The sequence below is a fragment of the Glycomyces amatae genome (genome assembly GCF_020991375.1).
GTDB lineage: Bacteria > Actinomycetota > Actinomycetes > Mycobacteriales > Micromonosporaceae > Glycomyces > Glycomyces amatae.
Map to the genome: position 1 here is coordinate 56,072 of NZ_JAJLQZ010000007.1, position 56,449 is coordinate 112,520.

Consider the following 56,449-nt stretch of genomic DNA (forward strand, 5'->3'; position numbering starts at 1 on the left):
CGGCAACGCCATCAGCTGGGGCTACGCCTTCGAGTGGCCGCTGTTCGCGATCTTCACGGTGGTGCTGTGGATCCGGCAGATGCGCCTCGAACTGGCGAAGGACCGCCCCGAGGGCGAGGCGCCCCGCCGCGGGAGGCCCGCGCCCCCGCCGGTGACCTCGCCGTTCGAAACCGCCATTCTCCAGGCCCGCGAGGCCGAGACCGAACCGCCGCTGGACCGGCAGGGGAGCCACGCATGAACGCCGCCCTGAAACGCTTCCGGATCGTCGCCTGGATCGTCGGCACGTTCCTGATCCTGCTCATGTTCGTCGCGATGCCGCTCAAGTACTTCGGCGGGAACGACACCATGGTCTCGGTCATCAGCCCGATCCACGGCCTGTGCTACATGGTCTACCTGGTCCTCGCCTTCCACCTGGCCCAGCAGGCCGGGTGGCGGTTCTGGCCGCAGACGGTGGGCCTCATGCTCGGCGGGACCGTGCCCGTCGCCTCGTTCTTCGTCGAGCGCTGGGCGCACCGGCGCATCCTCGAGGAGCACCCGCAGGCCGCCGACCCGAAGGTCCGCGACGAAGAGCGGGTCTGAGAACTGCGACGCGAAGGGCCCGGCGGGGAACCGCCGGGCCCTTCGCGTCCGCTAGTCCAGGTAGGAGCCGGACTTGAAGGTCTCCCAGTCGAGGCTCCAGGCGGTGAAGCCGTCGCCCTGCGGCACCTCGAGGCCGGTGTTCATGACGACCACCGGGTCGCCCCAGCGCACGAAGTTGTAGACCCACTCGCCCATCTCGTCGGAGACGTTGATGCAGCCGTGGGAGCCGTTCGAGTTCCCCAGCCGGTCGGCCGCCCACGGCGCGCCGTGGATGAACTGTCCCGAGAACGTCAGGCGCATCGCCCACTTGACGTCGGTCTCGTAGTCGTAGAGGTCGGAGACGAACGTCGACTCCTCCTCGCGGCTCATGATCGTCATCGTGCCGGAGAACGAGCGGGCGTCGTTCCCGTCGATCGGCTCGTCGGAGCCCAGCGAGATCGGGATGGTCTGGACGATCGCGCCGTCGCGGTAGGCCCGCATCTGCTTGGTCTCGTTGTCGGCCTCCAGCAGCCGCGCCTCCGCGTCGATGGTGAAGGCCGTCTCCTGGTCGAACTCGCCGTAGCGGCCCTCGCCGATGTCGAGGCCGCCGAGCCCGAGCCGGACCGTGACCTCCGTGTTCGGCTGCCAGTACTCCTTGGGCCGGTACTCCAGGGCCCGCCCGGTGATCCAGTGCCAGGAGCCCTCCTGCTGCGGCTCGGAGGCGACGAACAGGCGCCGCTCGACGGTCGCGCGCAGGTCCTCGGGGATCTCGTGGTCGGTGAAGCGGAACGCGAGGATCGCGCCCTGGCCCACCGTCGAGCCGTCCCCCGGCAGGTAGTTCTCGATCCCCACCCGGTCCCCCGGGGAGGCGATCGTGGTGAACGTCGAGGTCGCCTCGGCCACGAGGCCGTCGGCGTCGGTGGCCGTGACGGTCGCGGTGTAGGCGGTCTCCCACTCCAGGGGGGCCGCCGGGACCCAGGTGGTCCCGTCGGGGTGCATCGCGCCCTCGACCGCCGCGCCCGCGGCGTCGGTGAGCGCGAACTCGGTGAACTCGCCGCCTTCGACGGTCCAGGCGATCTCGGCGGCCGCGGTCGCGTCGGCCGCGCCGTCCGCGGGGGTGATCGTCACCTTCGCGGCGCTCTGGGGGGCTTCGGACTCGCCGCCCCCTTCGGAGATGGTCCCGGAGTCCTTCGTGCACGCGGCCGCGAGGCCGACCACGGCGGCGGAGCCGGCGGCGGCGAAGGCGCCGCGGCGGGTGAGGGAGGATCGTGCGACGGTCATGGACCCACGGTACACAGCGGTCGCGAGGGGCCGTCCTCTTCGCTCCTGTGAGTTCCGCGGCCCCGCAGCGGGACCGCAGGTCGGCGCCCGCTCAGTAGCGGATGCTCAGGTGCACGTGGTTGGTGTGGTCGGAGGACGGGTCGCCGTAGGCGCCGGAGTAGGACTTCCAGCCGTTCCCGGGGAACCAGATCTGGCGGTACCAGATCACGTACTGCACGCCCAGCGCGTCGGCGTTCTCGGTGAACCAGGCGGCGAGGTTCTGCCCGTAGTCGTAGTCCCCGCCGCCGGCGTCGCCGCCGAAGCCGCCGGGCTCGGAGGAGAAGTCGCAGGCCCGGCCCTTGGGGTGCTCGCCGGAGCCGGAGGGGCGGTAGCAGGAGACGTACCGGGTGAACCCGGCGATCTGGGCCTGCTCCAGGGCGTGGAGGGTGCGCGGGGTGAGGCATCCGTCGGCGGGGGTCGGGTCGTCCTCGGTGCAGCCGCCCTCGCCGCCCTCGTACGGTTCGGCCGCGGGGGCGTCGGAGACGGTCGGGCCGTCGGCGGCGTCGCCGCCGGAGGCCGCGAGCTCGCGGGCGGCCTCGTCGCGGGCGTCCTCCATCTCCGCGGTGACGTCCTCCTGCTCGGCGATGTTGTCGTCGAGGGTCTCGCGGGTCGCCTCGATCTCCTCGAGGCGGGTGATGAGGTCGTTCAGGCGGACGGCCCGGGACTCGCCGAGGAACTGGAGCATCGTCAGCGCGCTGATGGCGTCCTGCGGGTCGCCGGAGGCCAGCAGGGCCGCCGTCGACTGGTAATCGGAGGTCATGGACGCGGTGTAGGCGTACTCCTCCAGCTCGGTCTGGAGCTCGGCGACCTCGGCCTGGGAGTCCTCGAGCTCCTGCTCGAGGTCCTCCTGCTGCTGCTCGAGCGCGGCCAGCTCGTCCTGCGCGTCCAGGTAGTCCTCGATCGCCTGGCCGAGGGCGTCGGAGGCGCCCTCCTCCTGCGCGGAGGACTGCGAGGCGGGGGCGACCAGGAGGACCACGGCCGCGAGCGCCACGACGGGCAGGGACAGGACGCGTTTCGCGCCGCTGGTGGAGAGCCGCGGGGAGCGGAGTGCTGCGATGCCGGCGTTCAAGGCTTGCGGTCCTTCGGTGGCTCGGATCCGGGTGGACGGGAGGTCGCCGTACAGCGTAGAACGGAAGGATTCTTCAACCGACGCCGGGCCATTCGGTATAACCGCAGGTGATCGTCGTGTGACAGGTCACCGGAGCGGTGTGGCGCGGCCTACTCGAGGCCCGCGCGGACGCGCACCGGCTGATAGGATAGTTCGAATTCGAACCAGCCGCACCGGCTGGCGCCGCGAGCAGGAGAGGAGGAGGACCATGGCCGCGGGCGACTTCGAGAGCCGCTGGCTCGCCCCCGACGTGAACGCCGTCTGGACCCGCTTCCTCCACGTCACCCACCGCCTGGAGCTCCAGATCGACCGGCGCCTCCAGGAGCAGCACGGCATCACGCACACCCAGTACGAGATCCTGGTGCGCCTGGCCGACAGCGAGGACCGCGCCATGCGCATGAGCGACCTCGCCGACCGCATCGTCACCGCCAAGAGCGCCGTCACCTACCAGGTCAACAAGCTCTCCGACCTGGGCCTGGTCGAGCGCCACAAGTGCGACCGCGACAACCGCGGCGTCTGGGTCAAGCTCACCGGACCCGGCCTCGAGCGCCTCGAGCAGGCCGCGCCGTGCATCCTGTCCCTGGTCCGCGAGCTGTTCCTCGACGCCATCAACTGCGACCAGGCCGCCGAGCTCGACAAGCTCCTGGGCACCTGGTCGGACAACCTCGACGAGCACGACCGCGCCCCGATCGGCCACCGCCACGAGGGCGACGCGGAGGCGTAAACGCTTTCGGTGCGCTCCGCCGGTGTACGGCCTGTCAACCGTCCGTACCGGTGTAGGGTCAGGCCGTGCCGAGCTTTCCGCGTCCTGAGACGACCGTCCCCTACCGGGTCGACGGCCTCGCCGACCTCGTCCCAGCGGCCGGGGAGTGGACGTTCGCCCTCACCGGGGTGAGCCTCGCCGCCGGCGCCGTCGAACCCGGCGACCTCTTCGCGGCCCTCCCCGGGGCCCGCCGCCACGGCGCCGAGTTCGCCGCGCAGGCCGCCGAGCGCGGCGCGGCGGCCGTGCTCACCGACGACCGCGGCGCCGAACTGCTCCGCTCCGACCCCGGCGCCCGCGACCTGCCGGTCCTGGTCGCCGAGGACCCCCGCGCCCTCACCGGCGAGATCGCCGCCCGCGTCTGGGGGCACCCCTCCGACCACCTCAACCTCATCGGCATCACCGGCACCAACGGCAAGACCTCCACCGCCTACCTCGTCGAGGCCGGCCTCGCGCACGCCGGGCGGACCACCGGCATCATCGGGACGGTCGAGACCCGCATCGCCGGGGAGCGCATCGAGACCGAGCGGACCACGCCCGAGGCCCCCGAGCTCCAGGCCCTGCTCGCCCTCGCCGCCGAGCGCGGCGTCACCGAGGTGGTCATGGAGGTCTCCAGCCACGCCCTCGCCCTCGGGCGCGTCGCCGGCTGCCGCTTCAAGGCCGCCGGGTTCACCATGTTCGGCACCGACCACCTCGACTTCCACACCGACCTGGACGACTACTTCAACGCCAAGGCCAGGCTCTTCGACGGCCGCGCCGAGTACGAGATCCTGAACGCCGACGACCCGCGCGTGGCCACGCTCGCCGACGGCATCAACCGGACCTTCTCCCTCCGGGACCCCACCGCCGACTACCACGTCCACGACATCGCGGGCGACGGGTTCACCCAGACCTTCCGCCTCTCCGGGCCCAAGGGGAGCGGCGACGGCCGCGTCAACATGCCCGGCCGCCACAACGTCGCCAACGCCGTGCTCGCCGTCGCGCTCCTGGAGACCGTCGGCGTCGGCACCGACGCCGCCCTCGCGGGCGTCGCCTCCTGCACCGGCGTGCCCGGCCGCATGGAGCTCGTCTCCGGCGACGGCCCCGTGCGCGGCGTCGTCGACTACGCCCACAAGCCCGAGGCGATCACCGCCGTCCTCGACGCCCTCCGCGAGTCCACCCCCGGCAAGGTCATCGCGATCCTCGGCGCCGGCGGCGACCGCGACCGCTCCAAGCGCCCCCTCATGGGCGCCGCGGCCGCGCGCGCCGCCGACCTGGTCATCGTCACCGACGACAACCCCCGCACCGAGGACCCCGCGCGCATCCGGGACGAGGTGGCCGCCGCCGTCCAGGGCGTGCCCTGCCGTAATATTCCGGGACGGGAACGCGCCGTGCGGGAAGCCGCCGCCCTGGCCGCCCCGGGTGACGCCATCGCCCTCCTCGGCAAAGGCCACGAGACCGTCACCGAGACCGCCGACGGCCCCGTCTCCAGCGACGACCGCGTCCTCCTGGCGCGTGCGCTCCGCGACACCGGCCGGATGAAACCGGTCCACGACGTTGAAGCGTGATAGTCCCGAACCCGCTTTACCGCACCACAGAGGAGTCCGCCGCGTGATCCCCATGAGCCTGGCCCAGATCGCCTCCGCCGTCGACGGCAAGCTCAGCGAGAACGCCGACCCCGAGGCGGTCGTCACCGGCGACGTCGAGTTCGACTCGCGCAAGGCCGGGCCCGGCGGGCTCTTCCTGGCCATCCCCGGCGAGAAGGCCGACGGCCACGATTTCGCCGCCAAGGCCTGCGCCCAGGGCGCGCTCGCCGTGATCGCCACCCGGCCCGTCGAGGCGCCCGCGATCTACGTCGACGACGCGGTCGCCGCGCTCACCCGGCTCGCCCGGCACGTCGCCGCCGCCTCCCGGGCCAGGATCATCGGCGTCACCGGCTCCAACGGCAAGACCTCCACCAAGGACCTCATCGGCCAGCTGTGCGCCCGCATGGGCCCCACGGTCGCCACCGAGGGCAACTTCAACAACGAACTCGGCCACCCCTACACGGTCTGCCGGGTCCGGCCCGACACCGAGTACCTGGTCCTCGAACTCGCCGCCCGCGGAATCGGCCACATCACCGAACTCTGCGAGACCGCCCCGCCGACCGTGGGCGCCGTCCTCAACGTCGGCATCTCCCACCTCGACGGCTTCGGCGACATCGAGACCACCGCCCGCGCCAAGTCGGAGCTCCCGCGCTTCCTTGGCGAGGACGACACGGCGGTCCTCAACGCCGACGACCCCCGCGTCGCCCGCATGGCCGGCGCCACGCGCGCGCGGACCCTCACCTTCGGCGTCGACAACCCCGCCGACGTCACCGCCGCCGACCTCGACCCCGGCGACGGCCGCCACCGCTTCACCCTGCGCGCGCCCGGCGGCGCCGCACCGGTGCGGCTGCGCCTGTGGGGCCTGCACCACGTCTACAACGCACTCGCCGCCGCGGCGGTCGCGCGCCACCTCGGCGCGCCCGTCGAGGCGATCGCCGAGTGGCTCTCCGAGGCCGGACGCAAGTCCGAGCGCCGCATGGACGTCTTCACCCGCCCCGACGGCACCGTCGTCATCGACGACTCCTACAACGCCAACCCCGCCTCGATGGCCTCGGCCGTCCGCACCCTCGGACAGCTGCCCACCGAAGGGCGGCGCCTCGCCGTCCTCGGGCTCATGGCCGACCTCGAGGAGCAGAGCGAGGACTGCCACCGCCGCCTCGGCGAGCAGGCCCGCGACGCCGGGGTCGACGAGATCATCGCCATAGGCGAAGGCACCGAACCCATCATCGACGGTGCCGACGGCGTCACCGCCACCCACGTACCCGATCAACCCGCGGCCATCGCGCTGCTGCGGAACCGGCTGCGCCCCGGCGACGCCGTCCTGGTGAAGGGCTCCCGCTACCGGACCTGGGACGTCGCCGACCACCTGCGCGCCAAGGAGTCTTGAAATGGACACCAAGGTTACGCGCATCGCGTTCTCGCGAGGGCTCAACGCAAGCAAGTACGATCAACTTGCCGAGCAGGCACGGAGACTGGGCGTCGTTCGCTCCAAAGTCTGGCGCGAACACGGGTCCGTTGCGGGAGTGGGCGTCCGTGACCGGACTATCCGTGATTCCTGGATGCGGGACGGCACCGGCGATGACTTTGGTGTGCTGGCCAACGCTTGGAAGGAGACCGTGCGCGATGCGGTCGCGGACATCACCGCTCGTAGGGCTTCGGCCAAGATCCGAGTTCGCAGTGCAATTCGTCGCCACACCACGGATGAGATGGAGCGCAAGCGCCTGTACACGGCGCTGAAGTCCGATCGGTGGACCGCCGATCCATATCTGTCCAGGATGATGCGCAGGCACGCGAGGCGCGGACGGAACCGCACATGCAACCAGATCATCGTGCGCTCCGACCAGTACAAGACCTTCACCCTCACTGAGGGAGGCGATTGTTGGCTCGCCGTACCGGGTCTGGAGCGCCGTCAGCTCGTGAAGATCCCCCTGGACACCCGTACGGCGCCCTCGGGGACCCTGCGGCTCATCCTGCGCGGCGGCCGCATCGAGGTCCACTACACCATTGACGCGACCGGAATGAAATCCTCCCAGCGCCCCAGCGGTGATCGAACTCTCGGAGTGGACAAGGGCTATACCGAGGTTCTCATTGACTCGGACGGTGAGCAGCACGGCACGGGACTGGGCGAACTGCTCACCGCCGAGTCCGATCGTTTGAAGACCAAGAACGCGCGGCGTGCAAAGCTGCGTTCCCTCGCCGAGAGCGCTGAGAAGCGTGGTGACCAGGAGAAAGCCGAGCGCATCCGAGTGGCCGACCTCGGCACCGTCAAGCGAGACCGGCACCGCCGTGTATTCAAGGCGAAGGTCCGTACCATCACGTTCGCTGCAATCCACCGTGTAATGGACAAGGCGGGCGTGATCGTTGCTGAGGACCTCGCGAAGACCTTCGTCGGCCGCAAGAGGCTGGGGAAGAACACCAACCGTCGCTTGGCGGCGTGGACCAAAGGGGTCACCGCCGAAGCGCTGAAATCTGTGTCGGACCGCAGAGGTTCTGCGGTGCGGCTGGTAAACGCCGCCTACACGTCACAAGTCATCCCCGGATCGGACGCCTTCGGCGTCCGCGAAGGGGACCGGCTTCACTGCACCGAGTGCAGGGCCGTGTGGCAGGCCGACCACGCCGCAGCGGTCAACGTCCTGCAAAGATTGAGCGATCCCGACATCGCCCTGTACACCCCGCACACACGGGTCAAACAGGTATTGCAGGAACGAATCGACCGCCGACGGTCCAGACTGCCGGACCAGGACTCCAGCACCGGCAAATGCCTTTGCGGAGAGCGAAACATCCCACCCTTGCTCGTTCCTGGAACGAAAAGAAGAAGGAAGCAGGAAACCGACCAGTGAGAGCTGTCATCGTCGCCGCGTTCGTGGCGTTCGCGCTCACCATGGCACTGACGCCGCTCGCGGCCAAGGCCTTCCGCCGCCTGAAGGCGGGCCAGCCCATCCGCACCGACGGCCCCCAGACCCACCTCGCCAAGGCCGGCACCCCCACCATGGGCGGCGTCGTCTTCATCGTGACGACCGTGCTCGCCTACGTCTGCGGCCACCTGGTCCTCATGGCGCTCCCCGAGCGCGTCGACGGCGTGACCCTCACCCGCCCCACCGGCTTCACCGCCACCGGCATCGTCCTCATCGGCCTGTTCGTCGCCTGCGGCTTCGTCGGCTTCATCGACGACTGGCTCAAGATCCGCCGCAAGCACTCCGGGGGCATCTCCGGCAGGGCCAAGGTCCTCGGCCTCACCATCGCGGCCACGGTCTTCGGCCTCGTCGCGGTCTACTACACCGGCTCGATCGACACCAACGAGATCGCCGAGACCGTCGCGACGCCCTTCGTCTCCTTCACCCGCGACGTGGAGTGGCTCAACGTCACCAAGATCGGGATGGTCGTCCTCATCGTCCTCCTGGTCAACGCCACCGCCAACGGCGTCAACCTGACCGACGGCCTCGACGGCCTCGCCACCGGCGCGTCCATGATGGCCTTCATGGCGTACATGATCATCGGCTTCTGGGAGTACCGCCACTGGTGCGGCGGCCCCGGCGAGCCGACCGCCGACCTCTGCTACGACGTCCGCGACCCGCTCGAGATCGCGCTCATCGCCGGTGCCGCCGCCGGGGCCATGTTCGGCTTCCTGTGGTGGAACACCTCGCCCGCGCAGATCTTCATGGGCGACTCCGGCTCGCTGAGCCTGGGCGCGCTCATCGCCGGGCTGGCGTTCGCCTCCAAGACGATCCTGCTGCTGCCGATCATCGGCGCCCTGTTCGTCATCTGCACCGCCAGCGTCATGATCCAGGTGACCTCGTTCAAGCTCACCGGCAGACGGGTCTTCCGCATGTCGCCCATCCAGCACCACTTCGAGCTCGCCGGATGGTCCGAGGTGACCATCGTGGTCCGCTTCTGGATCATCTCGGGCATCGGCGTCGCCATCGCCCTCGGATTCTTCTTCGCCGACTTCCTGCGCATGGCCGGGTAGGGCGCCGATGAGCATGGGAACCACTCCGCCCGCGGCGGTCGCCGACCGCGTCCTCGTGGCCGGCGCCCGCGTCGCCGGGTCCGCGTGCGCCGAGGCCCTCCTCGATCGGGGGGCCGCGGTCACCGTGTACGACCGCGCCGACTCCGAGCGGCTCCGCGCCCTCGCCGAGCGCGGCGCGGCCTGCGTCGTCGCCCCCGAGTTCGACCCCGCCCTCCTGGACGGGATCGGGCAGGTGGTCCTGTCGCCCGGGTTCCCGCCGCACCACCCGATCGCGGCCGCCGCGCGGGCGGCCGGGATCGAGGCGTTCTCCGAGCCCGAGCTCGCCTGGCGCCTGCGGGGACCGGACGCGGCCCGCTGGCTCGCCGTCACCGGCACCAACGGCAAGACCACGACCACGACCATGCTCGCCGCCATGCTCGAGACCGCGGGCCTGCGCACCGCCGCGCTGGGCAACATCGGCGTCCCGCTCATCCAGGCCGCCGACGGGCCCTTCGACGTGATCGCCGTCGAGCTCTCCAGCTACCAGCTCCACTGGTCCTCGTCGCTCGCGCCGACCGCCGGCGCCGTGCTCAACCTCGCCCCCGACCATCTCGACTGGCACGGGAGCTTCGACGCCTACGCCGAGGCCAAGGCCGCCGTGTGGCGCGGCGGCCGCGCCGTGGTCAACCTCGACGACCCCGCCGTGGTCGCCCTCGCCAAGCGCACCGACGCCGAGACCGTCGGCTTCACCCTGAACCAGCCCGAGCCGGGCCAGTTCGGCGTGGCCCTCGGCTTCCTCGTCGACTACACCGGCCCCGAGCCGGTCCAGATCTGCTCGGTCGGCGACGTGCGCCCCGCCGGGTGGCACAACGTCGCCAACGCCCTCGCGGCCGCCGCGCTGGCCCGCGAGGTCGGCGTCTCCCACCGCGACATCGGCGAGGCCGTCCGGAAGTACCTCCCCGAGCCGCACCGCAACGTCGTGTTCGCCGAGGCGGGCGGCGTCACCTGGGTCGACGACTCCAAGGCCACCAACCCGCACGCCGCCGCCGCCGCGCTCGCCGCCTACGACTCCATCGTGTGGGTCGCCGGCGGCCAGCTCAAAGGCGTCGACGTCGACGGGCTCGCGGCGCAGTACGCCCCGAAGATGCGCGCCGCGGTCCTCATCGGCGAGGACCGGGCCCTGCTCGCCGACGCGCTGGCGCGACACGCCCCGGACCTCCCCGTGGTCGTCCTCGACGGCGGCGACGATGCGGTCATGACCGACGTCGCCGCCCGCGCCGCGGGCTTCGCGCAGCCGGGGGACACGGTGCTCCTGTCCCCGGCCGCGGCCTCCTACGACATGTTCGACTCCTACGCCCACCGCGGGGACGCGTTCGCGGCCGCCGCACGGTCCCTGATCGGGGGCGAGGCCGGGTGAGGAGCGGGTTCACGGAGCTGCTGCGCGGTCTGCTCGACCGCCCGCTCGCCTCCTACTACCTGCTGCTCTCCTCCGCGGCGCTGCTGCTCACCATCGGGCTCGTCATGGTCTTCTCGGCCACGATGGTCGAGTCCTACGAGGCCACCGGCGACCCCTACGCCGTGATCCTCCAGCAGGTCGTGTGGGCCGTGGTGGGCCTGGTCGCCTTCTGGGTCGCCCAGCGCCTCCCCTCGCGCACCTACCGGGCCGTCTCGCGCCCGCTCCTGGTCGTATCGATCCTGCTCGGCCTGTTCCTGGTGGTCATGTCGATCCGCGACTCCCGGGACCAGACCGCCGAGGGCGCCGCCGACCACCTGTGGATCCACCTGGGGCCGGTGCAGTTCCAGCCCGCCGAGATCGCCAAGTTCGCGCTCCTGCTGTGGGCCGCGGACTCGCTCGTGCGCCTGGGCCCGCGCATCGCCTCCTGGCGGGACCTCGCCATCCCGATGTTCCCCATCGCGGGGCTCCTGATGGTCGTCATCGGCTACGCCGACCTGGGCACCATGCTCATCATCGTGGCCATGTTCATCGGCCTGCTGTGGGCCTCGGGCGTGCCGCTGCGCATCCTCGGCGTCCTGCTCGGCACCGCCCTGGTCGGCTCGGCCCTGCTCATCGCCTTCGAGGGCTACCGGATGGAGCGCATCCTCTCCTTCTCCCGCCCCGAGGACTACGCCGACACCTGGGGCTACCAGGCCATCCAGGGCTACTACGCGATCGCCGACGGCGGCTGGTTCGGCGTCGGCCTCGGCGAGAGCCGCCAGAAGTGGGAATGGCTCCCCAACGGCCACAACGACTTCATCTTCGCGCTCATCGCCGAGGAGCTCGGCGTCGTCGGCTGCCTGGTGATCCTCGCGCTCTTCGGGGTCCTGGTCTACACGGGCTTCCGCATCGCGCGCCGCTCCGACGACCCGTTCCGCGCCCTGGTGGCCGCGGGCGTCACCATCTGGCTCGCCGGGCAGGCGTTCATCAACATCGGCGGCGTCCTGGGCCTCATCCCCATGACCGGCGTCCCGCTGCCGTTCATCTCCGACGGCGGCACCGCGCTCGTCGTCGTGCTCGCCGCCGTCGGGATGCTCGCCGGGTTCGCGCGTGCCGAACCCGACGCCGCCCGGGCGCTGCGGGCCCGCAACCCCTCGCGTCTCGTACGCTTGCTCTGGGCCCCCCTGCCGCCCGCCCCTCGCTCCGAATCCGACTCGGCGACCACCGAGCAGACTCCTACGACCAGAAAGACATGACGTTGCCTCAGCTTCGATCGGTCGTCCTCGCCGGCGGCGGCACCGGCGGCCACATCTACCCGCTCCTGGCCTACGCCGACTGCCTGCGCCGGCACGACCCCCATCTCCGCGTCACCTGCCTCGGCACCGAGAAGGGCCTGGAGAACGACCTCATCCCCAAGGCCGGCTACGACCTGCGCAACGTCCCGGCGCACCAGCTGCCCCGCAAGGTCAACCTCGACCTGCTGCTGACCGCGCCCCGGATGCTCAAGGCCATGAAGGCCACCCGCGACATCCTCGACGAGGTCCAGGCCGACGTCGTGGTCGGCTTCGGCGGCTACGTGGCCGTCCCCGCCTACCTCGCCGCCTGGCGCCGCAAGACCCCCATGGTCATCTTCGAGTTCAACGACCCGCCCGGCGTCGCCAACAAGATGGCCCTCAAGTTCAGCGACAACCTCGCCCTCGGCTTCCCCCACCTGCCGCAGGCGTCCCCGCTGCTGGCCGACGGCACGATCACCGGCGTCCCGCTGCGCCCCGAGATCTCCCACCTCGACCGCGGCGCCATGCGCGCCCAGGCCTGCCAGTACTTCGGCCTCGACCCGCGGCGCCCGGTCCTGTTCGTCTACGGCGGCTCCCAGGGCGCGGCCTCGATCAACAACGCCGTCTCCGGCGCGGCCCAGGCGCTCACGCACCGCGGCGTCCAGGTCCTCCACATCACCGGCGCCCGCCGCGACGAGCCTATCCACATCCCCGAGGGACTGCCCGTCCCGTACCGGACGCTGCCCTACCTCGACCGCATGGACCTCGGCTACGCCGCCGCCGACATGGTCCTCGCCCGCGGCGGCTCCATGACCGTCGCCGAGGTCTCGGCCCTCGGCATCCCCACCGTGTTCGTCCCCATGCCGTGGGGCAACAAGGAGCAGTACCGCAACGCCGGGCCCGTGGTCGCCGCCGGCGGCGCCATGTTCTGCGACGACGAGAACCTCAGCCCCGGCTGGATCGAGGCCAACCTCGTCCCGGTCATCACCGACCCCGCCCACGTCGCGCGGATGTCGCAGGCCGCGGCCGCCTTCGGCTCCCGCACCGGCGACGAGGCGCTCCGCAACTACACGCTGAAGGTGGTCCAGCAGGCATGACCGATCCCAACGACCTGAGCAGCCCGATCGACGAGGGCGTCACCGCCGAGGACCTGGGGCGGGTCCTCTTCATCGGCGTCGGCGGCGTCGGCATGAACGGCCTCACCCGCCTGTACGCCACCCGCGGGCTGCCCGTGTCCGGCTCCGAGCTGAAGGACTGGCCGAGCCTGCCCGAGCTCGAGCGCCTCGGCGTCGCCCTGCACCGCGAGCACGCCGCCTCGAACCTCGACGGCGTCGACACCGTGGTCCGCTCCACCGCGCACAACGACGAGCACCTCGAGGTCGCCGAGGCGCGCCGCCGCGGCGTCCGCGTCTACCACCGCTCCGAGGCGCTCGCCGCCGCGATGACCGGCCGCCGCTCGATCGTGGTCACCGGGACCCACGGCAAGACCACCACCACCGCGATCATCACGCAGATGCTCGAGCACGCCGGACTCGAGCCGTCCTATGTGAACGGCGGCGAGAACATCGGGGCCTTCACCGGCGCCCACGGCGCCGGGGACCTCTTCGTGGCCGAGGCCGACGAGTCCGACCGGTCCTTCCTGCGCTACCGGCCCGAGGTCGGGATCGTCACCAACATCGACGTCGACCACCTGAACAACTACGGCGACATGGAGGCCCTCACCGCGGCGTTCGAGCGGTTCTGCCGCAACACCGACAAGGACGGCCTGCTCGTCCTCTGCGCCGACAACCCCGGCACCGCCGAGCTCGCCCGGACGCTCCGCGCCGAGGGGCGCACCGTCGCCACCTACGGCTACCGCGACGGCGCCGACGTCCAGCTCGGCGACGTCGAGTCCGACAAGGACGGCGTCGACTACACGGTCCTGCACCAGAACCAGGTCCTGGGCCGCTTCCACCTGCCCATGCCGGGCAGGCACATCGCCCTCAACTCGGCCGCCGCGATCGCGACGGGCCTCTACCTCGGGCTCGAGCCCGAGGACATCGCCGCCGGGATCGCCGCCTTCGGGGGCGTCAAGCGCCGGTTCGAGAAGCGCGGCGAGATCGACGGCTACGCGGTCTTCGACGAGTACGCCTACCACCCCACGGCGATGACCGAGGCCGTCAAGACCCTCAAGGAGGTCGCCGCCCCCGGCCGCCTCGTGGTGGTCTTCCAGCCCTACCGGGCCTACCGCACCATCGCGATGCGCGAGGAGATCGCCGAGGCGCTCTCGCTCGCCGACAAGGTCGTCGTCATGGAGATCTTCGGCCCCGGCGAGGAGGTCCCCGAAGGCGAAGGGGGGCAGGCCCTCCGGGACGCGATCGCCCTGCCCGAGGAGGACCGGGTCTTCGTCGCCGAGTGGGACGACGTCCCCGCCGCCGTCAAGGCCCTCGCGGCCGAAGGCGACGTCGTGGTCACCATGGGCGCCCCGCCCGTCTCCCTCATGCCGGACGACCTCCTGCGCTAGCGCGCAGCGGCCCGCGCCTCCGGGCGCGGGCCGCCCGAACGGCGAAGGGCGACCGGATCGCTCCGATCGCCCCCGCCGCCGTTCGCGGTGCCCGCTAGTCCCAGGCCCTCCCGTTGCGCCAGTAGCCCATGAAGGCCCCCGACTCCTTCGGCAGGCCCAGCTCCTTGCGGATCGTGAAGCGCAGCGTCTTGACCACGCCGGTCTCGGCCGCGATCCACACGTACGCGTCGCTCTGGGCCGCCTCCTGGGGCACCTCCCAGATCATCTCGTCGTCGACCTCGTCGAACTGATCGGTCACGGCGAAGTCCATGCCGCGGGCCGCCTCGGTGACCGCCGGGACCAGCAGCTCGCCCCAGGGCGCGCCCTCCCGCGCCAGCCAGACCACCTCGACGTCCTCGGGGGCGTCGAGCGCCATGGCGTCGGCGGCCTCGGGGACCTCGACGAACGCCTTGCCGCGCGCGGTGATCGGCAGGTCCTCCAGGATCGCCGCGATCGCCGGGAGCGCGGTCTCGTCGCCCGCGACGAGGATCTCGGCGCCCTCGGGCGCGTGGAAGTCCACGCCGCCGTGCGGGCCCTCCCAGCGCGCGTCCGGGCCCAGCAGCAGCAGCCGGTCGCCCGCGGCCGCCTCGCGCAGCCACCGCAGCGCCGGGCCGCAGTCGTCCTCGCCGTGCGCCTCGTGGACCACCATGTCCACATCGACCTCCCGCAGCGCGGGCCGCACGGCCCGCACAGTGTAGGTGCGCACGGGGCACTGCTCCTCCTCGGGGAGGGCGCGCAGCTCGGAGTACCAGCGCTCGCTCGTGGGCATCTTGTCGAAACCGCAGGCGGGGGCCGGGAAGATCAGCTTGAAGCGCTGGTCGTACCCGTTGTCGGCGAAGTGCTCGAGCCCCTCGCCCGCGAAGGTCACGCGCACGAAGGAGGGGCTGAGGCGCCGCACCGCCGCGACCTCGACGGGGAACAGGTCGAACGGCCGCACCGGGGTCTCGGTCAGTGCCTCTGTCTGCGTCGCCACGCGGGTCCTCCTAAGGAATAAGGTTTGCCTAACCTTATCCGAGCCCCTGGCGAGCCGCCACCGTCCCGTGGCCCCCGCGTGCCATCATCGACCCATGAGCGGCCCTGACAACGAGACCGGAACCGGGCCCTGGCGGCTGGTCCACGTGGTGCGCCGCCGCCTGCCGAACCGGCGGCTGGGATGGATCGCCGGCGGCGCGCTGGCGCTCGCACTGGCGGCCTTCGTCATCGTGTGGACGACGCCCCTGTTCGCGGTCGAGCGCATCGACGTCACCGGCACCTCGGTCCTCGACCCCGCCGAGGTCGCCGCGCTCGGCGAGGAGGCCGTGGGCCGCTCGGTGCTCGGCGCGGACCTCGACGGCATCGCCGAGTCGGTCGCCGCCCTCGCGCCCGTCGAGTCGGTCGAGGTCACCCGCTCGTGGCCCGACGCGGTGCGCGTCGCGGTCACCGAACGCGAGCCCTTTCTCGCCGTTCCGTCGGACGGCGAGACTTTTCTCATGGTCGACGACGACGGCGTCGTATTCGACGAGACCGACGCCGTCCCCGGATCGATGTGGAGGGTCGAACTCGACGACCCCGGCCCCGGCGACCTGGCCACGACCGAGACGATCGCCGTGCTGCGCTCGCTGCCCGAGGACATCGCCGCCGAGGTCGAGCACGTGGAGTCCCCCTCGCCCGCGGGCATCACGCTGTTCCTCGAGGATGGACGGACGATCCAGTGGGGCGACGGCTCCGAGGGCGAGCAGAAAGCCGAGGTGGCCGATCGATTGTTGGCGAGCGGGTACGAACATGTCGATGTCAGCGCACCGGATGCGCCCACTGTGAGTTAGCGTTAAGGGGGAGCGGGTGTCACACACATCCCGTTTGTCGCACCCAGGGCCGGTCAGGGAAGGAAGGCAGCAGCGATGACACCACCGCACAACTACCTCGCCGTCATCAAAGTCGTTGGAGTCGGAGGCGGCGGCGTCAATGCTGTCAACCGGATGATCGAGGCGGGGCTCAAGGGCGTCGAGTTCATCGCCATCAACACCGACGCGCAGGCGCTTCTGATGAGCGACGCCGACGTCAAACTGGACGTCGGCCGCGAGTTGACCCGCGGCCTCGGCGCGGGCGCCAACCCCGAAGTGGGGGCGAAGGCCTGCGAGGACCACCGCGACGAGATCGAAGAGGTCCTCAAGGGCGCCGACATGGTCTTCGTGACCTGCGGCGAGGGCGGCGGCACCGGCACCGGCGGCGCGCCCGTCATCGCCAACATCGCCCGCAAGCTCGGCGCGCTCACCATCGGCGTCGTGACCCGCCCGTTCGCCTTCGAGGGCAAGCGGCGCCAGACGCAGGCCGTCTCGGGAATAGAGGATCTGCGCAACGAGTGCGACACGCTCATCGTCATCCCCAACGACCGCCTGCTCCACCTCGGCGACCGCTCCATCTCCATGATGGACGCCTTCCGCCTCGCCGACCAGGTTCTGCTCTCCGGCGTCCAGGGCATCACCGACCTCATCACCACGCCCGGCCTCATCAACCTCGACTTCGCCGACGTCAAGAGCGTCATGTCCGGCGCGGGCTCGGCCCTCATGGGCATCGGCTCGGCGCGCGGGGAGAACCGCGCGGTCGAGGCGGCCCGCGCCGCGATCGAGTCGCCCCTGCTGGAGCAGAGCATGGAGGGCGCGCGCGGCGTGCTCCTGTCCATCGCCGGCGGCTCGGACCTCGGCCTGTTCGAGATCAACGACGCGGCCGAGCTCGTCTCGGACTGCGCCCACACCGACGCGAACATCATCTTCGGCGCGGTCATCGACGACGCCCTCGGCGAGGAGGCCCGGGTGACCGTGATCGCCGCCGGGTTCGACGTCGAGGACGAGGCCGCGTTCGAACTGGCGCAGCCGAGCCGCATCACCGCGCTGCCCGAGCAGAAGCCCGAGCCGATCCACCGCCCCGAGCCCGAGCCGGAGCGCGAGACCGGCGGCGGCAAGGTCCTGTTCGACGACGTGGACGTCCCGGCCTTCCTCAAGGACGGCTTCTAGCGGCGGCGCGCCGTCGGGCCGCGGCCCGCAGGCGCCGCCGAGGCCGCCCGACGGAGCGCCGCCCGGACCCTGACCGCCCCGCGACCGCCGAGGATCCCGATCTTGACCACGCAAGCGCGACGAATCCAGTTGCAGGACAACCTGAACCGGACGCGCCAGGCCCTCAGTGAGGCCTGCGCCGACGCCGGGCGGGAGCCCGGATCGGTCCGACTCGTCGCCGTCACCAAGACCTTCCCGGCCGACGACGCCGCCGCCCTCGTCGAGCTCGGCCAGGCCGACCTGGGGGAGAACCGCGACCAGGAGGCCGCGCCGAAGGCCGCCGAACTGGCAGCTCGGGGCCTGGAACCGGTGTGGCACTTCGTCGGCCGCCTCCAGCGCAACAAGGCCCGCTCGGTCGCCGCGTACGCCGACTGGGTGCACTCGATCGACCGCGCGCCGCTCGCCGACGCGCTCGACCGCGCCTCGGGCGACCGCGGCCGCACCGTGAACGCCCTGATCCAGGTGAGCCTCGACGGCGACGTCGCGCGCGGCGGCGCGCCGGTGGGCGAGGTCGGATCCCTCGCCGAGCGCATCGCGGCCGCCCCGTACCTGAACCTCAAGGGCGTCATGGCGGTCGCCCCGCTCGGATGGGAGCCCGCCAAGGCCTTCGCCCTGCTCGCCGAGTGCTCGGAGGCGGTGCGCCGCGTCGACTCCGGCGCCGCCGAGATCTCCGCCGGCATGAGCGGCGACTTCGCCGCCGCGGTCAATGCGGGGGCCACAATGGTCAGACTGGGGAGAAACGTGCTCGGCGAACGTGAACCGATGGCGTAAGGTATGGGGCGGCAGTGACACCGAAGCCGCGGGCGGCGGTTGATTAGTCGGGCAAAAACACATCCGTGTAAGGAGTCGGCGCTAGGATGAGACCGCGTACCTGACTCAGCAGGGGCGGCCCGAGGAGGGAGCACGATCGATGGGCGCGATGCGGAAGGCAGGCATCTGGCTCGGCCTCATCGAGGACGAGGACGATCGCGGCTACAGCAACGGTTACGAGGAGGGCGACGAGTTCGCCGAGGAGCAGCAGCAGCCCCCGGCGCGGGCGCGCGGCGCGCAGCGGACCACCGGCCGCGTCGGACGCGCCGCCGAGGACCGCGGCACCGTCAGGCAGCTCAACCGCGGGTCGGGCTCGGTCACGCCGCTCACCCGGGACAACCTCGCGCTCGCCGAGCCCGCCCCCGTGCGGGCGGTCCCGGCCGAGGAGGAGTCCCACGCGAACTACCGGATCACCACCCTGCACCCGACGACCTACAACGAGGCCCGGACCATCGGCGAGCGCTACCGCGACGGCACGCCGGTGATCATGAACCTCTCGGAGATGGAGGAGGCCGACGCCAAGCGCCTGGTCGACTTCGCCGCGGGGCTCATCTTCGGGACCCGGGGCTCCTTCGAGCGGGTGACCAACCGTGTGTTCCTGCTCTCCCCGCCCCACGTCCAGGTGACGGCCGAGGACAAGGCCAAGATCGCCGAGGGCGGGTTCTTCAACCAGTCCTGAGGGCGGGATAGACTCCAGACCGTGAACCTGGCACTGCAGCTGATCTATCTGGCGCTCTTCGCCTTCTACCTGTTCCTGCTGGCTCGCCTGGTGTGCAGCGTGGTGATCCAGTTCTCCCGCCGCTGGGAGCCCGGGCCGAAGGCCGCGGCGGTGCTGGAGACGGTGTACAGCGTGACCGACCCTCCCCTGAAGGGGTTGAGGAAGGTGATACCCCCTCTCAGGCTTGGTACTGTATCGATTGATCTGGCGTTCCTGGCGCTGCTCCTGGTCGTGTGGATCCTGATGGACTTCGTCATCGGGGGACTGATCTCCTAGCAGCTCCGGGCAGGGGTGCACGGCACGGTTATCGTGTTGGACGGCCTTGTGCGCCAGGCGAACAGCTGAGAAGGAGTTTCGAATGCCGCTGACCCCAGCAGACGTTCACAACGTCACGTTCAAGAAACCCATGCTCGGAAAGCGCGGATACGACGAGGACGAGGTCGACGGGTTCCTCGATGAGGTCGAGCGTGAGCTCGCTCGCCTCAGCGATGAGAACGGCGAGCTTCGCGCCCAGCTCGAGAGCCTCCGCGCCGGTGCTCCCCCCGGAGCCGCCGACCACGCCGAGATGGCCGCCGCACTCGACCGGGTGCAGCGGGAGAAGCACGCCATGGAGCAGCAGCTCCAGGAGCTCGACGCCGAGCTGCACGAGATGCACCAGCAGATGGTGGCCGCGCAGCAGCAGGCGCAGCAGCTCCAGCAGGAGCTCGCCCAGCGCGGCCCGCAGCAGGACGCCGCCGCTCCGGCGGCCGGCGGCGAGCAGGAGGCCCTGCGCCTCCTCATGGTCGCCCAGCGCACCGCCGACGAGCACCTGGAGGACTCCCGCCGGGAGGCCGACACCCTGCTCGGCGACGCGCAGCGCGAGTCCCAGTCGATGGTCTCCGAGGCCCAGCGCGAGTCGCAGACGATGATGTCGCAGGCCCAGCGCGAGTCCAAGACCATGGTCACCGAGGCCCAGCGCGAGTCGCAGACGATGGTCACCGAGGCGCAGCGCGAGGCCGAGACGATGGTCTCCGAGGCCCGCGCGCAGGCCGAGGACCTGGTGGGCCAGGCCCGCGACAAGGCCGACCGCATGGAGATGGAGGCCGAGCAGGAGCGCCAGAAGGTCATCGGCCAGCTGGAGGAGTCCCGCACGTCCCTGCTGCACAACATCGAAGAGCTCAAGACCTTCGAGCGCGAGTACCGGACCCGCCTCAAGCTCTACCTCGAGAGCCAGCTGCGCGACCTCAACGGCCAGCAGGGCCGCTCCGAGGAGGACGCGTTCGAGGAGGCCCAGCAGCAGACCGCGAACGAGCGCTCCGGCTCCCGGTCGGCCTTCGTGATGCAGGGCGGGCGCGGCTAGACCCCTCGCGTCCGCGACACCGGGTCCTTCCCCCCGACCTCCGGCCGGGACGCCATGCCGTCCTCCGGAGACCGGGACGCCCCGCCGCGCGGCGGCCGGGGCGGTGTCCGAGCCTCGGACATCGGTCCGCCTCGGGCCATAACCTGAACGGGGATCGCCTCGTTATGCATGAGTGAGCGGGTGGGGGCGCCGTGCCTACGGCCGCCCTCACCGCCGCACCATGCGTCAACGAAGGCGCGGCCCGCACGGGCCGCGAAGGACCGCGCGAGGCCCCCGCACCTCGCGCAGGGGAGGACTCGACGTGATCGTCAGCAGCCTGCTGATCCTCGTCACCGCGGCGGTCTTGCTGGTCACCGGCATGATCACCGGGAACAATCCATTGCTCGTCTCGTCCATCGCGGCGAGCCTGGCGGCCGGTGCCGCCCTGTACGCGGGCATCCGGGGGCGCGGCGCCAAGCGCCCCCGCGTGACCCCCCGCCACGAGGTCGGACGGGACGGCCCGCCGTCGCCGAGCGCCGACGACACGCAGCAGTTCAGGCGGATCGGCCTCGACGACACGCCGACCACCGAACTGCCCCTCCTCGAAGGCAAGACCTTCGAGCCCATGGAGTACGCGGTCGACCGCGACCCCGAGCTGCGCTTCGAGGACGCCCCGCCGCGCCAGGGCCGCACCCAGCCCCCGCCGAGCCACCGCGCCCCCGAGTCCACGGCCGACGAGCCGGCCGAGCAGCGCCTCTCCAGCGTCGAGGCCGCGGCCCTGATGCGCCTGGACACCGAGGTCGCCGTCGTCGACGGCCGCCCCCGCTTCCACCACTCGACCTGCATGCACCTGCACGGGCGCGAGCACGAGCCGCTGCCGGTCGCCGAGGCCCTCGAGCTGGGCTTCACCCCCTGCTCCCTGTGCGAGCCGGCCTCCCGACTGCTCATGGCGCCCCTGGCCGGACGCTGAGCCCTGACGCACAGTCCGGACACAAGTTCTGGAAGTAATTGACCTCGTTGCAGGTCTTGCGTATCCTGTGTGCTTAATTGCGCGGCAGGTCCCCGCTTCGGCGGGCCTGGCGCGCAATTGTCCTCGTTTCGGCGAGGTCGTCCGGAGTACGCGATCTCGGGAGCCGCGATGCCGAACGCCCGATGCGGGCCGCCACCGCGGCTCCGTCGTGTCCCGGCGCCGCCGCGACCCGAGCCGACACACCCCTCCAGAGGCGCGTCATGAGTCCAGCGAAGAAGACCCAGAAGCAGGCCGCGAAGAAGGCGGCCGAGAAGACCGCCGTGAAGAAGGCCGCGGTCAAGAAGACCGCGGCGAAGCCCGCCGCCGAGACCGGCGCGAAGGCCGCGGCCAAGAAGGCCGCCCGGAAGGCGGCCCCGGCCGCCGAGGAGCGCGACACCCATCGGCCGCGCACCGAGAGCGAGGAGGCCGAGCTGCGCGCCGCGCTGAAGGAGCGGCTCGACGAACTGGTCGCCGAGCAGGCGCGCTACACCGACTCGATCGCCGTCGCCCAGCGCGAGCGGCTCAGCGACACCGCCGGGGACGACCAGATCGACTCCGGCTCCAAGACCGTCGAGCACGAGCACGAGGTCGCCGTGGCCGGTGCGATCTCCGAGCGCATCCGGCAGGTCAGCCACGCCCTCGAGCGCCTCGACGAGGGCGAGTACGGCTTCTGTGAGAAGTGCGGTAAACCCATCCCGGCGGCGCGGCTCGCCGCGTTCCCGTCGGCTACCCTCTGCGTCAGTTGCAAACAGCTGGAGGAGCGACGCTGAGCGAGGACACGCAGCCCGGGACCGCCGAGGGCGGCCCGGGGACCGACGAGACACCCCGACGACCGAAGCGCAGGCCCGGGCTGACGCTGGCCGCGCTCCTGATCGCCGCCGCGGCGATCGGGCTCGACCAGTGGACCAAGGCCCTCGCCGAGGCGAACCTCGACCCCCGGGAGCCGGTGAGCATCCTGGGCGGGCTCATCCACCTGAGCCTGACCTGGAACTCCGGCGCGGCCTTCAGCCTCGGCACCGGCTACACCTGGATCTTCACCATCGCCGCCTCGGCGGTGACGGTGTTCCTGGTCTTCCTGTCCACCCGCATCCTCTACCCGGCCTGGTCGATCGCCATCGGGCTGGTGCTCGGCGGCGCGGCGGGGAACCTCGTCGACCGCCTCTTCCGCGACCCCGGCTTCGCGCACGGCCACGTCGTCGACTTCATCAGCGCCTTCAAGCCCTTCGGCGAGGCCTTCCCCATCTTCAACCTCGCCGACTCGGCGCTGTGCTGCGGCGTCGTGCTCGTCGTGCTGCTCGAGCTCACCGGCCACGGCTTCTCGCCGGAGTCCCGCAAGCGCCCCGAGCCGGAGACCGCCGGGAAGGGGCCGGCATGAGCGACCTCGCCGCGCGCCCGACCCGGTCGCTGCCGATCCCCGAGGGCCTCGAGGGCCAGCGGATCGACCAGGTGGTCTCGCGGCTGCTGGGCCTGTCGCGCACCGTGGCCGCCGAACTGGTCGCGGCCGGGGACGTGACCGTCGACGGCGCCCCCTGCGCGAGCAAGTCCGAGCGGGTGTCGGCCGGGGCCTGGCTCGAGGTGGTCCTGCCGCCGCCGCCCGAGGACGTCCGGGTCCGCGACACCGAGCCCGTCGAGGGCCTCGACGTCGTGTTCGACGACGAGGACATCGCCGTCGTCATGAAGCCCGTGGGCGTCGCCGCCCACCCGAGCCCGGGCTGGACGGGCCCCACCGTGACCGGCGGCCTCGCCGCGGCCGGGTACCGGCTCTCCAGCCACGGCGCCGACGAGCGCCAGGGCATCGTGCACCGCCTCGACGTGGGCACCTCGGGGCTCATGGTCGTCGCCAAGAGCGAGGCGGCCTACTCCGAGCTCAAGCGCGCCTTCAAGGAGCGGCGGGTCTCCAAGCGCTACCGGGCCGTGGCCCAGGGGCATCCGGACCCGCTCTCGGGGACGGTGGACGCGCCGATCGGGCGCCACCCCCGCCACGACTACAAGTGGGCGGTCGTCGCCGACGGCAAGCCGAGCGTGACCCACTACGACACCATCGAGGTGTTCCCCGGCGCCTCCTTGATGGACGTCGGCCTGGAGACCGGCCGGACCCACCAGATCCGCGTCCACTTCTCGGCCCTGGGCCATCCCCTGGCGGGCGACCTGACCTACGGCGCCGACCCGACCATGGCCGAGCGGCTGGGCCTGACCCGGCAGTGGCTGCACGCCTACCGGCTCGAGTTCGCCCACCCCACCAAGGGACGAACCGTCACCTTCACGAGTGAATACCCCGAGGACTTGGCGACCGCCCTGGCGCGGTTGCGAGCCGATTCCTAGGAAGCCTCTAGACTGGTGCGAGGCGTCCGCCTCGACGGGGCGGCGGATGCGACGCACGCCTCGCCCCCGGGCTCGACGACCCGCGATTCACCACGGGCCTTGAGGAATCATTGTGTTCTAATAGTCGCGGGTGGTAACGGTGTCCGGTCGGGAAGGCGCTGCGAGGGCCGTCAAGGCGGAGCGAGTCGACGACTCGAGGAGCTCGCCGCGGCGGCTCGCGAGCCATGACGGTTTCCGGCCGAGAGGAGGTTGCGCGTGAACACGCCCGAAGCCTGGGGCAACGACCGATCCGACGGGTCCAGGTGGCAGAAGCTCCTGGGCCGCGGCCGGGGCCGCGCCGGCGGCGCGCAGCAGGCCCCCACGCCGCCGCCGCGAGAGGCCTACCCGCCCTCGCCGCCCGCGGGGCCGCCGCCCGGACAGGCCCACTACTCGGTGCCGACCGCGGGCCGCCGCCCGCCCGTCGCCACCCAGACCCCGCCGAGCCCGTCGCAGATGCGCCCGGCCCAGCAGGGGCTGCCGCCGCAGCCGCGCCAGGCCCCCCGGCAGCAGGCCGAGCCCAGCCCGGTCGCGCTCCAGCGCCTGCGCCGCGACCTCGGCCGCAGCCGGGTCATCGCGTTCATCAACCCCAAGGGCGGCGTCCACAAGACCACCGCCACCGTCCTCTCCGCGGCCGCCATGGGCACCGCGCGGGGCGGCGGCGTCATCGCCTGGGACGACAACGAGCTGCGCGGGACCCTGGGCCTGCGCGCCGGCTCGGCCCGCCACGGGCGCACCATCCGCCACCTCGTCGAGCACCTCGACCAGGTCGAGGCCGCGGGCGTCCACCTGCCCGAGCACCTCGACGAGTTCCTGCGCCACTCCTCCGACGGCTCGTTCGACGTGCTCGCCGGCGACGAGGACCCGAAGCTCCAGCGCCGCCTCGACCCCACCACGGTCCTGCGGGTGCTCGACATCCTCACCCGCACCCACGGCATCGTGTGCATCGACACCGGCAACAACGTCGAGTCCCCGAACTGGCGCACCGTCGTCTCCTCGGTCGACCGGCTCGTGGTCACCACGGTGCCGCGCGAGGACGCCGCGTTCTCGGCCGACTGGATGCTCGACCACCTCGAGGAGGGCGGCTACGGCGACCTCGTCAAGAACGCCGTGACGCTCCTGTCGATGCCCACGCCGAACCCGGGACCGCTCCTGAACGACCTCCAGCGCCACTTCTCGCAGCGCACCCGTGCGTGCGCGGTCGTCCCGTACGACCCCTCGCTCGAGCCGGGCGCGAAGATCGAGTTCTCGGCGCTGCGCCCGGAGACCCGGGCCGCCTGGTTCGAGGCCGCCGCCACCATCGTCGACGGCCTGTAAGGACGGGAGCACCCTCCGGGGCGCCCGGCACATCCCTGCCGGGCGCGCCGCCCGCTGTGGCAGGATTCCAGGCGTGACAGACGACGCCGAGCGCACCGTGAACCTCCGTCAGGACGACAGTGCGAACCCGTCCGGGCCGGGCGCCGCCCCGCCGCGCGGCGGGCGCGTCGCCGACCACGGGGACGACCCGCACGTCTACGGCCGCCGCAGCCGCCTCGGCTCGCCGCGCACCGTCGGGCGCGACCTGCTCGCCGCCGGGGTCCTCGCCGTCGTCCTCGCCGCGCTCGGCCTCCCGTTCGCGATGCTCTGGCAGGCCGTCACCCCCCGCGTCGAGTACGTCGTCCTCGACGGCGGCTGGGCCTCCGCGCAGACCTACCCCGAGCAGTTCGTCGAGGGCGACCTCGTGTTCGCCGGGATCGGCCTGGCCCTGGGGATCGTCGCGGCGATCGCGACCTGGGCCGCGATGCGCGGCCGCCGCGGGCCGATCCTCCTCATCGGGCTGGTCGTCGGCTCGGTCGCCTGCCAGTTCGTGGCCTGGAAGATCGGCGTGCACGAGTGGGAGCAGTTCTGGGACGCCGTCCGGCGCGCCCCCGTCGGCGCCCACATGTGGCGCCCGCCGTCGGTCCTGTTCGTCGAGCTCGACCCCGCCGCCGCGTGGGACGCGATGAGGGTCGGCAACTTCACAGCGGCCCTCGAATCGCTCCGCCTGGGCGCCCTGGCCGTCATGGCCCTCGCCGCGACCTTCACTTACACCGTCTGCGCTGGCTGGTCACGTCGGTCCAGCCTTCGAACGGACGCTCCCGAATAGCGGTATGCCTTTTGACCTGGAAAGCCGGGCCATTACGCTTGGACCGTGCTCAGACGCATCGACCTATCAGGAGCCGTATCCGACTACCCGGCCCGCGCCCTGCGCGAGCTGATGCCGCGCGCCGCCTTCGACGTGAACGAGGCGCTGCGGTCGGTCCAGCCGCTCATCGACGACATCGCCCATCGCGGGACGCCCGCGGTGGTCGAGATCGTCGAGCGCTTCGACGGCGTGCATCTGGAGCACCTGCGCGTCCCCGGCGAGTCGATCAAGGCCGCCGCGGAGGCGCTCGACCCCGAGCTGCGCCGTGCCTACCAGACCTCCATCGACCGGGTGCGCGCCGCGCACGAGGCCCAGCGCCTCCCCGAGGTCGTCACCGAGGTCGCCCCGGGCGGCACCGTCACCGAGCGGTACCTGCCGGTCGGCCGCGTCGGCCTGTACGCGCCCGGAGGCCTCGCCGTGCTCGCCTCCAGCGTCATCATGAACGCCGTCCCGGCCCAGATCGCCGGCGTCGGTTCGATCGCGCTCGCCTCCCCGGCCCAGAAGACCAACGGCGGCCTGCCCGACCAGGGCATCCTCGCCGTCGCCGGGCTCCTCGGCATCGACGAGGTCTACGCCGTGGGCGGCCCGGCCGCGATCGGCATGTTCACCTACGGCACCGAGGAGTGCGAACCGGTCGACATGATCACCGGGCCCGGGAACATCTACGTCACCGCCGCCAAGCGGGCCGTGCGCGGCCTGGTCGGCATCGACGCCGAGGCGGGGACCACCGAGATCGCCGTCATCGCCGACGCCGCCGCCGATCCGGCCCACGTCGCCGTCGACCTCATCAGCCAGGCCGAGCACGACCCGGCCGCCGCCTCGGTGCTCATCACCGACTCGGCCGCGCTCGCGGACGCCGTGGACGCCGAGCTCGAGCGCCGCGCGCCCGAGACCCGCCACGCCCAGCGCATCCTGACCGCGCTCGCGGGCGAGCAGTCCGGGACGATCCTCGTCGCGGACGTCGACGAGGCCGTGGCCGTGGCCGACGCCTACGCCGCCGAGCACCTGGAGATCCAGACCGCGAACGCCCGCGAGGTCGCGCTGCGCGTCCGCAACGCCGGGGCGATCTTCGTCGGCGCCTACTCGCCGGTCTCCCTCGGCGACTACTGCGCCGGCTCCAACCACGTCCTGCCCACCGGCGGCTGCGCCCGCCACTCGGCGGGCCTGAGCGTGCACACCTTCCTGCGCGGGGTCCACATCGTCGACTACTCTCGCGAGGCCCTCGCGGCCGTCGCCGACGACGTGGTGGCCTTCGCGAACTCCGAGGACCTGCCCTCGCACGGCGAGGCCGTGTCGACCCGATTCGAGACGGCATGAGCGAGATCGAGAACCTGCTCCGCGAGGACCTGCGCGGGCGGTCCCCGTACGGCGCCCCGCAGCTCGACGTGCCGGTGCAGCTGAACACCAACGAGAACGCTCATCCGATCCCCGAGGACGTGGCCGCCGTCGTGGCCGAGTTCATCGGGCGCGAACTGCGGGGGCTCAACCGCTACCCCGACCGGGACGCGGTCGCGCTGCGCACCGACCTCGCCGCGTACCTCGGGCACGGCCTCACCGCCGACCACGTGTGGGCCGCCAACGGCTCCAACGAGATCCTCCAGCAGCTGCTCCAGGCCTTCGGCGGCCCGGGCCGCACCGTGCTGGGCTTCATGCCCTCGTACTCGATGCACCCGCTGCTCGCCCGCGGCACCGGCACCGCCTTCGCCGACGCCGGGCGCGAGGCCGGCTACACGCTCAGCCCCGCGTTCGCGGCCGCGGCGATCGAGCGGCACGACCCCGACCTGGTCTTCCTGGTCTCGCCGAACAACCCGACCGGGACCGCGCTCGGGGCCGACGTGATCGAGGCCGCCTACGAGGCCGCGCGCGGCCTCGTCGTCATCGACGAGGCCTACACCGAGTTCGCCCGCGACCCCGCCTCGACGGCCCTCGGCCGCCTCGCGGGGCGCCCGCGCCTCGTGGTCACCCGCACCATGAGCAAGGCCTTCGCGTTCGCCGGGGCCCGCGTCGGCTACCTCGCCGCCGACCCCGAACTGGTCGAGAAGCTCCTGCTGGTGCGCCTGCCCTACCACCTCTCGAGCATCACCCAGGCCGCCGCGCGCGGCGCGCTCGCCTGCGCGCCCAGGCTCCAGGCCGAGGTGGACCAGCTCAAGCACCAGCGCGACAGGATCGTCAAGAACCTGCGCGCCAAGGGCCTCCCCGTCGCCGACTCCGACGCGAACTTCGTGCTCGTCGGGGGCCTGCGCGACGCCGCCGCCGTGTGGCGCGCGGTCCTCGACCGCGGCGTCCTCATCCGCGACGTCGGCCTGCCGGGCCGCCTGCGGATCACCGCCGGGACCGAGGAGGAGACCACCGCGCTCCTGGACGCGTTCGACGCCGTCCTGGAGGCGCGACCCGCATTGTTCGACAGCGCTACTGAACCGCAACAGGAGCAGCAACCGTGAGCCGCACCGCGCACATCGTCCGCACCACCGGCGAGACCAGCGTCGACGTGTACGTCGACCTCGACGGCACCGAGAAGGCGGTCGAGATCGCCACCGGCGTGGGCTTCTACGACCACATGCTCCACCAGCTCGGCAAGCACGGCGGCTTCGACCTGAAGATCGCCGTCAAGGGCGACCTCCACATCGACGCCCACCACACCATGGAGGACACCGCCATCGCCCTCGGGCAGGCGTTCGCCGAGGCACTGGGGGACAAGGCCGGGGTCGTCCGGTTCGCCGACGCCTCCGTGCCGCTCGACGAGGTGCTCGCGCGCGCCGTCGTGGACCTCTCGGGCCGCCCGTACATGGTCCACGACGAGCCCATGGACATCGCGCCGACGGTCGGCGGCGACTACCCGACCTCGATGACCCGCCACATCCTGGAGTCCTTCGCGCACCACGCGCGGATCTGCCTCCACGTGACCGTGCTCCGCGCCGCCAACCACGGCCAGAAGCCCGACGCGCACCACGTCATCGAGGCCCAGTTCAAGGCCCTCGCCCGGGCGCTGAAGTACGCCACGCGCGTCGACGGCACCGACATCCCCTCCACCAAGGGCGTCCTGTGAGCTGGGCGGGGCCGATCCTGCTCATGGCCGTCGCCGGGATCCTCCTCGGCGGGGCGCTGAGCCTGCGCAAGAACGAGAAGCACGCCGCCGCGATCGTCACGGCCGTCATCGCGGCCGCGGCCTTCCTCGGCGGCGTCTACCTCGTCTACGGCTGAAAGGGGGCGTCGTGAACCGATCCTCGGTGGCCCTGTTCGACTACGGCTCGGGCAACCTCCGCTCGGCCTTCCGCGCCCTGGAGCGCGCCGGGGCGGACGTGTCGCTCACCAGCGACCTCGACGCCGCCCGCCGCGCCGACGGGCTCGTCGTCCCCGGCGTCGGCGCCTACGCCGCCTGCATGGAGGGCGTCCTCGCGCACGGCCTCGACGCCGTGATCCGCGAGCGGGCCGCCGCCGGGGCCCCGGTGCTCGGCATCTGCGTCGGCGAGCAGGTCCTGTTCGCCGAGGGCGTCGAGCACGGCGTCCGGACCCGCGGCGTCGGCGTCTTCGAGGGCCGCGTGGACCTCCTCGACGCCCCGCGCGTCCCGCACATGGGCTGGAACACCGTCGCCGCGGACGAGGGGATGCGGCTGTTCGCCGGGATCGACCCGGCCGAGCGGTTCTACTTCGTGCATTCCTACGCGGCCAAGACCAGGCCCCCGGGGGCGCTGGCCGCGGTCTGCGAGCACGGCGGGCCGTTCATCGCCGCGGTCGAGCGCGGCCCGGTGGCCGCCACCCAGTTCCACCCCGAGAAGTCCGGCGACGCCGGGTACGCACTGCTGTCCAACTGGATCAAGGGATTGAAATGAGCCAACTTCAGCTACTTCCGGCCGTCGACGTCACCGGCGGCAAGGCCGTCCAGCTCGTCCAGGGCGTCGCGGGCTCGGGCAAGCAGTACGGCGACCCGCTCGAGGCCGCCCTGGAGTGGCAGTGCCAGGGCTCGCAGTGGCTCCACCTCGTCGACCTCGACGCCGCCTTCGGCCGCGGCTCCAACCACGAGCTGCTCGCCCAGGTCGTGGCCAAGGTCGACATGCAGGTCGAGATCTCCGGCGGCATCCGCGACGACGAGACCCTCGAGCGCGCCCTGGCCTCGGGGGCGCGCCGCGTCAACATCGGCACCGCCGCCCTGGAGAACCCCGAGTGGTGCGACCGGATCTGCGGGACGTACGGCGACCGCGTCGCCATCGGCCTCGACGTCAAGGGCGACCGCCTGGCCGCGCGCGGCTGGACCCGCGAGGGCGGCGAGCTCTTCGCGACCCTCGAGCGCCTGGAGCGGGCCGGGTGCGAGCGGTACGTGGTGACCGACGTGAACAGCGACGGGATGCTCTCGGGCCCGAACACGGACCTGCTGCGGTCGGTCTGCGGGGCCACCGACAAGCCGGTCATCGCCTCCGGCGGCGTGTCCTCCCTGGACGACCTGCGCGCCCTGGCCGGGCTCACCGGCATCGGCGTGGAGGGCGCGATCGTGGGAACCGCGCTGTACGAGCGTAACTTCACGGTCGCTGAGGCGTTGAACCTGTTGCAGGGACTGTAACCAGGGGAGGCGCGCATGGCTTTGGTCGAACGGGTTCCGGAGGCCGGGCCGTGGGCGCAGCTCTACGGCTACTCGCGCGCCGTCGCGGTGGGGCCGCTCGTGGTCACCAGCGCCTGCACCGCCGACGTCGAGGCGCGGCCGCACCTGGCCGGCGACCCGGCCGGGCAGGCCCGCGAGGCCTTCCGGACGGCGCTGGACGCGATGGTCCACGCCGGGGCGGGCGTCTCGGACGTGGTGCGCTCGCGCCTCTACGTGACCGACCCGGCCCACGCCGACCCGGTGGGCCGGGTCCACGGCGAGTTCTTCGGCGTCGTCAGGCCCACGGCCGCGGTGGTGATCGTGACCGGCCTGTTCCACCCCGGCCAGCTGGTGGCCGTGGAGCTGGAGGCCTTCCGCGCCTGGAGGGACATCGACTAGTGCGCCCGCCGCCGACCGAGGTGCGGAATGCGCGGACACTCCCGGTTTCATCCGGAATGATTCACTGCGTCGCGCTCCTGTGCGGCTTAACGACCGTTCAGTAGTATGGGCTCTGAGCCCGACCGACGGCTCGCCGAAGTCTCGCCAAAAGTGAGGTGTCACCGTGGACGCTGAAGAGATCGCCGAAGGCCGCGAGCGCTGGGCCAAGCGCTACGCCTCCGCCGCCAAACGCGACGCCGACTTCACCACCCTCTCGGGCCTGGAGGTCGAGCCCGTCTACGGCCCGCCCGAGGACGCCGCCGACCCGCGCATGGAGCGGATCGGCTGGCCCGGCGAGTTCCCCTTCACCCGCGGCCTCTACCCGACCGGCTACCGCGGCCGGGCGTGGACCATCCGCCAGTTCTCCGGCTTCGGCAACGCCGAGCAGACCAACGCCCGCTACAAGATGCTCCTGGGCGCCGGCGGCGGGGGGCTCTCGGTCGCGTTCGACATGCCCACGCTCATGGGCCGCGACTCCGACGAGCCCGCCTCCCTCGGGGAGGTCGGCCACTGCGGCGTCGCCGTCGACTCCACCGCCGACATGGACCGCCTCTTCGACGGCATCGACCTCGGCGCCGTCACCACCTCCATGACCATCTCCGGGCCCGCGGTCCCGATCTTCTGCATGTACCTGGCCGCCGCCGAGCGCCAGGGCGTCGACATCGCCGCCCTCGACGGCACCCTCCAGACCGACATCCACAAGGAGTACATCGCGCAGAAGGAGTGGCTCTTCCCGCCCGAGCCGCACCTGCGCCTCATCGGCGACCTCATGGCGTACTGCGCCGAGAGGATCCCGCGCTACAAGCCGCTCTCGGTCTCGGGCTACCACATCCGCGAGGCCGGCTCCACCGCCGCGCAGGAGCTCGCCTTCACGCTCGCCGACGGCTTCTCCTATGTGGAGCTCGGCCTCTCCCGGGGCCTCGACGTCGACGCCTTCGCGCCCGGGCTCTCGTTCTTCTTCGACGCGCACATCGACTTCTTCGAGGAGGTCGCCAAGTTCCGCGCCGCCCGCCGCATCTGGGCCAGGTGGCTGCGCGACGTCTACGGCGCGCGGACCGACCGGGCCCAGTGGCTCCGCTTCCACACCCAGACCGCGGGCGTCTCGCTGACCGCGCAGCAGCCCTACAACAACGTCGTTCGCACCGCCGTCGAAGCGCTCGCCGCCGTCATGGGCGGCACGAACTCGCTGCACACCAACGCGCTCGACGAGACCCTGGCGCTCCCGACCGACCAGTCCGCGGAGATCGCGCTGCGCACCCAGGCGGTGCTGCGCGAGGAGACCGGCGTGACGAGCGTGGCCGACCCGCTCGGCGGCTCCTGGTACGTCGAGGCCCTCACCGACAAGATCGAGGCCGAGGCCGAGGAGCTGTTCCTCCAGATCCTCGCCCTCGGCGGCGAGTCCGGGGCCGACCCGGCCGCCGTGGCCCGGGAGGCCGCGGGCCGGCACGCGATCGGGCCGGTCACCTCGGGCATCCTGCGCGGCATCGAGGACGGCTGGTTCAATGCCCAGATCGCCGAGGCCGCCTTCACCTACCAGCGGCAGCTCGAGGACGGCACCAAGCACATCGTGGGCGTCACCAAGCTCAACGAGACCGTCACCCCCGACCTGGAGATCCTGCGGATCTCCGGCGAGGTCGAGCAGGGCCAGCGGGCCGTGCTCGCCGAGCGCCGCGCGGGCCGCGACAACGCGGCCGTCGAGCGGGCGCTCGCCGAGATCGTCACCGCGGCAAGGGGAACGGCGAACATGATCGAGCCGATCCTGGCGGCGGCGCGCGCCGAGGCGACCCTGGGGGAGATCTGCGGGGCGCTCCGCGAGGAGTGGGGCGAGTACCGGGAGAACGCCGCCATCTGACGGTTCGCGTTGCAGGGCAACGATACGCGATTCTGTTAAAATAAGTGACCGTTCAGTAGGTTTAGGTCGCCGGAAGGAGGGGTAATCAACCGGCCAAGCATCCCAACGGAACAGCTTTGCATCCCAGAACATGTAAGAACTTCACAACATCCCAGATTGCCCCACTCCCGCAATCTGCTCATAGCCAAGAAGCGCTAGATTCCCGAAACGGGCAACATGCTTCAAACCGATGTCGTGACCGACAGGAGGGCGATCGCATGGCGGACAGCCGATCAGAACGCAAGCGACAGGGCTCGGACGAATACGGCCACCTGGCGCCGCTGTTCAAGGAAATGGCCTCGCTCGCAGAGGACGACCCGCAGCGCGCGGAACTGCGCGACCAGCTGGTCACCGGCCACCTGCCTCTGGCAGAGCACATAGCGCAACGATTCTCCGGCAAGGGCATCGCCAAGGACGACCTCGTGCAGGTCGCCTCGGTCGGGCTCATCCACGCCGTCGACCGGTTCGACCCCGAGGTCGGATCGGACTTCCTCTCCTACGCCGTCCCCACCGTCATGGGCGAGGTGCGGCGACACTTCCGCGACACGAGCTGGCCGATGCGCGTCCCGCGCCGGCTCCAGGAGCTGCGGATCTCACTCAACCAGGCCGGCGGCGAGCTGTCGCAGCGCCTCGGGCGGCCGCCGACGGACGCGGAGGTCGCCGAGCACCTCGGCATCACCGAGGCCGAGGTCCAGGAGGGCTACGAGGCCCGCCAGGCCTACCGGTCGGTCTCGCTCGACGAGCCGCCGTTCACCGACGGGGAGCAGCGGACGACCCTCGCGGAGTCGGTGGGCGAGGAGGACGCGGCCCTGGAGCTCGTGGAGAACCACGAGTCGCTGGTGCCGCTCATCCAGGAGCTGCCGCAGCGGGAGCGCAAGATCCTGGCCCTGCGGTACTACGGCGACATGACGCAGACGCAGATCGCCCAGGAGGTGGGCATCTCGCAGATGCACGTCTCGCGGCTCCTCAGCCGCACGCTGGAGGACCTGCGCGAAGGCATGGACCGGCAGGAGGAGGCGGTCCACTGACGCCGGGCGCCTCCCTCGCGAACGAAGCACCGCGCCGGAGCGGCGGGCCTGCGGCCCGCCGCTCCGGCCGTGTCGGGGCCGCGGCGCCCTTCGGGCCGCCGAGGGGTCCGGGGACCCCGTAGACCGATGGCGGGGCCCCCGGAGGCTCAGACGTCGCGACCGCTCAGCGCGTCGCGGATCCTGTCGATGAAGCCGACCCCGGGCCCGAGGACGAGGTTCGCGGGCGGCCGGTCCGGGGCGTGCGGGTGGGGCCGGGTCGGGGCGAACTCCTTGGCCGCCAGCACCTTGTAGCCGAAGTGCTGGAGCTCCTCCTCGTCGCAGGCCTCGCGCAGGCGCGGCAGCAGGTGCTCCTCCTCGTCGGCCATGCGGCGGCGCACGTCCGCGACCATCTCGGCGACGAGCCCCTCGAACTCGTGGTCGGCGGGGCCGAGCCCCTCGAGCCGCTTCATGATCCGCTCGGCCTCGGCGTGCCCCGCGATCTCGCGGTCGACGACCGCGTCGCCGTCGGGGAGCCGGTCGCGCGCGACCGGGTACATGAACTGCTCCACGGCCGCCTCGTGCCGGATGAGCTCGGCTATGGCGTGGTCGACCAGGTCCTTGCGGCCGACGGGCTCGTCCGCGGTGTCCTCGAGCTCCGCGAACAGGGCCTCGAAGCGGCGGTGGTCGGCCAGGACGACCGCGGTCAGCTCGGTGTCCTGCGTCAGCTCGGTGTCCTCTTCGGAGTGGGGCATGGGGGTCCTCCCGCTGGGTTGCTCGCTGCACCTCTGGGCGTACCCGTGGTACGCGCTGGTGAAACCGGGTACCCGGTCCCCTCATCGGACGATCGGAGGAGGCGTGAGGGGACCGCGGACGGCGGGGGCGGCGCGTTTCGTGCCGCCCGCCGGCGACCTGGAGCGGCTGCGGGAGGCGGCCGCGACCTGCGAGGGCTGCCCGCTGCACGCGGACGCCGAGCGGACGGTCTTCGGCGCCGGGGACGCCGGCGCCCGCGTCGTGGTGGTGGGGGAGCAGCCCGGGGAGGACGAGGACCGCGCGGGCGAGCCGTTCGCCGGGGCCGCGGGGGACCTGCTGGACCGGGCGCTGGAGCAGGCCGGGATCGACCCGGGCGGGGTCTGGCGCACCTACGCGGTCAAGCACCGCAAGAGCGCCCGGGTGGGGCCGACCGGCCGCCGGGTCCGCCTCAAGCCGGTCCGCGGCGAGGCGGCCGCGTGCCGCCCCTGGCTCCTGGCCGAGCTCGGCGCGATCGGGCCCGAGCTGGTGGTCTGCCTGGGCGGCACCGCCGCGCACGCGCTGCTGGGCCCGGAGTTCCAGGTCAGCGCGGAGCGGGGCGCCGTGCACCCCCCGGCCGTGCCGGGCCTGCGCGAGGGGACCGCGGTGGTGGCGACGGTGCGCCCCGAGTCGCTGGTGCGCCTGCGCGAGGCCGAGCGGGCGGACGCCTTCGCGCAGTTCCTCGCCGACCTGCGGCAGGCCGCCGAGGCGCTGCGCGAGCGGCGCCGCTGAGCCCCGCGGTCAGGACTTGATGGACCCGACCACCCCGCCGGTGACCGACTCCGGCATCCGCTGCGAGACGTCCGACAGCGCGATGATGCCGACCAGGCGGCCCTCGTCGATGACCGGGATGCGGTTGACCTGGTGCTCCTTCATCTTGGCGATGGTGACCTCGACGTCCTCGTTCGCGTCCGCGAGGACCAGGTGGCCCTGCGGCAGCCGGTCGACCGTGTAGGCCTCGGCGTCGTGGCCCGCGGCCATGACCTTGATGACGAGGTCGCGGTCGGTGACCATGCCCTTGATCTTGGCGTCCTCGGCGCCGCAGATCGGCAGGGAGCCGACGTCCAGCTCCGCCATGAGCCGCGCCGCGTTGGCCGCGGTGTCGTCGCTCTGGACGCAGGTGCAGCCGGTGTGCATGACATCGCGCGCAGTGGCCATGGTGCTCATCTCCTTCATGGTGTCCCCTCTCGGGAGCGTCGCGGGATCCCCCCGATCCCGCGCCTTGAGTATCGTTCGCGTATCCGGCCCCCGCCGGGATACCGCCGATTCGCTCACGCCACCAGGTGCTGGGCCGCCCGCACGATCGCGGCCGCGTCGATCCCCGCCGCCGCGAGCTGCTCGGCGGGCCCGGCCGAACCGGGCATCCGCCGCACGGCGAGCTTCTGGAAGCGCACGTCCGGGACGCGCCCGGCCACCGCGTCGAGGACCGCGTCCCCCAGGCCCCCCACGGGCCAGTGGTCCTCCACGGTGAGGACGCGGCCGGTGTCGGCCGCCGCCTGCCTGATCGCGGCCGCGTCGAGCGGCTTCACCGAATAGGCGTCGATGACGCGCACCGGGACGCCCTCGGCGGCGAGCCGCTCGGCGGCCGAGAGGCTCTCCGAGACCGTGACGCCCGCGGCGACGATCGCGACCTTGTCGTGCTGCGAGGCGACCAGGGTCCGGCTGCCGCCCACCGGGAACAGCTCGTCGGGCCGGTAGATCACCGGCGTCTCGGCCCGCGTGGTGCGCAGGTAGCTGATCCCCGGGAGGTCCGCCATGGTCGCGGTCAGGTGCGCGCTCTGGTTGGCGTCGCACGGGTACAGCACGACGCTGCGCCACAGCGCCCGCATCATCGCGAGGTCCTCCAGGCCCATCTGGCTCGGCCCGTCCGGGCCGATCGACACGCCCGCGTGGGAGCCGACCACCCGCAGGTCGGCGCCGCCGATCGCGGCCATCCGCAGGAAGTCGTGGGCGCGGGTCAGGAACGCGGCGAACGTGCTCGCGTACGGCGCCCACCCCTGGGTCTGGAGCCCGACGGCCGCGGCGACCATCTGCTGCTCGGCGATGTAGCACTCGAAGAAGCGGTCCGGGTGGGCCTTCGCGAAGGCCGCGGTGCGGGTCGAGTCGGCGACCTCCCCGTCGACCACCACCACGTCCGGGTTCGCCTCCCCGAGCGCCTCCAGGGCCGCCCCGAAGCCGTCCCGCGTGGCCGCGGTGGTCCCGACCGGGAACGGCGGCAGCGCCAGCGGCCTCGCCGGCCGCGAGGGCCGCGGCTCCTTCGAGCGCGGGCCCTTGACCTCCACCCGCGCCGAGCGCACGCCCCCGAGCTCGACCACGGCCTTCTCGGGCTCGTCGAGCGGTTTGCCGTGCAGGCCCTCCTTGTCCTCCGCGGTCGCCACGCCCCGGCCCTTCCTGGTGCGCGCCAGGATCACCGTCGGACGGGACCGCTCGGCCTCGGCCTCGGCGAGCGCCCGGTCGATCTGGGCCGGGTCGTGCCCGTCGATCTCCACCGCGTGCCAGCCGAACCCGCCGATGCGGGCCGCGTACGCCGCCGTGTCCCACCCCAGGCGGGTCGGACCGGTCTGGCCGAGCCGGTTGACGTCGACGATCGCGCACAGGTTCCCTAGGCCGAAGTCGGCGGCCGCCGCGAACGCCTCCCACATCGAGCCCTCGGCGACCTCGCCGTCCCCGCACAGCACCCACACCCGCGCCGGGGAGCCCGCCAGGCGCGCCCCCAGCGCCATCCCGACGCCGACCGGCAGGCCCTGCCCGAGCGAACCGGTCGCCACGTCCACCCACGGCAGCCGCGGCGTCGGGTGCCCCTCCAGGTCGGAGCCGAGCCGCCGGTACGTCAGCAGCCGCTCCTCGTCGATCGCGCCCGCCGCGCGCAGCATCGCGTACAGCAGCGGCGAGGCGTGCCCCTTGGAGAACACCAGCCGGTCGTTGCCCGGCAGGTGCGGGTGCTCGAAGTCGTAGTGCAGGTGCCCCGACAGCAGGCCCGCCATGAGGTCGGCGGCCGACATGGACGACGTGGGGTGGCCCGAGCCGGCCCGCGCCGACGCGCGCACCGCGTCCACCCGCAGCTGCTGGCCCAGTTCGGCGATGCCGGAGGTCCGGTCCTCGATGATGCTCACGCTTCCTCTCCTCCCGGTAGAGCCCAGGGCTACCCGTGCCCCGGGGGCCGAAACGGCGTGTCGGACCGCCCCCGCGGGGTACCCGGGGGGCGCGGGTCCGCAGGACCCGTGGCGCGCCGCCCCGCCCGGCACAGCCCATAGACGGGCGAGGCGGCGCACTCGTAGCGAAGGAGGGGCGAACCATGAACTCGCGACCGCTGTCCACCACCGGACACCACTGGTACGAGGCGGAGCGGCGGCGCACCACCGCCGCCCAGGTCGGCGCGACCGTGATCGGCTGGACCCTTCTCCTGCTCGGCGTCATGGGCTTCGTGCCGATCTTCACGCCGGGCTTCTCGGGGATCAGCTTCGCCGGGCCCGACACCACCGCCGAGCTCTTCGGCGTCTTCGCCGTCTCGGTGCTGAGCAACCTCATCCACCTCCTCGCCGGCGTCCTCGGGCTGGTGATGTCCTGGATGGTCCACCCCTCGCGCCGGTACCTCCTCATCGGCGGCGTCTTCTTCGTCCTCCTCGCCCTGTACGGGTTCCTGGCGGACGCGATCGGCACCGACGACCTCCTGCCCGCCAACGTGTGGACCGGCCTGCTGCACCTGGCCCTCGGCATCGCCATGGTCGTGCTCGGCCTGGTCCTGAGCACCCGCCTCCCCAAGGAGAGCGAGGCGCGCGGCGAGGGCGACTTCGGCGAGACCGGCCGCGGCGCCGCCCGCTGAGCGGCGGAGACGGCGACGAGGCGGCGCCCCGGGAGATCCTCCCGGGGCGCCGCCTCGCGTCCCCTGCGTCAAGCCTTCGTCGGGGCCCGCCTGCCCGGTGCGGGGCCCTCTACAACCCGCACCGGGCGACGGGATATGTCCCCTGACCGGCGGCTACCCGCCTCCCGCGGGAGTATGCGCGCCGCCCGTGCCAGACCTCGCGAGGTTTTCCCCCAGGCGGGCGGGGAACCCGATCGGCATGGACCCGGCCGATACCGGACACCATGGAGGTGAAGGGCCATGCCACGACAGCACTGGACCAAGAAGGACGAGCGCCAGTACGAGCACATCAAGGAGGGCGCGGAGGACCGCGGCACCAAGACGAAGCGCGCCGAGGAGATAGCGGCGCGCACCGTCAACAAGAACCGCGCCCGCGCCGGCAAGACCAGGACCGCGAGCCGCACCTCCACCGAGGACATGTCGTCCTCCAAGCGCGGCGGGCAGCGCTCGCACTCCGGTCCGAAGGGCCGCACCAAGGACCAGCTCTACCAGGAGGCCCGCCGCAAGAACATCGAAGGCCGATCGAAGATGAACAAGGCCGAGCTCGAACGCGCCCTCAAGCGCAAGTGAGCCCGGCGGAGAGAGGTGAGGACATGGAGGTCCGACGCGACCCCGAGGCCCAGGCCGTCCGCGAGGCCGAACGGGAGCACCGCGGCGAGTGGGCCGAGACCGGACACGACCGCGGGGGCGGGCGCCGCCGCCGCGACTGGGACGAGCACGACCGCTCCGTCGGCAACATCGTCGGCGACCTGACCTCGGAGGTGGCGCACCTGGCCCGCGTCGAGGCCCAGCTCGCCGCCCGGGAGATGGCCGACAAGGCCAAGCAGGGCGCGGCGGGCGGCGGCATGGTCGCCATGGCCGGGGTGCTCGCGTTCTACGGCGGCGCCGCCTTCGCACTGGCGGCGGGCATCGCGCTCGCCCTCGTGTGGCCGGCCTGGCTCGCGGCGCTCGTCGTGGGCGTCGCGCTGTTCGCGCTCGCCGGCATCGAGGCGCTGATCGGACGCTCCATGCTCCGCAAGGCCATGCCGCCGGTCCCCGAGCAGACCATGGAGCGCGCCCGGGACGACGCGGACGCGCTGCGAGGAAGGATGGACCGATGAGCGGAATGACCGTTCCCTCCGCCGGCGGGATCCCGCCGGGGGCCGCCCTCGCGCCGCCGCCGTCGTCGGCGACGCTGCCGTACACGCCCGACGGGCCGCCCACCGAGGAGGAGATCCTGGTGCGCCGGTCCGAGGAGGCCGAGGCCGCCCGGAGCGCCGAGCGCGCCGAGGCGCACCACCGCAAGTCCACCGAGGAGCTCGAGCGGGACGCCGAGCGCAGCCGCGAGCGGGTCAACGACTCGGTCATGGAGCTGCGCGAGCGGCTCGGGCTCGACCCGGACGCCGACCACGCGCACGGGCCGTTCGCCCCCGCGCGGCGCCACCCGCTCACGGTCACCGTGGCGGCGGTGGGCACGGCGACGGCCGCGGTCGTCGGCGTGACGGTCCTCCGCAGCCACCGCAAGGCCGAGCGGGAGAAGAACGCCGTGCGCGCGGCCGCGGCCGACAGCGCCAGGGACGCGGTCAACGACATGATCAAGTCCGCGCAGCGGCGCCGCAAGGCCGCCGCCAAGGCGGCCCGCCAGCGCCGCAAGGCCGCGGGCAAGCGCCTGGACGCGGCGAAGGACGCGCTCGGCGCCGCGGCGAAGTCCGCGGACAAGAAGCGCAAGAAGGCCGTGCGCCGCCTGACGCACCACTAGGGATGCCGCACCGCCCCTGCGGCGGACGCGCAGACGGAACCGGCGGGCCATGGCCCGCCGGTTCGCTCATGCCCGGGGCCGAACGCGGGCGGAGGGTCTGCGCGAATCGGACGTCGACCGCCCCCGGCGTCGACCCTGACCGACGGGTACGACATCCGGGGCCGGGCGAGGCGCGGCCCGCGCGGCGGGGCCCCGGACGATGATCGTCCGGGGCCCCGCCGCGTGAGCGTCCAAGGAGCGCTTGAGCGCCCTAGCCCGGCAGCGTCTCACCGCCGAGCACGGAGACCACCTCGCCGGTGATGTACGAGGACATCCGGTTCGCGGCCAGGAACACGAAGGAGGGCGCCAGCTCGTCCGGTTCGGCCGCCCGGCCCATCGGCGTCTTGCCGCCGAAGTCCTCGACGTGGTCCTCCGGCAGCGTCGAGGGGATCAGCGGCGTCCACACCGGCCCCGGCGCGACGGCGTTGACGCGGATGCCGCGCGGCGTGAGCGCCTGCGCCATCGAGTACGTCCACGCCAGGACCGCCCCCTTGGTCGCCGAGTAGTCGATGAGGGTCTTGTTGCCGCGCAGGCCGTTGATCGACGCGCAGTTGACGATCGCGTCGCCCTCGCCCAGATGCGCCAGCGCCGCCCTCGTCACCCGGTGGAAGCTGTGCATGTTGATGTTGAACGTGTGCTCCCACTGCTCGTCGGTGATGTCCTCGGGCCGCTCCGCCGGCTTCTGGTAGGCGACGTTGTTGACCAGCAGGTCGAGCCCGCCGAGCGCCTTGACGGTCGCGTCGACGACCGCGGCGCAGTGGTCGCGGTCGCCCAGGTCGCCCGGCAGCAGCTCGCACCGGCGCCCCGCGGCCCTCACCAGCTCGGCGGTGCGCTCGGCGTCCTCGTGCTCCTCCAGGTAGGCGATCGCGACGTCGGCGCCCTCCTTCGCGAACGCGACCGCGACGGCCCGCCCGATCCCCGAGTCGCCGCCGGTGACGAGCGCGCGGCGGTCCTGGAGCAGGCCCCGCCCCTCGTACCCCTCCATGGCGTCGCGCGGTTCGGGGCGCATCTCCCCGGTGCGTCCCGGCCGCTCCTGCTGCTGTCCCGGCTTGCCCATCGGCTCGTCCTTCCCCCTCGTGCGGGCCGCGGCTCGGCCCGGCGCTGTCCGTGAACGGGCGTGTACCCGCGCGCCGCGGCCGTTAACCGGCGGGACCTCCGTCACACCGCGGCCCCGCCGGCGCCCGCGCCGCCCCGGGAACGGCCCGGCATGTCCGGTTCGCCCTGAGGAGCGCCTGACCGCAGGTGGTCTCGAAGGTGCGAATGCGTTAGGTTGTGTGAGATCCACCCGTGTCCGAAGCCGTCCCGGGGGCGGCCTGAGCAGCACGCGGTGGCCCCACTGCATGTGAACGGTCACTTATGACCGACGAGCATCCCCCAAGGAGGCCGCAATGACTGGCAGCGACAACGATGCCGTTGTTATCGGGATCGACTTCGGCACCCTCTCGGGCCGCGTCGTCGTCGCTTCGGTAGCCGACGGGCGCGAACTGGCCGACGCCGAGCACGTCTACGCGCACGGCGCCATCGAGGAGGCCCTCCCCGGCTCCGGCGTCCGCCTGCCGCGCAGCTGGGCGCTCCAGTCGCCCCAGGACTGGGTCGACGTGCTCCGCAACGCCGTGCCCGCCGCGCTCGCCGCCGCCGGCGTCGGCCCCGACCGGGTCGTGGGCGTCAGCACCGACTTCACCGCCTGCACGATCCTGCCCACCACCGCCGACGGCACCCCGCTGTGCGAACTCGACGAGTTCCGCGACCGCCCCCACGCCTGGCCGAAGCTGTGGAAGCACCACGCCGCCCAGGGCCAGGCCGACCGCATCAACGCCGTCGCGGCCGAGCGCGGCGAGGCGTGGCTCCCGCGCTACGGCGGCAAGATCTCCTCGGAGTGGGCCTACGCCAAGGGCCTCCAGCTCCTGGAGGAGGACCCGGAGCTCTACGCGCGCGCCGACCGCTGGATCGAGGCCGCCGACTGGATCGTGTGGCAGCTGTGCGGCGAGGAGACCCGCAACTCCTGCACCGCCGGGTACAAGGGCATCGTCCAGGACGGGCAGCGCCCCTCCCGCGAGTACCTGGCCGCGCTCAACCCCGACTTCGCCGACTTCAACGCCAAGATGGAGCACCCGCTCCTGCCGCTGGGCGACAAGGCCGGTGAGCTCACCGCGCAGGCCGCCGAGTGGACGGGCCTGAACGCCGGCACCGTGGTCGCGGCCGGCAACGTCGACGCGCACGTCACCGCCGCCTCCGCCAAGGCCGTCGGCGCGGGCCAGATGGTCGCCATCATGGGCACCAGCACCTGCCACGTCGTCAACGGCGAGAACCTCACCGAGGCCCCCGGCATGTGCGGCGTGGTCCGCGACGGCATCACCAAGGGCCTGTGGGGCTACGAGGCCGGCCAGTCCGGCGTCGGCGACATCTTCGCCTGGTTCACCAAGAACAGCGTGCCCGCCTCCTACACCGAGGCCGCCGCCGAGCGCGGCGTCTCCATCCACGAGTACCTCACCGAGCTCGCCGAGCGGCAGGCCGTCGGGCAGCACGGCCTGGTCGCGCTCGACTGGCACTCGGGCAACCGCTCCGTCCTGGTCGACCACGACCTCCACGGCGTCGTCCTCGGCCTGGGCCTCCAGACCAGGCCCGAGGACGTCTACCGCGCCCTCGTCGAGGCCACCGCGTTCGGCACCCGCATGATCGTGGAGACCCTCACCAAGGCGGGCGTCCCCATCAACGAGTTCGTCGCCGCCGGCGGCCTGCTCAAGAACAAGTGGCTCATGCAGACCTACGCGGACGTGCTGCGCATGCCCATCACCGTGCTCACCTCCGCGCAGGGCCCGGCCCTGGGCTCGGCGATCCACGCGGCCGTCGCCGCCGGGGTCTACCCCGACATCTACGCCGCCTCCGAGGCCATGGGCAAGGTCGAGCGCCACGCCTACGTCCCCGACCAGGCCCGCGCCGACGCCTACGACGAGCTGTACGCCGTCTACGAGGAGCTGCACGACCACTTCGGCCGCGGCGGCTCGCGCGCCCTGCACACCCTCCACAAGATCGCCACGGCGGCGGGCCAGTGACCCGCCCGCGTCCCCGAACAGGAGCACACCGATGACCTTCACGACCACGCCCGCCGTCGAGGAGATGAAGGAGCGGGTCTGCGCGCTCCACGCCGAACTGCTCCGCTGGGGCCTGGTGACCTGGACCAGCGGCAACGTCTCGGGCCGCGTCCCGGGCACCGACCTGATCGTCATCAAGCCCTCGGGCGTGTCCTACGACGACCTCACCCCCGACCTCATGGTCGTGACCGACCTCGAGGGCGAGGTCCTCGCCGGCGACCTGGCCCCCTCCTCGGACGCCGAGAGCCACAACGTCGTCTACCAGCGGATGCCCGAGGTCGGCGGCGTGGTGCACACGCACAGCCCGTACGCCACCGCGTGGGCCGCGCGCGCCGAGCCGATCCCGTGCGTGCTCACGGCGATGGCCGACGAGTTCGGCGGCGAGATCCCGCTGGGCCCGTTCGCGCTCATCGGCTCCGACGCGATCGGCAAGGGCATCGTGGACACGCTCGCCGGACACCGCTCCCCGGCGGTCATCATGCAGAACCACGGCGTGTTCACCATCGGCAAGGACCCCAGGGCCGCCGTGAAGGCCGCCGTGATGGCCGAGGACGTGGCGCGCACCGTCCACCTCTCGCGCCAGCTGGGCGAGCCGGTCCCGATCGCCCGGGAGCACATCGACAGCCTCTACGACCGCTACCAGAACGTCTACGGCCAGCAGCCGTCCTCCAAGGAGCAGTAACAGCAATGGAAACCAAAGAACTGTGGTTCGTCACCGGCAGCCAGCACCTGTACGGGCCCGAGGCCATCGAGCAGGTCGCCCAGAACTCGGCCGACATCGTCGCCGGGCTCGACGGGGCCGCCTCGGTCCCGGTCAAGGTGGTCGCCAAGCCGGTGCTCACCACGCCCGAGGAGATCAAGCGGGTGCTGCTGGAGGCCAACGCGGCCGAGGAGTGCATCGGCGTGATCGCCTGGATGCACACGTTCTCGCCCTCGAAGATGTGGATCGCCGGGCTCGGGGTCCTCCAGAAGCCCCTGCTGCACCTGCACACCCAGCACAACCGCGACCTGCCGTGGGCCGACATCGACATGGACTTCATGAACCTGAACCAGGCCGCCCACGGCGACCGCGAGTTCGGGTACATGCTCACGCGCCTGCGCCACCGCCGCAAGACCGTGGTGGGCCACTGGGCCGACCCGAAGGTCCAGGAGCGCGTCGGCAACTGGGCGCGGGCCGCCTTGGGCTGGAACGAGGTCCAGAACCTCAAACTGGTGCGCTTCGGCGACAACATGCGGTACGTGGGCGTGACCGAGGGCGACAAGGTCGAGGCGCAGATCCGCCTCGGCGTCGAGGTGAACACCTACGGCGTCAACGAGCTCGCCGAGCGCGTCGCCCAGATCGAGGACAAGGCCGTCGACGGCCTGGCCGCCGAGTACGAGGCCGCCTACGACGTGGCGCCCGAGCTGCGGGCGGGCGGCGCGCGGCACGAGTCGCTGCGCGACGCGGCCCGCATCGAGCTGGGCCTGCGGTCGATCCTGGAGGAGCACGGCGCGAAGGCGTTCACCGACACCTTCGAGGACCTCGGCGCGCTGAAGCAGCTGCCGGGCATCGCGGTGCAGCGGCTCATGGCCGACGGGTACGGCTTCGGCGGCGAGGGCGACTGGAAGACCGCCGTGCTCGTGCGCCTCATGAAGGTCATGGCCCAGGGCCTTCCGGGCGGCACGTCCTTCATGGAGGACTACACGTACAACCTGGGCGCGGAGTCGCCGCAGATCCTGGGCGCGCACATGCTCGAGGTGTGCCCGACGATCGCGGCCGAGAAGCCGACCGCGGAGATCCACCCGCTGGGGATCGGCGGCAAGGAGGACCCGGTGCGCCTGGTCTTCACCGCGCCGCCCGGCCCGGCGATCATGGTCGGTCTGCTCGACCTGGGCACCCGGCTGCGCCTGGTGGCCAACGAGGTCGACGCGGTCGAGCCGGAGCAGGACCTGCCGAACCTGCCGGTGGCGCGGGCCGTGTGGGAGCCGCGCCCGGACCTCCAGACCTCGGCCGAGGCCTGGCTGACGGCGGGCGGGCCGCACCACACGTCGTTCACGCAGGCGTTCGGGCGCGAGGTGATGGAGGACTTCGCGGAGATCGCCGGCATCGAGCTGGTGGTGATCGGCGAGCGCACCAGCGCCCGCGAGTTCAAGCAGGAGCTGCGCTGGAACCAGGTCTACCACCACCTCGAGGGCGGGATCTGACGCAGCGTCCGGGAGGGCCGCCCGCCGCACCGCGGCGGGCGGCCCTCCGGCCGTGCCCCTCGCGTTCGCGGCGCGCCGCTCACCCGCGGCCGCCCCTGTCCGCGGTGCGCGGCGGCGCCGGCCGGACGCGAGCGACCGCCGCATCGGCTCCCCCGACCGGGCGAATTCCGGTCGGTTCCCGCTCGCGGGCCGCGATTCTCGTCGGACCCGGATGCCATGCTCGCCCCAGACTTCGGTCCCCGGGACGTTTCTATGTCTGTCAAGTGGTGGCGGTGGCGGGTTTGCTGGTGGTTTTGAGGAGTCGGTAGATCTCGCGAGCGATGTGGCGTTTGAGGATGCGGATGGTTTCCTTCTTGGTCTTTCCCCTGGCGAGGCGTTCGGCGACGAATTGTTTGGTGCGGGCGTGGTGTGCCATTCGGGTGAGGGCGATGGTGTAGAGCGCGCGGTTGAGTTGGCGGTTGCCGCCTCGGTTGAGGCGGTGGCGGCCCGCGGTCTGTCCCGATCCGGTCGGGAGTGGGCAGGCTCCGGCGGGTTTTGCGAAGGCGGCTTCGGTCCGGATCCGGTCGGGGTTGTCGCCGGCGGCGGCCAGGATGGTCGCGGCGGTCAGGTGGCCGATGCCGAAGGCGCCGAGCAGGTCGGGGGCGGCCTGGGCGGTCAGGTCCTTGATCCGGGCTTCGAGGCCGGCGGCCTCGTGGTCGAGGGCGAGCCAGCGGCGAGCGATCGATTTGAGGGCGAGGCGGCGGGCCTGGGCCGGGTCGGCCGCGTCGCCGGGGCGCAGGTGGGCCAGGTGCTGCGCGAGTCCTTTGGGGCCCTTTCCTTTGCAGGCTTTCGTGAGGTCGGGGTCCTCGGCGAGGAGCATGTTGATGGTGTTGGCCGCTTCGGTGCGGTCTTTGACCGCGCCGTCGCGGGCGATCGACAGTGCCCGGAGGCCTTCGGCGGGGCCGTCAGCGGTCTTGGGGGTCGCGGTGGCGCGGCCGTCGAGGACGGCGCGGGCGGCGTTCTCGGCGTCGAGGGGATCGGACTTGCCGCGGGTGCGGCGGTCGCCGGGGAGGCTGGTGCCGGCCTCGACGACCCGGGCGCCGAGTTCGGTCAGGTGAGCGGTGAGGGTTTTGCCCCAGGAGCCGGTGCCCTCGATGCCGAAGCAGGTCACCGGGCCGAGCGCGGCGGCCCATGCGGCTAGGGCCGCGTGGCCGGGGGCGTCGTTGCCGAAGACGGTGGTGGCGACCAGGCCCTGGGCCGGGTGTACTGCGGCGGCGACGTGCTGGTGTTTATGGGTGTCGACCCCGACCACCAGGCCGGTGGGGCTGGTAGGGGCGGGGTGCTTGCGCGGTGACATGACCAGATTCCTCCGATACGCTTGGTGTATCGGGGCATCGCGCCGGGGTCGACATTCCTGTCATGGGGCAACGGCTTTGCACTGTGGCGCCAGGTTTCTATCAGGTCAGGCCACCGGCGCGGTGTCCCTTTTCCTTGTCTGCAAGGACGGGCAGGGCCGACAGGTCCAGAGCAAGGCACCCCGAAGAGGCCAGAAGGGTCGTAGGTCAGACCCTGCCCGCTGCACCAGCCGACGGCTTCGACTGATGCTCCTCAACACTGACAGGAGGGTGGGGGTTCGGGACGGCTCTAAGCTCTACCCTTTACATGCTCACGCTCGTAGGGCTCAACCGGAACCACAAGTGTTCGATCGGCACCGCCGCGTCTCGCGATCGGGCCCCTCACAGCCGCTCCCGCACCCACTCGGGGCTCAGGATCACGTCCCAGGCGATCTCCGCCGCACCCGTCAGCGGCCCCGCCGCGCCCACCGTCCCCGCCGTGATCCGCGGCGGCTCGTCCCGCCTGAACGCCATCAGCCCCTCGGCGCAGTGCGCCTCGATCACCTCGCGGCGCAACCGGATCAGCTCGACCCCCAGCCCCGACAGGCTGATCGCCTCCGGGTCGAGCGCGTTCGCCAGCGCCCCCAGGCCCCGCCCGAGCGCGGCCGCGTTCTCGTCCAGCGCCGCGCCCGCCTCCGCGTCGCCCGCCTCGGCCCGCCGCAGCACCTCCTGCGCCAGCTCCCGGCCCGCGCCGTGCCCCGGCGTCCCGCCGAAGCGCCGCACCAGCGCGTTCGCGCCCACATCGAGGCTCCAGCACCCGCGCACCCCGCACATGCACGCCAGCGGCGACCCGGTCAGCGGCATGTGCCCGAACTCCCCGGCGATGCGGTGCGCGCCCCGCTGCGCGTCGCCGCCCAGCAGCAGCGTCCCGCCGATGTCGAAGTCGATGTGGAAGTGCATCGCGGTCCCCGTGCCGCGCAGCGCGCCGCGCCGCGCCTCGGCGAGCCCGGCCAGGCGCGCGTCGTTGTCGACCACCGTCCGCGGCCAGTCCGCGCCGATCAGGTCGTCGAGCTCCACCTCGTCCCAGCCCAGGTGCGAGACGTGCAGCCGGTGCCCGTCGCGGATCGGCCCCGACGTGGCCAAGCCGAGCACGGCCAGGCGCTCGCCCCCGTGCCTCGCGACGGCCTCCCGGATCTCGGCGAAGACCGCCGGGGTCCGGTCGTGCTCCCCGCTCTCCAGCTCGGTCGCCCCGCCCCCCAACCCGGCCGACGCGAGCGTCCACGTGTCCTCCCGGAGGTCGACCGCGAACGCCACCGGTCCTTCGGGATGGGGGACCAGCAGCGTCGTCGGCCGCCCCCGCCCGCCCGGCTCGGCCGGGACCTCGTGGAGCAGCCGGGCCCGCTCCAGCTCGCCGACCAGGGCGGCCGCCGTGTTCCGGCCGATGCCCAGCAGCCGGGCGGCCTCGGCCCTGGTGAACGGCTCGACCGCGTCGTGCACGGCGCGCAGCAGCCGGACCTGGTTGCGGGTGCGGAGATCGGCGCTGGTCATCGTCTGCGGCATGAACGGATTATGCCAGCCGCCACATTTTTGTGCATGACAGGAACATAACCCTTGACGGCCGCTGCTCGCCCTTGTTATGTTCCCATCGAGAACAAAATCAGGCGACCTCCGGTCGCGACCGCACCCGGACACCCGCGAGGACACGATGACCCCCGACCCGCTCACGCTGCGCCGCGCCCGCATCGGCCTCCACGGCGCGTTCGCCACCTCCGGCTTCGTCATGGGCGCCTGGGCCGCCTCCCTCCCCGGCGTCGACGACCGCCTCGGCCTCGGCGAGGCGAGGCTCGGCACCGCCCTCCTGCTCATCCAGCTCGTCGGCCTCGCCACCATGGCCGTCGCCGGGCGCATCGCCGACCGCGTCACCACCCGCAGGCTCCTGATCTGGACCGGACCGGCCTCGCAGCTGGTCCTCATCGCCCCCGCGATCGCCCCCGGCTACCCGGCCCTCCTCGCCTGCGCCGCCCTCTACGGCGTCGGCGTCGGCTTCGTGGAGGTCGGCCTCAACGCCCACTCCGTCGAACTCGAACGCCGCTACGGACGCCCCATCATCTCGGCCTTCCACGGCCTCTGGAGCCTCGGCGGCGCCGCCGCCGGGGTCGGCACCTCCCTCGCCCTGGGCCTGGGCCTCGGCAACCAGGCCATCCTCATCGCCGCGGCCGTGCTCAGCACCGCCGCGATGGCGGTCTTCACCCGTCCGCTGCTGCCGCCCCCGGGTCGAGACGCCACCGGCGGCAGCGGCGGCGCCCCCGCCGCCAGGATCGGCGCGGTGCTCCTGGGCGCGATGTTCCTGCTCGGCCTCGGCGGCCACCTCATCGAGTCCGGCGCGATCGACTGGGCGAACCTCCACGCCGCCAACGTCCTCGACGCCGACGACGCCCTCGCGCCCCTCTCCTACACCCTGTTCGCCTGCGCCATGACGGTCTTCCGCCTCCTGGGCGACCCCGTCCGCGCCAAGCTCGGCCCCGGCCGCACCCTCCTGTGGGCCGGCGCGGCGGCCGCCGCCGGCTACGCCCTCGTCCTCGTCTCGGGCGCCGCCGGCGGCCTCCCCCTCGCCTGGACCGGCTGGGCCCTCGCGGGCTCAGGGATCGCCGTGATGGTCCCGGTCCTGTTCAGCGCCATCGGCCAGGCCGGCGGATCGCCCTCGAACATCGCCCTCATCTCCATGTCCGGCTCCGCCGGCCTCCTGGCCGGCCCCGCCGCCATCGGCTACCTCGCCGAAGGGACGAGCCTGACCATCGGCCTCATGGTCCCCGCCGCCCTCGCCGCGTTCATCGTCTTCGCGGGCCCCGCCGCGATGCGCGCCCTCCTGCACCGCCCCGAGGCCGCCGAGGAGCAAGCGCCCGCGCTCGCCGAATGACGCTCCGGCCGCGGCGGGCGGGCCTGCCGCGACCGGAGCGGCGCCCGGACAGAGCAGCCCGACCGGAGCCGCCCGCCCCGCGATCGCGTCGAGCGCCGCCGCGCTGCCGCCGACCGATCAAGCGGCGCGCGTCACGCCCCGCACCCGCCGCCGCCCCTGCGGCCTCACGTATAGTTGCCAGCGCAGAAGGGGAGTAGCTCCCAACGCTGCGGTCGACACACTGGCCCCCTCGGGGGCCCGGCCGCACGGCCTCGGTCCCCGGGGCGAGCGAGACCTTCGACCAAGGCCGTGCGGCCGGGTCGAGGTCCTGCCTACCCTCCTCCCGGCCCTGTCATCGGGAGGAACACCCGCAATGGAAGTCTTCTTCGTCGCCGCCGCCATCAGCTTCGGCGCGATCTTCGTCGGCGAGCTCGGCGACAAGAGCCAGCTCATGGCCCTCACGTTCGCCACCAGGTACCGGCTCCGCACCGTCGTCCTCGGGCTCGTCATCGCCATCGGGGCCCTCATCGGCCTCTCCGTCGGCGTCGGCGCCGCCGTCGGCAACCTCCTGCCCACCGACTGGATCCGTCTCGCCGCCGCCGTCATGTTCATCGGCTTCGGCCTCTGGGGCCTGCGCGCGGGCGCCGACGAGGACGACGACGGCCACGCCGTCAAGGAGCGCCGCTCCGGCCTCCTCACCGTCGTCACCGCCATGTTCCTCGCCGAGTTCGGCGACAAGACCATGCTCATCGCCATGGGCATGGGCTCCAGCTACAACCCGTGGGGCGTGTGGCTCGGCGGCACCGCCGGGATGCTCGCCGCCGACCTCCTCGCCGTCTTCGCCGGCGCCTGGGTCGCCAAGCGCGTCCCCGAGAAGGTCGTCCGCTACGTCTCCGCCGGGCTCTTCCTCGTCATCGGCGTCCTCCTGGGGGTCGAGGCCGTGACGGCGCTCGCGGACTAAGCTGGCGGTCATGCCGAAACCGGACGACAACGAGGACACCGCCGTCATCTACACCGACGGGGCCTGCTCCGGCAACCCCGGACCCGGCGGGTGGGGCGTCTACTTCAAATGGGGCGACCACGAGAAGGAGCTCTACGGGGCCGAGAAGGCCACCACCAACAACCGCATGGAGCTCATGGCCGCCATCCAGGCCCTCGAGACCCTCAAGCGCCCCATGGCGATCGTCCTGTACACCGACTCCTCCTACGTCCGCAACGGCATCATGACCTGGATGCACGGCTGGAAGCGCAACGGCTGGATCAACGCCAAGAAGGAGCCGGTCAAGAACGCCGACCTGTGGCGGCGCCTCGACGAGGCCGCCGCCCGCCACCGGGTCGAATGGCGCTGGGTCAAGGGCCACGCCGGCGACCCCGGCAACGAACGCGCCGACAAGCTCGCCTGCCAGGGCCGCGACGAGGCCGCCGGGCGCCGCTGACCGGGCCGGGCGGCCCACATCGCGCCCGGCCCCCGGCGCCGATCCACGATGAGAATGGAACAATCACCACCATGAGCGACCAGGTACCGTCACGATTCTCCGGAGGCGTCGACCTCAGCACCCTCGCCGCCGCCGCGCAGCAGCAGGCCGCGCAGGGCCAGATGGGACAGCCGCACCAGCACGGCGCGCCCGGCGGCGTCCTCGCCATCGACGTCACCGACGCGACCGTCCAGAGCGAGGTGCTCGAGCGCTCCCTCGACGCGCTCGTCATCGTCGCCTTCTGGGCCGATCAGGTCCCCGAGAGCCTCCAGGTCCGCGACCTCCTCCAGCGGCTCGCCGCCGAGGCGAACGGCGCGTGGGTCCTCGCCAAGGCCGACGTCCTCCAGAACCAGCAGCTCGCCGCCGCCCTCCAGCTCCAGGCCCTCCCCGCCGCCGTCGCGCTCTCCCAGGGCCGCCCGCTCGACCTGCTCCAGGGCCCGCAGACCGAGCAGGGCCTGCGCCAGTGGATCGGCCGCGTCACCCAGGCCGCCGGGCTCGACGTCCCGCAGCCGGTCGACCCCGAGCTCGCCGCCGCCGAGAACCTCATGGTCGACGGCGACCTCGACGCGGCCGAGGCCGCCTACGACAAGTACCTCAAGAACCACCCCGCCTCCGGTGAGGCCGAGGCCGGGATCGCCCAGGTGCGCATGCTGCGCCGCGTCGGGGCCCTCCCCGACAACGCCGTCGCCATCAGCGACGCGGCCCCCGACGACATCGACGCCGCGCTCGCCGCCGCCGACCTCCAGCTCCTGTCGGGGCAGGCCGAGGCCGCCTACGACCGGCTCATCGCGCTGGTGGCCAAGAACTTCGGCGACGACCGCGAGCGCGTCCGCAAGCGCCTCGTCGAGCTGTTCACCGTCGCCGGCGTCGACGACCCCGCCGTCGCCAAGGCCCGCCGCAAGCTCAGCTCCGTCCTGTTCTGACCAAGGGCCGCAACCTGATCGAACCTCCACGTCCCCCGGTGACGTGGAGGTTCGTCCGTTCGGAGGGTCGCGGCGGTCCCGGACCGGCCGTACATTCGAACAGTGAGATCCGCGTTCGACTCCTGGTGCGGGGGCGGTTCGCTGTGTCAAGCTAGCGTGGCCGGTCCGGGGTGGGGAGGTGAGCGTTGCCAGCGACTCGATCGAGGCGCATAGCGGTGCTCGACGCGCCCTCCAACCTGGGGCTGCGCCCGCCCACCCCCCACACCGTCCCCGGCTGCGCCAAGGCCCCCGGCGCCCTGCGCGACCACCGGCTGCTCTCGCGCCTCAACGCCGTCGACGCCGGCTGCCTCACGCCCCCGCGCTTCGACGCCTCCCCCTGGCGCCCCGGCGACGGCGTCGGCCAGGCCGAGGCCATCGCCGAGTACACCCGCCGCCTCGCCGACCGGGTCGAGCGGCTCTGGCAGGAGCGGCGCTTCCCGCTCGTCCTCGGCGGCGACTGCTCGGTCCTCCTGGGCCCGGCCCTCGCGGCCCGGCGCCGCACCGAACGCGACCGCCAGCCCCGCGGCCTGGTCTTCATCGACGCCCACTCCGACTTCCGCCACCCCGGGAACTCCCAGTACGTCGGCGCGGCCGCCGCCGAGGAGCTCGCGCTGGCGACCGGCCGCGGCCAGCCCGACCTGACCGACATCGGCGGCCTGCGGCCCTATGTGGACATCGATCATCTCGTGATGCTCGGGCTGCGCTCCGACGACCCGCACCGGGTCGAGCTGGAGGCCACCGGGATCGCGGTGCGGACCGTCCCGGCCCTGCGCGCGGGCGGCGTGGGCCGCAGCGCCGAGTGGGCCCTGGACGCGGTCGGCGAGGTGGCGACGTTCTGGCTCCACGTGGACGTGGACGTGCTCGACCCCTCGGTGATGCCCGCGGTCGACGGCCCGGCCCCGGGCGGCATCTCGCTGGGGGAGCTGAGCCAGATCGTGACGACCTGCGCCGCGGACGACCGCTGCGCGGGCATGGACCTCACGGTCTTCGACCCCGACTACGACCCCGACGGCGAGTACGCCAAGGCCCTCGCCGACCTCCTGGTCGAGGCCCTCCAGTAGCCGCGGCTACCGGGCCTTGGCCCGCCACTTGTCGAACGCCTCCTGGAGCGCCTCCACGGAGTGGACGTAGGTGCCGCGGCCGCCGTGGCGCAGCGAGGTGCCGCCCGGTTCGGCCCGCACCAGGTCCACGCCGTGCAGGTGCAGCAGGGCCGAGCGGACCACGGGGTCGCCGATCTCGCCGTCGCGCTCCTCGACCCAGGGGCGCGCCCAGGCGTGGGCCTCCTCGCGGGTGGTCTCGCCGGCGATGACCTTGCGCCACTGCCCGGCGACGGCGTCGCGGTCGGGTGCTGCCATGACCAGTCCTTCCGGTCTCCGTGCGCGATCCGCCGCTGGAGGACCGCGCCATTCCATGTCCCGACCACCGTAACCCGTCCTCCCGTCCCGCCGGGCCGGTTGCGGGCGGACGGCGCCGCCGGCCCGCCGGCGTTCGACGCGGACCCGGCTTTAAATGTGTTGATGACCGCCCCTCGGCCATAGGAACATTGACACCGCAACTCGGCCGGTTGTCCACAATGTTCCCTCCGGAAGGAGCCCCCAATGTCCTTCACCGACCTCAAGTCAGGCGCGGCTCCGATCCGCCTGTGGGGCGACGTCGACTCGGTCGAACCGCAGGCCCGCGGTCAGCTGGGCAACATCGCCAGGCTGCCCTGGGTCCACGGTGTGGCCGTCATGCCCGACGTGCATTACGGCATCGGCGCCACGGTCGGCTCGGTCATCGCCATGCGCGGCGCGGTGTCGCCCGCCGCGGTCGGCGTCGACATCGGCTGCGGCATGACCGCGCAGCGGACCTCCCTGACCGCCGAGGACCTGCCCGACGATCTCGGGCGGCTCCGCTCGGCGATCGAGGCCGCGATCCCGGCGGGCCAGGCGATGCACAAGAGCTCGGTCGACACGGGGCACCTCAAGACCGGCCTGCACGGCTGGCACGGGTTCTGGTCCGGCTTCGACGGCCTCGCTCCCCAGGTGGCCCGCCGCACCGAGGCGAAGGCGATGAAGCAGCTCGGCACCCTGGGCGGCGGCAACCACTTCATCGAGATATGTCTATCTGACGATGGACAGGTCTGGCTCATGCTGCACTCCGGTTCCCGCTACGTCGGCAACGCCCTGGCCCAGCACCACATCGAGAAGGCCAAGGGCCTGCCGCACAACGCCGACCTGCCGGATCCCGACCTCGCGGTGTTCGTCGCCGACACGCCCCAGATGGAGGCGTACCGGCGCGACCTGTTCTGGGCCCAGGAGTACGCCCGGCGCAACCGGGCCGTCATGATGGCGCTGCTGCGCCAAGTGGTGAAGAAGCGGTTTCCCAAGGCCCGCTTCGAGGACGAGATCTCCGTGCACCACAACTACGTGGCCGAGGAGACCCATGACGGCCAGGAGCTCCTGGTCACCCGGAAGGGCGCGATCCGCGCCGGGCTGGGGGACATGGGGGTCATTCCGGGGTCGATGGGCGCCTCGAGCTTCATCGTGCGGGGCCTCGGCAACGCCGACGCCTACGAGTCGGCCTCCCACGGGGCGGGCCGGAAGATGAGCCGGAGCGCGGCGCGCAAGCGCTTCACCGCCGAGGACCTCATCGCCCAGACCGAGGGTGTCGAGTGCCGCAAGGACGCGGGCGTCGTCGACGAGATCCCCGCGGCCTACAAGGACATCGAGGAAGTGATGGCCGCCCAGTCCGACCTCGTCGAGATCACGGCCCGCCCCGAAAACCGGTGTCGCTCCGCGGGCCGGGTCCGTATGCTCCCGCGTGTGGAATTCGACGAACTGCGCGGCCTGACCCACCGCGAGGCGGCGGGCGCGCTGCTCGCCGACGGGTGGGACGTCTGCGGCATCGGCGACTGGGCCTTCGTGTGGCGCTCCCCCGACGGCACCCGGGTCGCCCGGGTGTGCGCGTTCGAGCCCGCCTACGGGATCTTCGTCACCCTGTGCCGCAACCTCGACGGGCATCCGATGCTGCCCCGGATCGACTTCGACGCCCCGCTGCCCGGCGGCGGGCGGCTGACGGTGATGGAGGCGCTGCTCCCGGCCGAGGCCGCGGTGCGGGACGAGCTGACCGCCCGCTGGGAAGCCGGCGAGCCCTCCGACCCGGTCGCCGCGGTGCGCGCGGAGGCCGAGCGGCTGAATGCCGAGGCCGCGCTCGCGGTGCCGTTCTGGGGCGGGATCGACCGCAACCCCGGGAACGTCATGCGCCGCGTCGGCGGCGGCCCGGTGTTCGTGGACCTCTTCTTCGCGGAGGGCCTGGACATCTACCGGACCCTGCTGGAGGACCCCGAGGCCGTGGCCGCCGCGTTCCCGCCCGAGGAGCGGGCGTTCCTCTGCGAGATCGCGGCCGTCGTCCGCCGGTCCGAGCCCGAGGAGATCGCCGCGATCCGGGCGGCGGCCGACCGGATCCGCTAGTCGCGGGCCCTGATCAAGGGCATGACGATCTCGTCGAGCATCTCGGCGATGACCGATTCGGAGGCCGGGCGGCCCTTCATGAGGAAGTGCTGGGTCAGCATGCTCGGGGCGAGGTTCACGATGCGCGGATGGAGGGCCTCGGGCCGCACGGTGCCGTTCGCGATACCGGCTTCCAGGATCTTGGCGAAGACGCGGATGCGGGGCTGCTCGATCGCCTCGCGGACCTTCTCGGCCTCCTCCTCGTCGGAGGTGGGGCGCAGTTCGCCCACCCAGCCGCGCAGCACCTCGCCCCCGGGCCCGTTCTGGTTCTCCGCGATGCGGCGCATGACCCGCTCCATGTCGTCCCTGACGGCGCCGCTGGGCTCGAACGCGGTGTCGATCGCGGTCGCCTTGTAGCGGGCCGCGGCCCGGATCAGATGGGCCCGGTCGGGCCAGCGCTTGTACAGCGAGGCCTTCCCGGCCTTGGCGCGCGCCGCCACGGCCTCCATGCGGAGGTTGGCGTAGCCGACCTCGGCGAGCTCCTCCAGGGCGGCCTCGAAGATCGCGCGTTCGAGGTCGTCGCCGCGTCGGCGCCCCGCTGTGGACTCGGTCACCAGACTCCTTTCAATAGTGAACGATTCGTTCACTAAATGCTAGCGTGTAATACGAGACGCGTCGTTCACTGCAACCGCGTCCCGAACACCACCACGTCACCGGCCGCCGGGTCCGCCGTCCGTGCCCCCCGGTCTTCCTCCGCAACACCATAGGAGGCCGTCTCTTGACCGCCGCAACCGACGCCCCGCCAGCACCGATGACCCACCGCGAGGTCCTGCGAGCCCTGTCCGGGC

The 56,449-nt window shown here is 72.4% G+C and carries 57 protein-coding genes and 1 pseudogene (2 of these 58 cut by a window edge); 47 read left to right on the top strand and 11 right to left on the bottom strand.

Features of this window, described 5'->3' with window-relative positions:
* Both LO763_RS12905 and LO763_RS12910 read left to right on the top strand, forming a co-directional pair.
* Positions 1–238, top strand: partial view of a hypothetical protein gene (locus tag LO763_RS12905; protein ID WP_230602688.1) — the 3' portion only. 107 nt of this gene lie to the left of the window's left edge; only the last 238 of its 345 coding nucleotides appear in the window; its start codon lies beyond the left edge, outside the window; its stop codon occupies positions 236–238.
* Positions 235–579 (top strand): DUF3817 domain-containing protein, encoded by a 345-nt coding sequence (locus LO763_RS12910; RefSeq protein WP_230602690.1) that lies wholly within the window; start codon positions 235–237, stop codon positions 577–579. Before LO763_RS12905 ends, LO763_RS12910 begins: the two co-directional genes overlap by 4 nt.
* 51 nt (positions 580–630) lie before the next feature.
* Here the strand turns inward: LO763_RS12910 and LO763_RS12915 are convergent, their stop codons facing one another.
* On the bottom strand, positions 631–1,839 hold the full coding sequence (locus LO763_RS12915; protein ID WP_230602692.1) for a L,D-transpeptidase: 1,209 nt from the start codon (positions 1,837–1,839) through the stop codon (positions 631–633).
* A 91-nt stretch (positions 1,840–1,930) separates the two neighbouring features.
* Positions 1,931–2,947 (bottom strand): VldE C-terminal domain-containing protein, encoded by a 1,017-nt coding sequence (locus LO763_RS12920; protein WP_230602694.1) that lies wholly within the window; start codon positions 2,945–2,947, stop codon positions 1,931–1,933.
* Between the two features lie 247 nt (positions 2,948–3,194).
* On the opposite strand from LO763_RS12920, the gene LO763_RS12925 reads away from it, so the two are divergent.
* From LO763_RS12925 to murC, 9 genes are all read left to right on the top strand, one after another.
* Positions 3,195–3,710, top strand: a complete 516-nt coding sequence (locus tag LO763_RS12925; RefSeq protein WP_230602696.1) for a MarR family winged helix-turn-helix transcriptional regulator — start codon at positions 3,195–3,197, stop codon at positions 3,708–3,710.
* Between the two features lie 65 nt (positions 3,711–3,775).
* Positions 3,776–5,293 carry a UDP-N-acetylmuramoyl-L-alanyl-D-glutamate--2,6-diaminopimelate ligase gene (locus LO763_RS12930; protein ID WP_230602698.1) on the top strand — a complete coding sequence of 506 codons (1,518 nt, stop codon included), beginning with the start codon at positions 3,776–3,778 and terminating at the stop codon, positions 5,291–5,293.
* A 43-nt stretch (positions 5,294–5,336) separates the two neighbouring features.
* Complete coding sequence (locus LO763_RS12935; RefSeq protein WP_369431981.1) at positions 5,337–6,698, top strand: UDP-N-acetylmuramoyl-tripeptide--D-alanyl-D-alanine ligase; 1,362 nt, start codon at positions 5,337–5,339, stop codon at positions 6,696–6,698.
* Between the two features lies 1 nt (position 6,699).
* On the top strand, positions 6,700–8,151 hold the full coding sequence (locus LO763_RS12940; protein ID WP_230602700.1) for a zinc ribbon domain-containing protein: 1,452 nt from the start codon (positions 6,700–6,702) through the stop codon (positions 8,149–8,151).
* Positions 8,148–9,278 (top strand): phospho-N-acetylmuramoyl-pentapeptide-transferase, encoded by a 1,131-nt coding sequence (gene mraY, locus LO763_RS12945; protein WP_230602702.1) that lies wholly within the window; start codon positions 8,148–8,150, stop codon positions 9,276–9,278. Before LO763_RS12940 ends, mraY begins: the two co-directional genes overlap by 4 nt.
* Before the next feature lie 13 nt (positions 9,279–9,291).
* Positions 9,292–10,674 carry a UDP-N-acetylmuramoyl-L-alanine--D-glutamate ligase gene (gene murD, locus LO763_RS12950; RefSeq protein WP_230602704.1) on the top strand — a complete coding sequence of 461 codons (1,383 nt, stop codon included), beginning with the start codon at positions 9,292–9,294 and terminating at the stop codon, positions 10,672–10,674.
* Positions 10,671–11,948, top strand: a complete 1,278-nt coding sequence (gene ftsW, locus LO763_RS12955; RefSeq protein WP_230602706.1) for a putative lipid II flippase FtsW — start codon at positions 10,671–10,673, stop codon at positions 11,946–11,948. Before murD ends, ftsW begins: the two co-directional genes overlap by 4 nt.
* Before the next feature lie 2 nt (positions 11,949–11,950).
* Positions 11,951–13,063, top strand: coding sequence for a UDP-N-acetylglucosamine--N-acetylmuramyl-(pentapeptide) pyrophosphoryl-undecaprenol N-acetylglucosamine transferase (locus tag LO763_RS12960; RefSeq protein WP_369431984.1), 1,113 nt, complete (start codon positions 11,951–11,953; stop codon positions 13,061–13,063).
* Positions 13,060–14,469: a UDP-N-acetylmuramate--L-alanine ligase gene (murC, locus tag LO763_RS12965; RefSeq protein WP_230602710.1), complete on the top strand. Its 1,410-nt coding sequence runs from the start codon at positions 13,060–13,062 to the stop codon at positions 14,467–14,469. Before LO763_RS12960 ends, murC begins: the two co-directional genes overlap by 4 nt.
* 94 nt (positions 14,470–14,563) lie before the next feature.
* Here the strand turns inward: murC and LO763_RS12970 are convergent, their stop codons facing one another.
* Complete coding sequence (locus tag LO763_RS12970) at positions 14,564–15,460, bottom strand: siderophore-interacting protein (protein ID WP_255672412.1); 897 nt, start codon at positions 15,458–15,460, stop codon at positions 14,564–14,566.
* A gap of 115 nt (positions 15,461–15,575) precedes the next feature.
* Between LO763_RS12970 and LO763_RS12975 the strand changes: the two genes are divergently transcribed.
* From LO763_RS12975 to LO763_RS13075, 21 genes are all read left to right on the top strand, one after another.
* Positions 15,576–16,310 (top strand): cell division protein FtsQ/DivIB, encoded by a 735-nt coding sequence (locus LO763_RS12975; protein ID WP_230602714.1) that lies wholly within the window; start codon positions 15,576–15,578, stop codon positions 16,308–16,310.
* Between the two features lie 75 nt (positions 16,311–16,385).
* The gene (gene ftsZ, locus LO763_RS12980; RefSeq protein WP_230602716.1) at positions 16,386–17,498 is read left to right on the top strand and encodes a cell division protein FtsZ; all 1,113 of its coding nucleotides are present in this window, start codon (positions 16,386–16,388) and stop codon (positions 17,496–17,498) included.
* A gap of 93 nt (positions 17,499–17,591) precedes the next feature.
* A complete protein-coding gene (locus tag LO763_RS12985) occupies positions 17,592–18,308 on the top strand; it encodes a YggS family pyridoxal phosphate-dependent enzyme (protein ID WP_439650292.1) in 717 nt (238 codons plus the stop codon).
* 139 nt (positions 18,309–18,447) lie between these two features.
* Positions 18,448–19,026: a cell division protein SepF gene (locus LO763_RS12990; RefSeq protein WP_230602720.1), complete on the top strand. Its 579-nt coding sequence runs from the start codon at positions 18,448–18,450 to the stop codon at positions 19,024–19,026.
* 21 nt (positions 19,027–19,047) lie between these two features.
* Positions 19,048–19,341 (top strand): YggT family protein, encoded by a 294-nt coding sequence (locus LO763_RS12995; RefSeq protein WP_230602722.1) that lies wholly within the window; start codon positions 19,048–19,050, stop codon positions 19,339–19,341.
* 82 nt (positions 19,342–19,423) lie between these two features.
* Complete coding sequence (locus LO763_RS28950) at positions 19,424–20,404, top strand: DivIVA domain-containing protein (RefSeq protein WP_255672360.1); 981 nt, start codon at positions 19,424–19,426, stop codon at positions 20,402–20,404.
* Between the two features lie 301 nt (positions 20,405–20,705).
* Positions 20,706–21,353 carry a hypothetical protein gene (locus LO763_RS13005; RefSeq protein WP_230602724.1) on the top strand — a complete coding sequence of 216 codons (648 nt, stop codon included), beginning with the start codon at positions 20,706–20,708 and terminating at the stop codon, positions 21,351–21,353.
* Positions 21,354–21,673: 320 nt separating this feature from the next.
* Positions 21,674–22,162, top strand: coding sequence for a TraR/DksA family transcriptional regulator (locus LO763_RS13010; protein WP_369431985.1), 489 nt, complete (start codon positions 21,674–21,676; stop codon positions 22,160–22,162).
* Entirely contained in the window at positions 22,135–22,767 is a 633-nt protein-coding gene (gene lspA, locus LO763_RS13015) for a signal peptidase II (protein WP_230602728.1), read from the top strand. Before LO763_RS13010 ends, lspA begins: the two co-directional genes overlap by 28 nt.
* Complete coding sequence (locus LO763_RS13020; protein WP_230602730.1) at positions 22,764–23,714, top strand: RluA family pseudouridine synthase; 951 nt, start codon at positions 22,764–22,766, stop codon at positions 23,712–23,714. The genes lspA and LO763_RS13020 overlap by 4 nt, the downstream gene beginning before the upstream one ends.
* A 315-nt stretch (positions 23,715–24,029) precedes the next feature.
* Complete coding sequence (locus LO763_RS13025) at positions 24,030–25,067, top strand: MinD/ParA family ATP-binding protein (protein WP_255672414.1); 1,038 nt, start codon at positions 24,030–24,032, stop codon at positions 25,065–25,067.
* A 73-nt stretch (positions 25,068–25,140) separates the two neighbouring features.
* Positions 25,141–25,875, top strand: coding sequence for a DUF2567 domain-containing protein (locus LO763_RS13030; protein ID WP_230602735.1), 735 nt, complete (start codon positions 25,141–25,143; stop codon positions 25,873–25,875).
* Positions 25,876–25,920: 45 nt separating this feature from the next.
* On the top strand, positions 25,921–27,231 hold the full coding sequence (hisD, locus tag LO763_RS13035) for a histidinol dehydrogenase (protein ID WP_230602737.1): 1,311 nt from the start codon (positions 25,921–25,923) through the stop codon (positions 27,229–27,231).
* The gene (locus tag LO763_RS13040; RefSeq protein ID WP_230602739.1) at positions 27,228–28,355 is read left to right on the top strand and encodes a histidinol-phosphate transaminase; all 1,128 of its coding nucleotides are present in this window, start codon (positions 27,228–27,230) and stop codon (positions 28,353–28,355) included. The genes hisD and LO763_RS13040 overlap by 4 nt, the downstream gene beginning before the upstream one ends.
* Complete coding sequence (gene hisB / locus LO763_RS13045) at positions 28,352–28,960, top strand: imidazoleglycerol-phosphate dehydratase HisB (RefSeq protein ID WP_230602741.1); 609 nt, start codon at positions 28,352–28,354, stop codon at positions 28,958–28,960. The genes LO763_RS13040 and hisB overlap by 4 nt, the downstream gene beginning before the upstream one ends.
* Entirely contained in the window at positions 28,957–29,115 is a 159-nt protein-coding gene (locus LO763_RS13050; protein WP_230602743.1) for a CG2302 family histidine operon protein, read from the top strand. Before hisB ends, LO763_RS13050 begins: the two co-directional genes overlap by 4 nt.
* An 11-nt stretch (positions 29,116–29,126) precedes the next feature.
* Entirely contained in the window at positions 29,127–29,744 is a 618-nt protein-coding gene (hisH, locus tag LO763_RS13055) for an imidazole glycerol phosphate synthase subunit HisH (protein ID WP_230602745.1), read from the top strand.
* Positions 29,741–30,469 (top strand): bifunctional 1-(5-phosphoribosyl)-5-((5-phosphoribosylamino)methylideneamino)imidazole-4-carboxamide isomerase/phosphoribosylanthranilate isomerase PriA, encoded by a 729-nt coding sequence (gene priA, locus LO763_RS13060; RefSeq protein WP_230602747.1) that lies wholly within the window; start codon positions 29,741–29,743, stop codon positions 30,467–30,469. The genes hisH and priA overlap by 4 nt, the downstream gene beginning before the upstream one ends.
* 15 nt (positions 30,470–30,484) lie before the next feature.
* Positions 30,485–30,886, top strand: coding sequence for a Rid family hydrolase (locus LO763_RS13065; RefSeq protein WP_230602749.1), 402 nt, complete (start codon positions 30,485–30,487; stop codon positions 30,884–30,886).
* A 163-nt stretch (positions 30,887–31,049) separates the two neighbouring features.
* A complete protein-coding gene (gene icmA / locus LO763_RS13070; protein ID WP_230602751.1) occupies positions 31,050–32,777 on the top strand; it encodes a coenzyme B12-dependent isobutyryl-CoA mutase large subunit in 1,728 nt (575 codons plus the stop codon).
* A gap of 257 nt (positions 32,778–33,034) precedes the next feature.
* On the top strand, positions 33,035–33,844 hold the full coding sequence (locus LO763_RS13075) for a SigB/SigF/SigG family RNA polymerase sigma factor (RefSeq protein WP_230602753.1): 810 nt from the start codon (positions 33,035–33,037) through the stop codon (positions 33,842–33,844).
* Positions 33,845–33,990: 146 nt separating this feature from the next.
* On the opposite strand, the gene LO763_RS13080 is transcribed toward LO763_RS13075, so the two are convergent.
* The gene (locus LO763_RS13080; protein WP_230602755.1) at positions 33,991–34,575 is read right to left on the bottom strand and encodes a hemerythrin domain-containing protein; all 585 of its coding nucleotides are present in this window, start codon (positions 34,573–34,575) and stop codon (positions 33,991–33,993) included.
* Between the two features lie 103 nt (positions 34,576–34,678).
* On the opposite strand from LO763_RS13080, the gene LO763_RS13085 reads away from it, so the two are divergent.
* Entirely contained in the window at positions 34,679–35,341 is a 663-nt protein-coding gene (locus tag LO763_RS13085) for a uracil-DNA glycosylase (protein WP_230602757.1), read from the top strand.
* Between the two features lie 9 nt (positions 35,342–35,350).
* Here the strand turns inward: LO763_RS13085 and LO763_RS13090 are convergent, their stop codons facing one another.
* Positions 35,351–35,767, bottom strand: coding sequence for a CBS domain-containing protein (locus LO763_RS13090; protein ID WP_230602760.1), 417 nt, complete (start codon positions 35,765–35,767; stop codon positions 35,351–35,353).
* A 113-nt stretch (positions 35,768–35,880) separates the two neighbouring features.
* Positions 35,881–37,722, bottom strand: coding sequence for a transketolase (locus LO763_RS13095; RefSeq protein ID WP_230602762.1), 1,842 nt, complete (start codon positions 37,720–37,722; stop codon positions 35,881–35,883).
* Positions 37,723–37,904: 182 nt separating this feature from the next.
* Between LO763_RS13095 and LO763_RS13100 the strand changes: the two genes are divergently transcribed.
* The 4 genes from LO763_RS13100 to LO763_RS13115 all read left to right on the top strand — a co-directional run bounded on the left by LO763_RS13100 (position 37,905) and on the right by LO763_RS13115 (position 40,209).
* Positions 37,905–38,432 (top strand): DUF4383 domain-containing protein, encoded by a 528-nt coding sequence (locus LO763_RS13100; protein WP_230602764.1) that lies wholly within the window; start codon positions 37,905–37,907, stop codon positions 38,430–38,432.
* A 279-nt stretch (positions 38,433–38,711) separates the two neighbouring features.
* Positions 38,712–39,041, top strand: a complete 330-nt coding sequence (locus tag LO763_RS13105; protein WP_230602765.1) for a plasmid stabilization protein — start codon at positions 38,712–38,714, stop codon at positions 39,039–39,041.
* A gap of 23 nt (positions 39,042–39,064) precedes the next feature.
* The gene (locus LO763_RS13110; protein WP_230602767.1) at positions 39,065–39,571 is read left to right on the top strand and encodes a phage holin family protein; all 507 of its coding nucleotides are present in this window, start codon (positions 39,065–39,067) and stop codon (positions 39,569–39,571) included.
* Positions 39,568–40,209, top strand: a complete 642-nt coding sequence (locus tag LO763_RS13115; RefSeq protein WP_230602769.1) for a hypothetical protein — start codon at positions 39,568–39,570, stop codon at positions 40,207–40,209. Before LO763_RS13110 ends, LO763_RS13115 begins: the two co-directional genes overlap by 4 nt.
* Before the next feature lie 250 nt (positions 40,210–40,459).
* On the opposite strand, the gene LO763_RS13120 is transcribed toward LO763_RS13115, so the two are convergent.
* Positions 40,460–41,305, bottom strand: coding sequence for an SDR family oxidoreductase (locus tag LO763_RS13120; protein WP_230602771.1), 846 nt, complete (start codon positions 41,303–41,305; stop codon positions 40,460–40,462).
* Positions 41,306–41,636: 331 nt separating this feature from the next.
* Here LO763_RS13120 and araB point away from each other — a divergent pair, with 331 nt between their 5' ends.
* The 3 genes from araB to araA are packed head-to-tail and all read left to right on the top strand — an operon-like array spanning position 41,637 to position 45,524.
* Positions 41,637–43,301, top strand: coding sequence for a ribulokinase (gene araB / locus LO763_RS13125; RefSeq protein WP_230602773.1), 1,665 nt, complete (start codon positions 41,637–41,639; stop codon positions 43,299–43,301).
* Positions 43,302–43,332: 31 nt separating this feature from the next.
* Entirely contained in the window at positions 43,333–44,022 is a 690-nt protein-coding gene (locus LO763_RS13130; protein ID WP_230602775.1) for an L-ribulose-5-phosphate 4-epimerase, read from the top strand.
* A gap of 5 nt (positions 44,023–44,027) precedes the next feature.
* Positions 44,028–45,524, top strand: coding sequence for an L-arabinose isomerase (araA, locus tag LO763_RS13135; protein WP_230602777.1), 1,497 nt, complete (start codon positions 44,028–44,030; stop codon positions 45,522–45,524).
* A 259-nt stretch (positions 45,525–45,783) separates the two neighbouring features.
* Here the strand turns inward: araA and LO763_RS13140 are convergent, their stop codons facing one another.
* On the bottom strand, positions 45,784–46,860 hold the full coding sequence (locus LO763_RS13140; RefSeq protein WP_230602779.1) for an IS110 family RNA-guided transposase: 1,077 nt from the start codon (positions 46,858–46,860) through the stop codon (positions 45,784–45,786).
* A gap of 379 nt (positions 46,861–47,239) precedes the next feature.
* Positions 47,240–48,397 carry an ROK family transcriptional regulator gene (locus tag LO763_RS13145; protein WP_230602781.1) on the bottom strand — a complete coding sequence of 386 codons (1,158 nt, stop codon included), beginning with the start codon at positions 48,395–48,397 and terminating at the stop codon, positions 47,240–47,242.
* 145 nt (positions 48,398–48,542) lie between these two features.
* On the opposite strand from LO763_RS13145, the gene LO763_RS13150 reads away from it, so the two are divergent.
* The 5 genes from LO763_RS13150 (at position 48,543) to LO763_RS13170 (ending at position 53,231) form a co-directional block, all read left to right on the top strand.
* Positions 48,543–49,754, top strand: a complete 1,212-nt coding sequence (locus tag LO763_RS13150; protein ID WP_230602784.1) for an MFS transporter — start codon at positions 48,543–48,545, stop codon at positions 49,752–49,754.
* A gap of 352 nt (positions 49,755–50,106) precedes the next feature.
* The gene (locus tag LO763_RS13155; RefSeq protein ID WP_230602786.1) at positions 50,107–50,694 is read left to right on the top strand and encodes a TMEM165/GDT1 family protein; all 588 of its coding nucleotides are present in this window, start codon (positions 50,107–50,109) and stop codon (positions 50,692–50,694) included.
* A gap of 10 nt (positions 50,695–50,704) precedes the next feature.
* A complete protein-coding gene (gene rnhA / locus LO763_RS13160) occupies positions 50,705–51,169 on the top strand; it encodes a ribonuclease HI (protein ID WP_230602788.1) in 465 nt (154 codons plus the stop codon).
* 71 nt (positions 51,170–51,240) lie between these two features.
* A complete protein-coding gene (locus LO763_RS13165; RefSeq protein WP_230602790.1) occupies positions 51,241–52,131 on the top strand; it encodes a co-chaperone YbbN in 891 nt (296 codons plus the stop codon).
* 185 nt (positions 52,132–52,316) lie between these two features.
* On the top strand, positions 52,317–53,231 hold the full coding sequence (locus tag LO763_RS13170; protein ID WP_230602792.1) for an arginase family protein: 915 nt from the start codon (positions 52,317–52,319) through the stop codon (positions 53,229–53,231).
* A 6-nt stretch (positions 53,232–53,237) separates the two neighbouring features.
* Here the strand turns inward: LO763_RS13170 and LO763_RS13175 are convergent, their stop codons facing one another.
* Complete coding sequence (locus LO763_RS13175) at positions 53,238–53,525, bottom strand: YxzC family protein (RefSeq protein WP_230602793.1); 288 nt, start codon at positions 53,523–53,525, stop codon at positions 53,238–53,240.
* A gap of 243 nt (positions 53,526–53,768) precedes the next feature.
* Here LO763_RS13175 and LO763_RS29830 point away from each other — a divergent pair.
* Positions 53,769–54,923: pseudogene (locus LO763_RS29830) on the top strand (RtcB family protein); the annotation flags it as partial.
* Positions 54,924–55,618: 695 nt separating this feature from the next.
* Here LO763_RS29830 and LO763_RS13185 read toward each other — a convergent pair.
* Positions 55,619–56,215: a TetR/AcrR family transcriptional regulator gene (locus LO763_RS13185; protein ID WP_230602797.1), complete on the bottom strand. Its 597-nt coding sequence runs from the start codon at positions 56,213–56,215 to the stop codon at positions 55,619–55,621.
* Between the two features lie 197 nt (positions 56,216–56,412).
* On the opposite strand from LO763_RS13185, the gene LO763_RS13190 reads away from it, so the two are divergent.
* A protein-coding gene (locus LO763_RS13190; RefSeq protein WP_439650293.1) for an MDR family MFS transporter crosses the window boundary here: on the top strand, positions 56,413–56,449 show its 5' end (the start). It continues 1,505 nt past the right edge of the window; only the first 37 of its 1,542 coding nucleotides appear in the window; it begins with the start codon at positions 56,413–56,415; the stop codon falls past the right edge of the window.

Bases quoted from the DNA above. Each gene is read 5' to 3' on its own strand.
- LO763_RS13020 (WP_230602730.1), top strand. From the start codon at position 22,764: ATGAGCGACCTCGCCGCGCGCCCGACCCGGTCGCTGCCGATCCCCGAG.
- LO763_RS13065 (WP_230602749.1), top strand. From the start codon at position 30,485: ATGGCTTTGGTCGAACGGGTTCCGGAGGCCGGGCCGTGGGCGCAGCTC.
- araB (WP_230602773.1), top strand. From the start codon at position 41,637: ATGACTGGCAGCGACAACGATGCCGTTGTTATCGGGATCGACTTCGGC.
- LO763_RS13150 (WP_230602784.1), top strand. From the start codon at position 48,543: ATGACCCCCGACCCGCTCACGCTGCGCCGCGCCCGCATCGGCCTCCAC.
- LO763_RS13115 (WP_230602769.1), top strand. From the start codon at position 39,568: ATGAGCGGAATGACCGTTCCCTCCGCCGGCGGGATCCCGCCGGGGGCC.
- LO763_RS13080 (WP_230602755.1), bottom strand. From the start codon at position 34,575: ATGCCCCACTCCGAAGAGGACACCGAGCTGACGCAGGACACCGAGCTG.
- LO763_RS13110 (WP_230602767.1), top strand. From the start codon at position 39,065: ATGGAGGTCCGACGCGACCCCGAGGCCCAGGCCGTCCGCGAGGCCGAA.
- LO763_RS13175 (WP_230602793.1), bottom strand. From the start codon at position 53,525: ATGGCAGCACCCGACCGCGACGCCGTCGCCGGGCAGTGGCGCAAGGTC.
- LO763_RS13145 (WP_230602781.1), bottom strand. From the start codon at position 48,397: ATGCCGCAGACGATGACCAGCGCCGATCTCCGCACCCGCAACCAGGTC.
- LO763_RS12915 (WP_230602692.1), bottom strand. From the start codon at position 1,839: ATGACCGTCGCACGATCCTCCCTCACCCGCCGCGGCGCCTTCGCCGCC.
- LO763_RS13075 (WP_230602753.1), top strand. From the start codon at position 33,035: ATGGCGGACAGCCGATCAGAACGCAAGCGACAGGGCTCGGACGAATAC.
- LO763_RS12925 (WP_230602696.1), top strand. From the start codon at position 3,195: ATGGCCGCGGGCGACTTCGAGAGCCGCTGGCTCGCCCCCGACGTGAAC.
- priA (WP_230602747.1), top strand. From the start codon at position 29,741: ATGAGCCAACTTCAGCTACTTCCGGCCGTCGACGTCACCGGCGGCAAG.
- LO763_RS13105 (WP_230602765.1), top strand. From the start codon at position 38,712: ATGCCACGACAGCACTGGACCAAGAAGGACGAGCGCCAGTACGAGCAC.
- LO763_RS12910 (WP_230602690.1), top strand. From the start codon at position 235: ATGAACGCCGCCCTGAAACGCTTCCGGATCGTCGCCTGGATCGTCGGC.
- LO763_RS12975 (WP_230602714.1), top strand. From the start codon at position 15,576: ATGAGCGGCCCTGACAACGAGACCGGAACCGGGCCCTGGCGGCTGGTC.
- ftsZ (WP_230602716.1), top strand. From the start codon at position 16,386: ATGACACCACCGCACAACTACCTCGCCGTCATCAAAGTCGTTGGAGTC.
- LO763_RS12940 (WP_230602700.1), top strand. From the start codon at position 6,700: ATGGACACCAAGGTTACGCGCATCGCGTTCTCGCGAGGGCTCAACGCA.
- murC (WP_230602710.1), top strand. From the start codon at position 13,060: ATGACCGATCCCAACGACCTGAGCAGCCCGATCGACGAGGGCGTCACC.
- LO763_RS12990 (WP_230602720.1), top strand. From the start codon at position 18,448: ATGGGCGCGATGCGGAAGGCAGGCATCTGGCTCGGCCTCATCGAGGAC.
- LO763_RS13040 (WP_230602739.1), top strand. From the start codon at position 27,228: ATGAGCGAGATCGAGAACCTGCTCCGCGAGGACCTGCGCGGGCGGTCC.
- LO763_RS13100 (WP_230602764.1), top strand. From the start codon at position 37,905: ATGAACTCGCGACCGCTGTCCACCACCGGACACCACTGGTACGAGGCG.
- LO763_RS13140 (WP_230602779.1), bottom strand. From the start codon at position 46,860: ATGTCACCGCGCAAGCACCCCGCCCCTACCAGCCCCACCGGCCTGGTG.
- LO763_RS13120 (WP_230602771.1), bottom strand. From the start codon at position 41,305: ATGGGCAAGCCGGGACAGCAGCAGGAGCGGCCGGGACGCACCGGGGAG.
- LO763_RS13130 (WP_230602775.1), top strand. From the start codon at position 43,333: ATGACCTTCACGACCACGCCCGCCGTCGAGGAGATGAAGGAGCGGGTC.
- murD (WP_230602704.1), top strand. From the start codon at position 9,292: ATGGGAACCACTCCGCCCGCGGCGGTCGCCGACCGCGTCCTCGTGGCC.
- rnhA (WP_230602788.1), top strand. From the start codon at position 50,705: ATGCCGAAACCGGACGACAACGAGGACACCGCCGTCATCTACACCGAC.
- LO763_RS13090 (WP_230602760.1), bottom strand. From the start codon at position 35,767: ATGGCCACTGCGCGCGATGTCATGCACACCGGCTGCACCTGCGTCCAG.
- LO763_RS13155 (WP_230602786.1), top strand. From the start codon at position 50,107: ATGGAAGTCTTCTTCGTCGCCGCCGCCATCAGCTTCGGCGCGATCTTC.
- LO763_RS13165 (WP_230602790.1), top strand. From the start codon at position 51,241: ATGAGCGACCAGGTACCGTCACGATTCTCCGGAGGCGTCGACCTCAGC.
- araA (WP_230602777.1), top strand. From the start codon at position 44,028: ATGGAAACCAAAGAACTGTGGTTCGTCACCGGCAGCCAGCACCTGTAC.
- LO763_RS28950 (WP_255672360.1), top strand. From the start codon at position 19,424: ATGCCGCTGACCCCAGCAGACGTTCACAACGTCACGTTCAAGAAACCC.